This is a genomic window from Streptomyces endocoffeicus (assembly GCF_016741935.1).
Taxonomy (GTDB): domain Bacteria; phylum Actinomycetota; class Actinomycetes; order Streptomycetales; family Streptomycetaceae; genus Streptomyces; species Streptomyces endocoffeicus.
Window position 1 is genome coordinate 916,677 of sequence record NZ_JAERRG010000001.1, and the last position, 57,671, is coordinate 974,347.

Here is a 57,671-nt window from a genome sequence, read left to right on the forward strand (position 1 = left end):
AGCTCCGAGGCGCCCGTGGCGCGCAGCGACACGCCGGTCCAGGAGAACGGGAGCCTGGCGAGGCCCGCCTCCTCCTGGGGTACGAACATGACGGCCTGAACCGCCGCGTCCAGCAGGGCCGGGTGCAGTCCGAACCGCTCGGCGTCCGAGGCGTTCTCCTCCGGCAGCCGCACCTCGGCGAAGACCTCGTCACCACGGATCCACACCGACCGCAGCCCCTGGAACACCGGGCCGTAGGCGAAGCCACCCGCGGCCATCCGGTCGTAGGCGTCCTCGGTGTCGATCCGCTCCGCGCCCTCCGGAGGCCATACGGCGAGGTCGGCCTGGCCGGTCTCGTCCGCCGCGCCGCCCTGGGCGAGCAGGCCGGAGGCGTGCTGGATCCACGGCTGCTCCATGCCGGGCACTTCCAGCCGGGAGTACACATTCAGCGAGCGCGCGCCGTTCTCGTCCGGCCCGCTCACCGCCAGCTGGAGGTGGACCGCGCCGCGTTCGGGCAGCGCCAGCGGCGCCGTGAGGGTCAGCTCCTCGACCCGGTCGCAGCCCACCTGGTCGGCGGCGTACAGGGCCAGTTCGAGGAAGGCGGTGCCGGGCAGCAGGATCGTGTCCTGGATCGTGTGGTCGACGAGCCAGGGGTGGGTCTGCGGCGACAGGCGGCCGGTGAAGAGGAAGCCGTCCGCGTCAGGCAGCTCGACGGCGGCGCCCAGCAGCGGATGCGTCGGCGGGATGAGCCCCACGGCGGTGACATCGCTGGCGAACGACGTCAGGGCCTCCAGCCAGTAGCGCTCCCGCTGGAAGGCGTAGGTGGGCAGCTCGACCTGCCGGGCGTCGCGTCCGGTGAAGAGCCGCTCCCAGTCCACCGCGACGCCGTTCACATGGAGTTCGGCCAGCGCCGTGGTCAGCGCCCGCGTCTCGGGACGGTCCTTGCGCAGCACCGGCACCACGACGGGAGCCGAAGGCTCCTCGGCCGTCAGGCACTCCCGCGCCATCGCGGTGAGCACACCATCGGGGCCGACCTCGACGAACCGGGACACGCCCTGCGCTTCGAGCGCCCGCACACCGTCCGCGAACCGCACCGCCTCCCGCACATGGCGGACCCAGTACTCCGCGGAGCACACCTCGTCCGCACCGGCCGGCTGACCGGTCACGTTGGAGACCAGGGCGATGGCCGGCGGGGTGAACGCCAGCTCCTCGACGACCTTGCGGAAGTCGCCGAGCATCGCGTCCATGCGGGGCGAGTGGAAGGCGTGGCTGACCGTCAGCCGGCGGGTCTTACGGCCCTGCCGCTCCCACTCGGCGGCGATCTCCAGCGCCGGTGCCTCGTCGCCCGCGATGACCACGGAGGTGGGGCCGTTGACGGCGGCGATGCTCACCTCGGCCTCATGGCCCGCCAGCGATCCGGAGATCTCCTCCTCCGACGCCTGGACGGCCACCATCGCGCCGCCCTCGGGCAGCGCCTGCATCAGCCGGCCACGGGCGGCCACCAGGGCGCACGCGTCCTCCAGCGAGAACACCCCGGCCACATGCGCCGCCGCGATCTCACCGATGGAGTGGCCGATCACCACATCCGGGGACACACCCCACGCCGACAGCAGCCGGAACAGCGCCACCTCGACCGCGAACAGCGCGGGCTGGGTGAACGCCGTCTGGTCCAGCAGCTCGGCGTCCGCACTGCCCTCCGTCGCGAACACCACGTCCCGCAGCGGACGGTCGAGCAGACCGTCCAGGTGGGCGCAGACCTCGTCCCACGCGTCGGCGAACACCGGGAAGGCGTCGTACAGCTCACGCCCCATGCCCAGGCGCTGCGCGCCCTGGCCCGAGAACAGGAACGCCGTCTTGCCGGCCGCTCCCGCCACGCCGTGTACGACGCCGGGCGCGGCCTCGCCCTTCGCGATGGCATCGAGGCCACGCAGCAGATCCGCGCGGTCCTCGGCGACGAGCGCGGCCCGGTGGTCGAAGAGCGACCGGGTCATCACGAGGGAATAACCGACGTCCACGGTGGGCATGAACTCTTCGGTGGCGGTGGCAAGTTGGTCCCGCAGCCGCTCGGCCTGACCCCGGAGGGCGGCGTCGGTCCGGCCGGACAGGATCCACGGCACCGGGGCCGCGGTGGTGTCCGGGGCCTCCTCGGCCCGTGGCGCCTCCGGCTCGTCGGAGACCGGCGCCTGCTCGATGATGGTGTGCGCGTTGGTGCCGCTCACGCCGAAGGCGGACACCGCCGCCCTGCGCGGGTGGTCCCGCTCCGGCCAGGGCACGGCCTCGGTCAGCAGCTCCAGGTCACCCGCCGACCAGTCCACATGCGGCGAGGCCTCGTCCACGTGCAGCGTCTTGGGAAGGGTGCCTTCGCGCATGGCCATCACCATCTTGATGACCCCGGCGACACCGGCGGCGGCCTGCGTATGACCGATGTTGGACTTGATGGCGCCCAGCAGCAGCGGCTGCCCCTCGGGGCGGCCCTGGCCGTAGGTGGCCAGCAGTGCCTGTGCCTCGATCGGGTCGCCGAGCGGAGTGCCGGTGCCATGGGCCTCGACCACGTCCACATCGGCGGAGACCAGCCGGGCGCCGGCCAGCGTCTGCTCGATCAGCCGCTGCTGCGACGGACCGTTGGGCGCCGTCAGACCGTTGGAGGCGCCGTCCTGGTTGATGGCCGAACCCCGGATGACGGCCAGCACCTTGTGGCCGTTGCGCTGCGCGTCCGACAGCCGCTCCACGAGCAGCATGCCGACGCCCTCGGACCAGCCGGTGCCGTCGGCGTCCGCCGAGAACGCCTTGCACCGGCCGTCGAAGGACAGCACGCGCTGGGCGCTGAACTCGATGAACGTGCCCGGCGTGGCCATGATGGTCACACCGCCGGCCAGCGCCACCGAGGACTCGCCCTGCCGCAGCGACTGGCAGGCCAGGTGGAGGGCGACCAGCGACGACGAGCACGCGGTGTCCACCGTGACGGCCGGGCCCTCGAAGCCGAAGGTGTAGGAGATACGGCCGGACGAGACGCTGGGGGCGCTGCCGAGTCCGAGGTACCCCTCCACTCCCTCGGCGTCGCTCAGGATGCGCGAGCCGTAGTCGTGGTAGTTGGAGCCGATGAAGACGCCGGTCTGGCTGCCGCGCAGCGCCACGGGGTCGACCCCGGCGCGCTCGAACGCCTCCCAGGAGGTCTCCAGCAGCAGCCGCTGCTGCGGGTCGATCGCCATCGCCTCACGCGGCGAGATCCCGAAGAAGCCCGGGTCGAAGTGGCCCACCTCGTCGAGGAAGCCGCCCGCCTGGACATAGCTGGTGCCGGACTTCTCGGGGTCCGGGTCGTAGAGGCCGTCGATGTCCCAGCCACGGTCGTCGGGGAACGCGGAGATCACGTCCCCCTCGGCCATCAGCAGGTTCCACAGCTCCTCGGGGCTGCGCACCCCGCCGGGGAACCGGCAGCTCATGCCGATGATGGCGATGGGCTCATCGGTGGTCAGGGGCTTGTCGAGCCCCGCCGGCCGCTGGGGTGCGGCGGCGGCGCCCGAGGTGACCGGCTGGTCGCCGAACATCTCGGTGTGCAGGTACCGGGCCAGCACCGTGGCGGTCGGGTAGTCGAAGACACAGGTGACCGGCAGTCGGAGGCCGGTGACCACGCCGAGGCGGTTGCGCAGCTCGACGGCGGTCAGCGAGTCGAAGCCGAGGTCACGGAAGGCGCGGTCGGCCTCCACCGCGTCGGCGCCGTCGTAGCCGAGGACATCGGCGGCCTGGCTGCGCACCAGCTCCAGGAGCAGCTTGGGCTGCTCGGCGGCGGGCAGTTCGGCCATCTCCCGGCGCAGCGCGGAAATCGCGTCGTCGCCGTCGCCCGCGTCCTCGCCACTGGCGGCGGCCGGGCGGTTCAGGTCGGGCACCTCGCGGAACAGCGCGTTCGGACGTGAGCCGACGAAGTCCGGCTGGAAGCGGTCCCAGTCGATCTCCGCGATGACCAGGAACGTCTCATCCAGTTCCAGGGCCTGCTGCATTCCGGAGATGGCCAGCTCGGGCACCATGCCGACCATGCCGGAACGGTCCATCCGCTCGCCGACCTCGCCGGAGCCGAGGCCGCCCCCGGCCCAGGCGCCCCAGGCGATGGAGGTGGCCGGAAGGCCGTCCGCGCGCCGCTGCAACGCCAGCGCGTCGAGGTAGGCGTTGCCCGCCGCGTAGCTGCCCTGACCCGGGCCGCCCAGCGTGCCCGCCCCGGAGGAGAACAGGACGAACGCCGACAGGTCCATCCCGGCGGTCAGCTCATGCAGATTCCGCGTGGCGTCCACCTTCGGACGCAGCACCCCGGCCGCACGGCGCACCGTCAGCGCGTCGACCACACCGTCGTCCAGCACACCGGCGGTGTGCACCACGGCGGTCAGCGGGAACTCGCGCGGGATGGCCTCCAGCACGGCGGCCAGCGCCTCGCGGTCGGCGGCGTCACACGCCGCGATCGTCACCCGGGAGCCGAGCCCCTCCAGCTCCGCCTTCAGTTCGGCGGCGCCTTCGGCCTCCATGCCACTGCGGCTGGTCAGCACCAGATGCTCGGCACCCGTACGCGCCAGCCAGCGGGCCACATGGCCACCGAGCGCACCCGTGCCACCGGTCACCAGCACCGAGCCCCGGCTCTGCCAGGAGCCAAGTCCCTCGGCGTCCTCGGCCACGGAGGCACGCACCATGCGCTTGGCGAACACACCGGAGCCGCGCACCGCGACCTGGTCCTCGCCCTCGGTGTCCGCCAGCACTCCGATCAGACGGGCCACCGCGCGGCCGTCCATGGTCTCGGGCAGATCGACCGCACCGCCCCAGCGCTGGGGGTACTCCACGCCGACGATGCGGCCCAGGCCCCACACCATCGCCTGCGCCGGGCTCATCAGCCGGTCGGAGCGGCCCACGGACACCGCGCCCCGGGTGCCGCACCACAGCGGGGCCACCACACCCGCGTCGCCCAGCCCCTGGACCAGCGCCACCATGGTCGCCAGTCCGGCGGGCACCACCTCGAACGTCGAGTGGCCGGACTCGTCAAGGCCCAGCAGCGAGAACACGCCCGTGACGCCCGAGGGCTCCACACCGGCCTCGCCGAGCGCCGCCCGCAGCCGCTCCGCCACGGTCCAGCGGTCGTTGCCCGTTTCGTCGAGCACCACCCGGACGATGTCGGCGCCGCTGGTCTCCAGCCCGTTCACCGTGGCGGAGACGAGGGCGTCGTCGGCGTGCGACGCGGGGAGGACGACGAGCCAGGCGCCCGAGAGGGCCGCCTCGGTGGCGGACGCCAGGGGCTTCCAGACCACCTTGTAGCGCCAGCTGTCCACCGTGTTCTGCTCACGGCGCTGACGGCGCCAGGACGACAGCGCGGGAAGCAACGCCGTCAGCGACGACTGCTGCTCCTCGTCCTCCACCTCCAGCGTGCGGACCAGTGCCTCCAGGTCCTCGCGCTCCACGGCCTCCCAGAAGCGCGCGTCCACCGCGTCCGCGGCCAGGCCGTCGGCGGTGGCGGACACCTCGGCGGCCGACACATCCAGCCAGTACCGCTGACGCCGGAAGGCGTAGGTCGGCAGCTCCACCCGGCGGGCACCGCGGCCCTCGAGCAGGGCGGTCCAGTCCACCGTGACGCCACGGACGAACACCTCGGCGGCGGAGGTCAGGAACCGCTCCGGACCGCCCTCGTCGCGCCGCAGCGTGCCGACGACCACGGCCTGTGTCTCAGCGGCTTCCACCGTCTGCTGAACGGGAAGGGTGAGGACCGGGTGCGGGCTCGCCTCGATGAACACGGAGTGGCCGTCGTCCAGCAGCCTCCGGGTGGTGGCCTCCAGCTCGACGGTCTGCCGCAGGTTGCGGTACCAGTACTCGGCGTCCAGACCGGTCGTGTCCACCAGTTCGCCGGACACCGTGGAGTAGAACGGCACCTCCGACGCGCGCGGCTCGATACCGGCGAGGACCTTCAGCAGCTCCTCGTGGATGGCCTCGACGTGGGCCGAGTGCGAGGCGTAGTCCACCGGGACCCGGCGGACCCGGATCTCCTCGCCCTCCAGCTGGGCCACCATCTCATCCAGCGCGCCCGGGTCACCGGAGACCACGACGGAACCCGGACCGTTGACGGCGGCGACCGAGATCGCGCCGTCCCAGGCGGCGATACGCTCCTTGACCTGCTCGACCGGCAGGCCGACCGACACCATGCCACCACGACCCGCGAGGCCCACCGCGATGGCCTGCGAGCGCAGCGCCACCACCTTGGCCGCGTCCTGGAGCGAGAGCGCACCGGCCACACACGCCGCGGCGATCTCACCCTGACTGTGGCCCATCACGGCATCCGGCTCGACGCCCACCGAACGCCACAGCTTCGCCAGCGACACCATCACCGCGAACAGCACCGGCTGCACGACATCCACCCGGTCGAAGCCGGGAGCGCCCTCGGCGCCACGCAGCACATCCGTCAGCGACCAGTCGACATACGCCGACAGGGCCGTCTCACACTCGGCCATCGCCTCGGCGAACACCGGCGAGGACTCCAGCAAGTCCACCGCCATGCCCATCCACTGCGCCCCCTGGCCGGGGAACACGAACACCGAACGGCTGGCGTCGCCGGTCCTCCCGCGCACCACGCCGTTCGACGTGGAGGTGTCCTCGGCGACCGCCTCCAGCCGCTGGAGGAGTTCCGCACGGTCGGTCCCGGTCACCACGGCCCGGTGCTCGAAGGCGGACCTGGTCGTGGCCAGCGAGAGCGCCACGTCCGCCGCACTCAACTCCGGGCGCTCGGTGAGGAATGCGCGGAGCTGACCGGCCTGCGCCCGCAGCCCCTCGGCGCCACGGCCCGACACCACCCATGCCACCGGGCCGTCGGTGACCTCGGCCTCGGTGGCCTCGGCCACCTCGGACTCCGGGGCCTGCTCCAGGATGGTGTGGGCGTTGGTGCCGCTCATGCCGAACGAGGACACGGCGGCGCGGCGCGGGTGGTCCCGGTCCGGCCACGGGGCCCTCTCGTGCAGCAGGGAGACGGCACCGCCGGTCCAGTCGATGTGCGGCGACGGCTCCTCCGCGTGGAGCGTCTTCGGCAGCACGCCCTCGCGCATGGCCATCACCATCTTGATGACCCCGGCGACACCGGCGGCGGCCTGCGTATGACCGATGTTCGACTTGATGCCGCCCAGCCACAGCGGCTGGTCGGTGGGCCGGTCCTGCCCGTACGTGGCCATCAGCGCCTGGGCCTCGATCGGGTCACCGAGGGTCGTACCCGTCCCGTGTGCCTCGACCGCGTCCACCTCGGCGGCCGACAGCCGGGCGCTGGTCAGCGCCTGGCGGATGACCCGCTGCTGTGAGATGCCGTTGGGCGCCGTCAGACCGTTGGACGCGCCGTCCTGGTTGATGGCCGAACCCCGGACGATGGCCAGCACCTTGTGGCCGTTGCGCTCGGCGTCGGACAGCCGCTCCACGAGCAGCATGCCGACGCCCTCGCCCCAGCCGGTGCCGTCGGCCGCGGCGCCGAACGGCTTGCACCGGCCGTCCGCCGCCAGGCCGCGCTGCCTGCTGAACTGGACGAACGCCGACGGGGTGGACATCACCGTGATGCCACCGGCCAGCGCGAGCGTGCACTCGCGCTGGCGCAGCGCCTGAACGGCGAGGTGCAGGGCCACGAGGGACGACGAGCACGCCGTGTCCACGGAGAGCGCGGGGCCCTCGAGACCCATGGTGTAGGAGATCCGGCCGGAGACGATGCTCGCCGCGTTGCCGGTGCCCGAGTGGCCCTCGACATCCTCCAGGCTCTCGGCCGCGCCGAGCATGAGCATGGAGTAGTCCTGGCCATTGGTGCCGACGAACACACCCGTCCTGCTGCCGCGCAGGGACATCGGGTCGATGCCCGCGCGCTCGACCGCCTCCCACGACGTCTCCAGCAGCAGCCGCTGCTGCGGGTCCATCGACAGCGCCTCACGCGGCGAGATCCCGAAGAACGCCGGATCGAACTGGTCGGCGTTCTCCAGGAAACCGCCCTCGGTCGTATAGCTGGTGCCGGGACGGTCCGGGTCCTCGTCGTAGAGGGCGTCGATGTCCCAGCCCCGGTCCATGGGGAATTCCGAGATCGCGTCGGTGCCGTCCGCCACCAGGCGCCACAGGTCTTCCGGAGAGTTCACCCCTCCGGGGAACCGGCAGCTCATGGCGACGATCGCGATCGGTTCCTGGTCCGCTGACTCGGCCTCGAGCAGGCGCTGGCGAGTCTGCTGGAGATCCGCGGTCACCCGCTTGAGATAGTCGAGAAGCTTCTCTTCGTTCATTGTTATGTCACCCATGGAAGTAGTAAGGAACGACCCTCGGGAACCGACCGCGCCAGCTCAGGAGATCCCGAGCTCCTTGTCGATGAAGTCGAACATCTCGTCCGATGTCGCCGACTGAATCTTGTCCGAAACCGCCTTCTTGCCCGAGGTGGGCGATTCCTGTTCCGCCTCTCCCCACTTCAGAAGGAGTGTCTGCAGGCGCGTGGTGATCCTCGGCCGGTCCACGTCGTCGGCGGAGATCGTGGCCATCGCCGCTTCGATCCGGTCCAGCTCGCCGAGGATCGGTGCGGCCGCCGAGACCCCGTCTTGCACGACGTCGGTACGCAGCCGGCGGGCGAGCGCCACGGGCGTCGGGTGGTCGAAGATGATCGTCGCGGGCAGGCGCAGGCCCGTCGCCGCGTCGAGCCGGTTGCGCAGTTCGACGGCGGTCAGCGAGTCGAAGCCGAGTTCGCGGAAGGCCCGCTGGGACTCGACCGACTCCACCGACGGGAAGCCGAGCACCATCGCCACCTGGGTGGTGACCAGGTCGAGCAGCGCTCGTTCCTGCTCCGCCTCGGACATTCCGGCGAGCCGCTCGCGCAGTTCCGAGCCACCGGTCTCCAACTGCGCGGCGGTGCCATCGCCGATCGCGGCTTCCAGGATCCGCCGCGCCTCGGGCACCTCGTCCAGCAGCCGGCTGGCCCGTACGGCGACGTAGGAGGGTACGAATCGCTCCCAGTCGAGGTCGGCGACGGCCAGGTTGGTCTCCTCCAGGTCGAGGGCCTGCTGGAGGGCCTTGACCGCCAGCTCCGGGGTCATCGCGGCCATGCCGCCGCGCCGCAGCCGGTCCTCCAGCGCCCCGTCGACCGCCATGCCGCCCTCGGCCCACGGGCCCCAGGCCACCGAGGTGGCCGCCAGGCCCTGGGCCCGGCGCTGCTGCGCCAGGGCGTCGAGGTAGGCGTTGGCCGCCGCGTAACTGCCCTGCCCGGCGCCGCCGATGGCTCCGGCGAGCGAGGAGAACAGCACGAACGCGGACAGGTCGAGACCCTCGGTCAGCTCGTGCAGATTGCGGGCCCCGTCCACCTTGGGACGCAGCACGCCCGCGACCCGCTCCACCGACATCGCGTCCAGGACACCGTCGTCCAGGACACCCGCCGCGTGTACGACGGCGTTCAGCGGATACCGCTCCGGGATGGCGGCCAGTACGGCGGCCAGGGCCTCGCGGTCGGCGGTGTCGCATGCCGCGATGGTCACGTCCGCGCCCAGCGCGGTGAGTTCGTCGCGCAGTTCGGCCGCGCCGTCGGCCTCCGGGCCACGGCGGCTGGTCAGCACCAGGTGCTCGGCGCCGGCGCCTGCCAGCCACCGGGCCACCTGGCTGCCCACTCCCCCGGTGCCGCCGGTCACCAGCACCGAACCCCGCGCGCTCCACGGCCGGGCCGTGGTCCGCGGCACGGTGGCCCGCACCAGTCTCCGGGTGAACACGCCGGACGTGCGCACCGCCACCTGGTCCTCGAACTCGCCGGCGCCGCCGCCCAGCACATCGGACAGCCGGGCCGCGGCCCGCTCGTCGAGCGTCTCCGGGAGGTCGACCAGACCGCCCCACAGCCGCGGGTGCTCCAGACCGGCGACCCGGCCGAGGCCCCACATCTGCGCCTGGGCGGCGCTGCGCAGGGTGTCGGATCCGGTCACCGACACGGCGCCTCGCGTCGCCACCCACAGCGGGGCCTCGACACCGGCGTCCACGAGTGCCTGCAACGCGACGAGGTTCAGCGCGAGCCCCTGCGGCACGACCGCGTGCTCGGGGCTGGGGCTCTCGTCCAGGGCCAGCAGGGAGAGGACCCCGCTGACGGCCCCGTCCGGCGCGCCCTCGGCCGTCGTGCGCAGCCGCTCGGCGACCGCCGCGCGGTCGATGTCCGCCGCGCCGTCGAGGGCGATCCGCGCCACCTCCGCGCCCTGCCGCTCCAGCATGGCCACCGCCGAGGTGACCAGCTCGTCGTCGGCGTACGAGGCCGGGACCATGACCATCCAGGTGCCGGTGAGCGTCCGCTCCGAGAGCTCGGACACCGGGGTCCACGCGATCTGGTAGCGCCAGCCGTCCACCGTCGAGCGCTCACGATGGCCCTTGCGGTAGGACGACAGGGCGGGGAGCACCTCGGTGAGCGAGGCGTTTCCGTCCACGTGCAGCGCGGTGGTCAGCGCCTCCAGGTCCGCGCGCTCGACCGCGTCCCAGAACCGGGCGTCGACCGTGTCCGCGGAGGCGGACGCGGTGGAGGCGTCGCTCTCGGGGGCGTCCAGCCAGTAGCGCTGCCGCTGGAACGCGTACGTCGGCAGCTCGACCCGCCGGACGTCCTGGCCGGCGCACAGGGCCTCCCAGTCCACGGTGACGCCGTGGACGTGGAGTTCGGCCAGGGCCGTCGTCAGCGCCTGGGCCTCCGGGCGGTCCTTGCGCAGCGCCGGCACCACGACGGGAGCCGAGGCCTCGTCGGCGGTCAGGCACTCCCGCGCCATCGCCGAGAGCACACCGTCCGGGCCCACCTCGAAGAACCTGGTCGCGCCCGTGTTCTCCAGGGAGCGCATCCCGTCCGCGAAGCGCACCGCCTCGCGCACATGGCGCACCCAGTACTCCGGCGAGCACACCTCATCGGCGCCCGCCGACTTGCCCGTCACGTTGGACACCAGGGCGATGGCCGGCGGGGCGAACGACAGCCCTTCGACGACCTTGCGGAAGTCGTCCAGCATGGCGTCCATGCGGGGCGAGTGGAACGCGTGGCTGACGCGGAGGCGGCGGGTCTTACGGCCCTGCTCCGCCCACTGCCCGGCGATCTCCAGCGCCGCACCCTCGTCACCGGCGATGACCACGGAGGCGTGGCTGTTGACGGCGGCGATGCTCACCTCGGCCGCACGACCGGCCAGCGACGGAGCGACCTCCTCCTCCGACGCCTCGATCGCGACCATCGCGCCGCCCTCGGGCAGCGCCTGCATCAAACGGCCACGGGCGGCCACCAGCGTGCAGGCGTCCTCCAGCGAGAACACCCCGGCCACCTGCGCGGCCGCGATCTCACCGATGGAGTGGCCGATCACCACATCCGGTGCGACGCCCCACGCGGACAGCAGCCGGAACAGCGCCACCTCGACCGCGAACAGCGCGGGCTGGGTGAACGCCGTCTGATCCAGCAGTTCGGCGTCCGCGCTGCCCTCCGCGGCGAACATCACGTCCTTCAGCGGACGGTCGAGCAGCACATCGAGGTGCGCGCACACCTCGTCCAGGGCACGGGCGAACACCGGGAACGCCTCGTACAACTCCCGCCCCATGCCCAGGCGCTGCGCACCCTGGCCCGAGAACAGGAAGGCGGTGATTCCCGTCGGAGTGGCGACCGAGCGCACGACCCCGGGGGCCTCCTCACCGGTGGCGACGGCCTCGAGCCCGCGCAGCAGCTCCGCGCGGTCCGCCCCCGTCAGCACGGCACGGTGCTCGAACACCGACCGGGTGGCGACCAGGGAATAGCCCACGTCCTTCAGGCTCAGCTCGGGCCGTGCGGTCAGGTGGGCCCGCAGCCGCCGCGCCTGGGCGCGCAGCCCGTCAGCACTCCGGGCGGAGAGCGTCCAGGGAGCCGTGCCACGGTCGTCGGGAGCCGTCACCTCGGCCGGTCGCTCGTCTTCCGCGTCCGACGGGGCCTGCTCGATGATGGCGTGCGCATTGGTGCCGCTGACGCCGAACGCGGAGACACCGGCCCGGCGCGGCTGGCCCGTCTCCGGCCACTCGGTGGCCTCGGTCAGCAGCCGCACCTCACCCGCCGACCAGTCCACCTGCGGCGACGGCTCGTCCACATGCAGCATCTTCGGCAGCACACCGTGCCGCATCGCCATGATCATCTTGATGACGCCGGCGAGTCCGGACGCGGCCTGGGTGTGCCCGATGTTCGACTTCAGCGCGCCCAGCCACAGCGGGCGGCCCTCCGTCCGCTCCTGGCCGTACGTGGCCAGCAGCGCCTGCGCCTCGATCGGGTCACCCAGCGAGGTGCCCGTGCCGTGCGCCTCCACCGCGTCCACCTCGGCGGCGGACACCCCGGCGCTGGCCAGCGCCTGGCGGATCACCCGCTGCTGGGACGGGCCGTTGGGCGCCGTCAGGCCGTTGGACGCACCGTCCTGGTTCACGGCCGAGCCCCGCACGATGCCCAGCACCTGGTGGCCGTTGCGCCGGGCGTCCGAGAGCCGCTCCACGAGCAGCACATCGGCGCCCTCGCTCCAGCCGGTACCGTCCGCCGCGGCCGAGAACGGCTTGCAGCGGCCGTCCGGGGCGAGCCCGCCCTGCCGGCTGAACTCGACGAACGCCATCGGGGTGGCCATCACCGCCACACCGCCGACCAGCGCCATGGAGCATTCGCCCTGACGCAGCGACTGGCAGGCCAGATGCAGGGCCACCAGCGACGACGAGCAGGCCGTGTCCACCGTGACGGCGGGGCCTTCCAGACCGTAGGTGTAGGCGAGACGGCCGGAGACGACACTGCCCGCGTTGCCGGTCAGCAGCAGGCCCTCGACCTCCTCGGGCACCGTCTCCAGGTTGGTGCCGTATCCGGAGCCCGAGAAGCCGACGAACACACCGACCTGGCTGCCCCGCACCGACGTGGGGTTGATGCCCGCCCGCTCGAACGCCTCCCAGGAGGTCTCCAGCAGCAGCCGCTGCTGCGGGTCGGTGGCCAGGGCCTCACGGGGCGAGATCCCGAAGAAGCCGGGGTCGAACTCGCCCGCGTCATAGAGGAATCCGCCTTCGCGGGCGTAGAACTTGCCCGGCCGGTCCGGGTCCGGGTCGTACATGCCCGACAGGTCCCAGCTGCGGTCCGACGGGAAGGACGAGATGGCGTCGCCGCCACTCTCGACCAGCTGCCACAGGTCCTCGGGGCTCCGCACCCCGCCGGGGAAGCGGCAGCTCATGGAGACGATCGCGATGGGTTCGTCGTCCGCGCCGGACCCGGCCACGGCCCCGGTCCCGGCGGCGAGCGCCGGGGACGAGGTGCCCAGCACCTCGGTGCGCAGATGCGCCGCGAGCGTGCCGGCGCTGGGGTAGTCGAAGACCAGCGTGGCGGGCAGGCTGAGACCGGTCTCGGCGGCCAGCCGGTTGCGCAGGTCCACCGCGGTCAGCGAGTCGAAGCCCAGATCGCGGAAGGCCCGGTTCGGCTCGATCATCTCCGCGGCGGCGTAGCCGAGCACGGCGGCGGCGTGCTTGCGCACCAGATCGAGCAGCGCCCGGTCCCGCTCGCCCTCGGTGAGGGGGTTCAGCCGCTCGCGCAGCTGCGCCCCGGCGGCGTCGGCGCTCTCGCCACCGTCGCCCTTCGTCTCCAGCGCCCGGACCTCGTCGAGGTCGCTCAGCAACGGGCTGGGGCGGACCGCGGTGAACGAGGGCGCGAACCGCTCCCAGTCCACGTCCACGACCGTCACCACACCGTCGTCACCGGCCACCGCGCGCTCCAGCGCGGCGATCGCCAACTGGGGTGCCATCGCGGGCAGTCCACGCCGCGCCAGCTGCTCCCCCGCGTCGTCCCGGGTCGCCATGCCGCCCTCGGCCCACGGGCCCCAGGAGACGGCGGTGCCCGCGAGGCCCCGCGCACGGCGCCGCTCCACCAGCGCGTCCAGGAACGCGTTTCCGGAGCCGTAGACGCCCTGGCTGCCGCCGCCCCACACACCGGAGATGGACGAGAAGACCACGAACGCGTCGAGCTCGCGGTCGCCGAGCAGCTCATCCAGGTTGACGGCGCCCGCCACCTTGCCCGATACCACCCGGGCCGCGTCCGCGAGCTCGGTCTCCAGCAGGGAGGCCGCGATCGTGACACCCGCCGCGTGCACCACTCCGGTGAGCGGCCGGTGCTCCGGTACGGCGTCCAGGACGGCGGCGAGCGCGTCGCGGTCCGCCGCGTCACACGCGGCCACCGTCACCTCGGCGCCCATGCCCTCCAGCTCCGCCTTCAACTCGGCGGCGCCCTCGGCCTCGAGACCGCGGCGGCTGGTCAGCACCAGGTGCTCGGCACCGCTACGGACCAGCCAGCGGGCCACCTGGCCGCCGAGCCCGCCCGTGCCACCGGTGACCAGCACCGTGCCACGCGCACGCCACGACGTGTCCTCGCCGACGGCCGGGGCCGACCGCACCAGACGGCGTACGAAGACACCGGAGCCGCGCACCGCGACCTGGTCCTCGCCGCCCTCGACGGACAGCACACCGGCCAGCCGCGCCGCACCGCGCTCATCAAGCGACTCGGGCAGATCGACCAGACCGCCCCACAGCGGAGGCAACTCCAGCCCGGCCACCCGGCCCAGCGCCCAGACCATCGCCTGCGTCGGGCTGGTGAGCCGGTCGGAACGGCCCACGGTCACGGCGCCGCGCGTACCGCACCACAACCGGACCGGGATCTCGGCCCCCACCATGGCCCGCACCAGCACCAGGGTCAGCGCATAGCCGCCCGACAGCGCCGGATACCCCGGGCAGGGCTCCTCGTCCAGGGCCAGCAGCGACAGCACACCGCCCAGCTCAGGCGCCTGCTCGGCCAGCTCGCGCAGCCGCTCCGCCAGCGCGTCCGCGTCGAGGTCCCGCTCGTCCACCGCGACCGGGACCACGCCCGCACCGTGCCGCTCGAGCCCGGCGACGACCTCCGAGACCAGCTCGTCCTCGGCGCGGGACGCCGGAACCACCACCAGCCACGTCCCCGACAGCGAGCCGTCGGCGACGTCGGAGAACGGCTTCCACGACACCCGGTAGCGCCAGCCGTCGATCGTGGACTGGTCGCGGTTGTTGCGGTGATACGCGGACAGGGCGGGCAGCACCGCGCTCAGCGGCGCCTCGCTGTCGACCGCCAGCGCGCCCGCCAGCGACTCCAGGTCCTGGCGCTCCACCACGTCCCAGAACCGCGCGTCGACGGAGCCGGTGGCATCGGCCACGCCTCCGTCGGGCGACAGGCCGAATCCGTCCAGCCAGTAGCGCTCGCGCTGGAAGGCGTAGGTCGGCAGCTCGACAGGGCGGGCGCCACGGCCCTCCAGTGTGGTGAGCCAATCGACCTTCTTGCCACGCGCGAACACCTCGGCGGCGGAGGTCAGGAAGCGCTCCAGGCCGCCCTCGTCACGCCGCAGCGTGCCCACGACCACGGCCTGCGCCTCTGCGGCCTCGACGGTCTGCTGAACCGGAAGGGTGAGCACGGGGTGCGGGCTCACCTCGATGAAGGTGGCGTGTCCCTTGCCGAGGAGGGTGCGGGTGGTGGCCTCCAGCTCGACGGTCTGCCGGAGGTTGCGGTACCAGTACTCCGCGTCCAGACCGGCGGTGTCCACCAGCTCGCCGGTCACCGTCGAGTAGAACGGCACCTCCGACGAACGCGGTGCGATATCCGCCAGGACCTTCAGCAGCTCCTCGTGGATCGCCTCCACATGCGCCGAGTGCGAGGCGTAGTCCACCGGAACCCGGCGAACCCGGATCTCCTCACCCTCCAGCCGCGCCACCATCTCGTCCAGCGCACCCGGGTCACCGGACACCACGACCGAGCCGGGGCTGTTGACCGCGGCGACCGATATCGCGCCGTTCCAGGCGGCGATACGCTCCTTGGCCTCGTCCGCCGACAGACCGACCGACACCATGCCACCGCGGCCCGCAAGGCCCGCCGCGATCGCCTGCGACCGCAAGGTCACCACCTTGGCGGCGTCCTCCAGCGACAGCGCACCGGCCACGCAGGCCGCGGCGATCTCGCCCTGGCTGTGGCCCATGACGGCATCGGGCTCGACGCCCATCGAACGCCACAGTTTCGCCAGCGACACCATCACCGCGAACAGCACCGGCTGAACGACATCCACCCGGTCAAAACCGGGAGCACCGTCAACCCCGCGCAGCACATCCGTCAGCGACCAGTCCACATACGCCGACAGAGCCGTCTCACACTCGCCGATCGCCTCCGCGAAGACCGGCGAGGACTCCAGCAGCCCCACCGCCATACCGGCCCACTGCGCCCCCTGACCGGGGAACACAAAGACCGAACGGCCCCGCACATCCGCCACGCCACGCGTGACACCCGAGGCGACCTCATCCCCGGCCAACGCGCCCAGCCGCTCCAGGAGCTCCTCGCGGTCGGCCCCGGTCACCACCCCACGGTGCTCGAACACCGACCGCGTCCCCACCAGAGAGAACGCCACATCGGCGGCGCCCAGCTCCGGACGGGCCGCCACGAACTCCCGCAGCCTGCCCGCCTGCGCCCGCAGGCCGGCCGCGCTGCGGCCGGACACCACCCAGGCCACCGGTCCGTCGGCGACCTCGGCCTCGGCGACCTCGGCCGCCTCGGCCTCCGGAGCCTGCTCCAGGATCGCGTGCGCGTTCGTTCCGCTGATGCCGAACGAGGACACACCCGCCCGCCGGGGCTGCTCCGACCCGGGCCAGGGGGTCGACTCGTTCAGCAGCCGGATGTCGCCCTCCGACCAGTCCACCTGGCTGGACGGCTCGTCCGCGTGGAGCGTCTTGGGCAGCACGCCGTTCCGGATGGCCATCACCATCTTGATGACCCCACCGACACCGGCGGCGGCCTGGGAGTGGCCGATGTTGGACTTCAGCGAGCCCAGCCACAGCGGCTTGTTCTCCGGCCGCTCCTTGCCGTAGGTGGCCATCAGCGCCTGCGCCTCGATGGGGTCGCCCAGCGAGGTGCCCGTGCCGTGGGCCTCCACCGCGTCCACATCAGCGGGCGTCAGGCCGGCGTTCTTCAGCGCCTGGCGGATCACCCGCCGCTGCGAGGGACCGTTGGGCGCGGTCAGACCGTTGGACGCGCCGTCCTGGTTGATCGCCGAGCCGCGGATGACGGCCAGCACCGGGTGGCCGTTGCGCCGGGCGTCCGAGAGCCGCTCCAGGAGCAGCAGACCCACGCCCTCCGCCCACCCCGTGCCGTCGGCGCCCGCGCCGAACGCCTTGCACCGTCCGTCGGGGGCGAGCCCGCCCTGCCGGCTGAACTCGACGAACATGCTGGGGGTGAACATGACGGCGACGCCGCCCGCCAGGGCCAGTGAGCACTCCTCCTGACGGAGCGCCTGGCAGGCCCAGTGCAGGGCCACCAGCGACGACGAGCACGCGGTGTCCACCGTCACGGCGGGCCCCTCCAGGCCCAGGGTGTAGGCCACCCGCCCGGACACCACGGAGGTGGCGTTGCCCGCGAGCATCAGCCCCTCCACGTCCGCGGGCATCTCGCTCACTCCGGCGCCGTAGCCGGAGGGCGAGGCGCCGACGAACACACCGGCCTGGCTGCCCCGCACCGACGCCGGGTCGATTCCGGCGCGCTCGAACGCCTCCCAGGCGGTTTCCAGCAGCAGCCGCTGCTGGGGGTCGGTGGCGAGCGCCTCCCGCGGGCTCATGGAGAAGAAGCCGGGGTCGAAGTCGCCGGGGGTCTCCAGGAATCCGCCCTCGCGGACGGAGAAGGTGCCGGACCGCTCCGAGTCGGGGTCGAAGAAACCATCGACGTCCCAGCCCCGGTCAGGAGGGAACTCGGTGATGGCGTCGCCGCCCTCGGCGACGAGCCGCCACAGCTCCTCCGGCGTCTTCACGCCCCCGGGGTACCGGCAGCTCATCGCCACAATGGCGATGGGCTCCCGGTCCCGCTCCTCCACCTGTCGAAGTTGCCGACGAGCCTGACGCAGGTCAGCCGTCACCTTCTTGAGGTAGTCAAGGAGTTTTTCGTCTTCCGCCACTATCCCCAGCCCCTTGAAACACTCTGTGAGTTCCAGCTCGCCACGTCAGGACATTCCGAATTCGTCGTCGATGAGTTTGAAGATCTCGTCGGCGGTGGCCGATTCGATCTCGCTGTCGTCGTCCATCTCGTCGTCCAGCGCCGTCGCGGTGCCGGACACCTGCCCGGTTCCGCCGGCGGACCACTTGGCCACCAGGCCCTGGAGCCGCGCCATGACCTTGTCGTGCGTCTCACTGTCGGAGTCGAGCGCCGACAGGGTGGATTCCAGTCGGTCGAGTTCTCCGAAGACGGGCTCGGTCGCGGGCCCGTCGGCGGGGGTGACCTCTTCGCGCAGGAATCGTCCGAGCGCCGCCGGGGTCGGGTAGTCGAACACCAAGGTCGCCGGCAGCCGCGTTCCCGTGATCGCGTTGAGGCGGTTGCGCAGTTCGACGGCCGACAGGGAGTCGAAGCCGAGGTCCTTGAACGCGTGTCCCGGCTCGATCGCCTGTCCCGACGCATAGCCGAGGACGACGGCCACCTGGTCGCACACCAGGTCCACCAGGATGCGCTCGCGCTCCGTCTCGGACTTCCCGGCCAGGTGCTGCTTGACCTCGGCGGCCGGGTCGGCCGTGGCGCTCGCGGCGCCCGCCTCCGCGGTCCGACGTGCGGGTGCCCGCACCAGTCCGCGCAGCAGTGCGGGTACCGCGTCGCTCACCGACGCCATGTCCATCGTCATGGGCACCAGGACGGCACCGTCGAGATCGCGGGTCGCGTCGAACAGCGCGAGTCCGGCCTCGGGGGTGAGGGCGACCATGCCGGTCCTGGTCATCCGGTTGACGTCGGCGTCGGCCAGCTCGGTGGTCATGCCGCCGTCCTGTGTCCACGGCCCCCAGACGAGCGAGGCTGCGGGGAGACCCTCGGCCCTGCGGTGCTGGGCCAGGGCGTCCATGAACGCGTTGCCCGCCGCGTAGTTGGCCTGGCCCGCGCCGCCGAAGGTACCGGAGACGGAGGAGAACAGGATGAACGCGGCGAGGTCGAGGTCGCGGGTGAGCTCGTGGAGGTGCAGCGCGGCGTCCACCTTCGGACGCAGCACCTTGTCCACCCGCTCCGGCGTCAGCGACTCCACCAGACCGTCGTCCAGCACACCCGCCGCGTGCACCACGGCCGACAGCGGATGCTCCGACCCGATTCCGGCCAGCAGGCTCTCCACCGAAGTCCGGTCGGCGACATCGCACGCCACCGCCTCCGCCTCGGCGCCCAGCCCGGCCAGCTCCGCCACCAACTCCGCCGCACCCGGCGCCTCCGCGCCACGACGACTCGTCAGCACCAGACGCTCAACCCCGTGCTCCACCACCAAGTGCCGGGCCAGCAACGCGCCCAGACCACCCGTACCACCCGTGATCAGCACCGTCCCCGGGCCTTCGAGCGTCCTCGGGATGGTCAGCGCCACCTTGCCGGTGTGCCGGGCCTGGCCGATGAAGCGGAAGGCGTCGGGCGCCCTGCGGACATCCCAGGTGCGCACCGGCAGCGGTCGCAGCACTCCGCTTTCGAACAGGGAGATCAGCTCGCCCCACATCTCGTGGATGCGAACGGGTCCCGCCTCCATGAGATCGAACGCCTGGTAGGAGACGCCGCCGTATTCGGCGGCCACCTCCTCCGGCACCCTGATGTCGGTCTTGCCCATCTCCAGGAACCGGCCGCCGCGCGGCAGCAGACGCAGGCCCGCGTCCACGAACTCCCGCGCCAGCGAGTCGAGCACCACGTCCATACCGCGCCCGCCGGTCACATCGAAGAAGCGCTTCTCGAAGTCCAGCGTCCGCGACGACGCGATGTGCTCGTCGTCCAGACCCAGCGACCGCAGGGTGTCCCACTTGCCCTCGCTCGCGGTACCGAAGACCTCGGCGCCGAGGTGCCGTGCCAACTGGAGCGTGGCCATGCCCACACCACCGGCCGCCGAGTGCACCAGCACCGACTGGCCGGGCTGGAGACCGCCCAGGTCCACCATGGCGTAGTAGGCCGTCAGGAACACGATGGGGGTGGAGGCCGCCTGCTCGAACGTCCAGTCGCCCGGGATCCGGGCGACGACGCGCCGGTCGGTGATGGCCACCGGGCCGAACGACCCGCCGAAGATGCCCATCACCCGGTCGCCGGGCGCCAGGTCCGTCACTCCGGGGCCGACCTCGGTCACGGTACCGGCGCCCTCGCCACCGAGCGGCCCGGCCTCTCCGGGGTACATCCCCAGGGCGTTGAGCACATCGCGGAAGTTCACACCCGCCGCGCGCATCTCGACCCTGATCTCGTTCTCGCCCAGGGCCTCGGTGGCATCGGGGCAGGGCAGCAGCGCCAGGTTCTCCAGGGTCCCCTTGGCGTGCATGTCCAGGCGCCATTCCCGTATTCCGGCGGGCGGCAGCAGCGCGGCACCCGAGGAGACCCGGGCCATGCGCTGGCCGAGCACCGTTCCCTCGCGGACCACGGCCTGCGGCTCGTCGGTGGCGAGCACGGCGGGCAGTGCCGCCTTGGACGCCTCGTCGGGCTCCCGCGGGTCCAGGTCCACCAGGACGAAGCAGTTCGGGTTCTCCGACTGCGCGGACCGCACCATGCCCCACAGGGGGGCGTGGATCAGGTCCGGGGTCTCGTCGCGGTCCTCGGGCGCCATCGCGCCCGAGGTCACGAAGACCAGTCGGGAGGAGTCGAACCGGCGGTCGCCGAGCCAGCCCTGGATCATGCCGAGCGTGTGGTGCGTCACCGCGTGGACGGCGCCCGCCGGCTCCAGGCCCCGCTTGGCCTTGCTCTTGCCCTTGGCCTTCGCCTTGCTCTTGGGCCTGCCCTGAGCCGCCTCGTCGTCGAGGCCCGGCGCGTAGGAGACCAGCACGGCCTCCGGGGCGGCGGCGCCACCGTCGATCGCGGCGCCCAGCGCGTCGAGATCGGCGTAGGCGGTCACCTCGGCTCCGGCGATCGCGCCGGCGGCCAGTCCGTAGTGGTCGGTGCCCACCAAGGCCCACTTGGCCGTCGCGGCCTCGGCCGGAACGGCGGCCGGAACGGCGGTCCAGTCCAGCGTGAACAGCGAGTCGCGGAACTCCGACGTCCTGGCCGAGTCGATGTGTTCCACCGACACCGGGCGCAGCACGAGGGATTCGACCGACGCCACCGGGCGGCCGGTCCCGTCGGCCACCGCGAGGGAGATGGAATCCGGTCCGAGCTGGGTGAGCCGCACCCGCAGGGTGGACGCGCCACCGGCGTGGAGCGACACCCCGCTCCAGGAGAACGGGAGCCGGGAGAGCCCGACGTCCTCCAGGGCCACGAAGGTCACCGCCTGCACGGCGGCGTCCAGCAGGGCGGGGTGGAGGCCGAAGTCGACCGCGTCCGACGCGTGCTTCTCACCGAGGCTGACCTCGACGTAGACGTCGTCGCCGGAGCGCCAGGCGGCCCGCAGGCCCTGGAACACCGGGCCATAGGCGAAGCCGGTGGCGGCGAAGCGCTCGTAGAAGTCGCTGATGTCCAGGGCTTCCGCGTCCGCCGGGGGCCACGCGCTCAGGTCGAACGACGGCTCGGGGCCGGCCGGGGCGAGCGCACCGGCCGCGTGCTGCGTCCACGGCTCGTCCGAGGACGCGCCGGCCGGGCGGGAGTACAGGCTGAGCGAGCGGTAGCCCGTCTCGTCCGTGTCACCCACCCAGAGCTGCACCTGGACCGGTTCGTTCTCGGGCAGGACCATCGGGGTGGCCAGGGTGACCTCCTCGACCCGGCCGCAGCCGACCTGGTCGGCGGCGCGGATGGCCAGCTCCAGGAATCCGGTCCCGGGGAACAGCGCCGCGCCCCCGATCGCGTGGTCGGCGAGCCACGGCTGGCTCTGCACCGACAGCCTGCTGGTGAACAGGAATCCATCGCTGCCCGCCAGCTCGACTCCGGCACCCAGCAGCGGGTGGTTGGGAGAGCTGAGCCCGGCGGAGGCGACATCCCCGGTCATCGGGCCGGGCGCCTTCGGCCAGTAGCGCTGCCGCTGGAAGGCGTAGGTGGGCAGTTCCACCCGCCGCACATCGTGTCCGGCGAACGCCGTCGACCAGTTCACGGTGGTGCCGTGGACGTGGAGTTCGGCCAGCGCCGTCGTCAGCGCCTGGGCCTCGGGGCGGTTCTTCCGCAGCGCGGGGACGAGGGTGAGATCGGCCCCGCCCTCGTCGGCCGTCAGGCAGTCCTGGGCCATCGCTGTGAGCACACCGTCGGGGCCCACCTCCAGGAACGAGGTCACCCCGAGCTTCTCCAGGGCCCGTACCCCGTCCGCGAAGCGCACCGCCTCCCGCACGTGCCGCACCCAGTACTCCGGCGAGCACACCTCGGCGGCCGCCGCCGAGGCACCCGTGAGGTTGGAGACCAGGGAGATCGACGGTGCCCGGAAGGACAGGCCGGAGACGACGTCATGGAAGTCGTCCAGCATCGCGTCCATGCGCGGCGAGTGGAAGGCGTGGCTGACCGTCAGCCGGCGGGTCTTGCGACCTTGCTCCGCCCAGTCCTCGGCGATCTCCAGTGCCGCGGCCTCATCGCCCGCGATCACCACGGCCGTCGGGCCGTTGACCGCGGCGATGCTCACCTCGGCCGCACGGCCGGCCAGCGACAGAGCGACTTCCTCCTCGGACGCCTGGATGGCCACCATCGCGCCGCCCTCCGGCAGCGCCTGCATCAGCCGGCCACGCGCCGCGATCAGCGCGCACGCGTCCTCCAGGGAGAGCACCCCGGCCACATGGGCCGCGGCGACCTCTCCCACCGAGTGGCCGATCAGCACATCCGCGGTGACGCCCCAGCGCTCCAGCAGCCGGAACAGCGCCACCTCGATGGCGAACAGCGCGGGCTGGGTGAACGCCGTCTGGTTCAGCAGCTCGGCATCCGCGCTGCCCTCGGCGGCGAACATCACCTCCTGCAGCGGCCGGTCGAGCCGCACATCGAGGTACGCGCACACCTCGTCCAGCGCGCGGGCGAACACCGGGAAGGCGTCGTACAGCTCCCGGCCCATGCCCAGGCGCTGCGCGCCCTGACCCGAGAACAGGAACGCCGTCTTGCCGGCCGTGCCCACGGATCCCTGGACGACTGCGGGGGCCGTGGCACCCGAGGCGATGGCCTCGAGACCGCTCAGCAGCCCGTCCCGGTCGCCGCTCATGAGCACGGCGCGGTGATCGAAGACGGACCGGGTGACCGCCAGCGCGTGGCCCACGTCGTCGAGGTCGAGCTCGGGGTGGGCCGTCACATAGTCGTGCAGGTTCCTCGCCTGGGCGCGCAGCGCCTCGGCGCCCTTGCCGGTGACCGTCCAGGGACGTGCGTCCGAGTCGGCCTGGGGGGCGTCGTCCGTACGGACCCGCTCCAGCGCCTCCGGCTCCGGGGCCTGCTCGATGATGGTGTGGGCGTTGGTGCCGCTGATGCCGAACGAGGAGATGCCCGCCCGGCGCGGCTCGCCGTTCTCCGGCCACGCGGTCGGCGCGGTCAGCAACCGGACCTCGCCCGCCGTCCAGTCCACATGCGGCGTGGGCTCATCGACGTGGAGCGTCCGCGGCAGCACGCCCTCGCGCATGGCCATCACCATCTTGATGATCCCGGCCACGCCCGCGGCCGCCTGCGTGTGCCCGAGGTTCGACTTGATGGAGCCCAGCCACAGCGGCTGGTCCTCCTGCCGCCCCTGGCCGTAGGTGGCCAGCAGCGCCTGTGCCTCGATCGGGTCACCGAGCCTGGTGCCGGTGCCGTGCGCCTCGACCGCCTGCACCTGGTGGGCGGCGAGGTCGGCGCTGGCCAGCGCCTGACGGATGACCCGCTGCTGCGACGGGCCGTTGGGCGCCGTGATGCCGTTGGACGCACCGTCCTGGTTGACCGCGGAGCCACGCACGATCGCCATCACCGGGTGACCGTTGCGCCGCGCGTCCGACAGCCGCTCCAGCAGCAGCACGCCGACGCCCTCGGACCAGCCGGTGCCGTCCGCCGACGCGGCGAACGCCTTGCACCGCCCGTCCGACGACAGCCCCTTCTGGCGGCTGAAGTCCACGAACGACCCCGGGCTGGACATGATCGTGACACCGCCGGCCAGCGCCATGTCGCACTCGCCCTGGCGCAGCGACTGCGCGGCCATGTGCAGCGCCACCAGCGACGACGAGCACGCCGTGTCCACCGTGACGGCCGGTCCTTCGAGACCGAAGGTGTAGGAGATACGGCCCGATACGACGCTGGCCGCGTTGCCCGTTCCGAGGTAGCCCTCGGGTCCGCCCGGGGCGGTCAGCAGCAGGCCGATGTAGTCCTGGCCGTTGCTTCCCGCGAAGACACCCGTCCGGCTTCCCTTGAGGGAGGTGGGGTCGATGCCCGCCCGCTCGAACACCTCCCAGGAGGTCTCCAGCAGCAGCCGCTGCTGCGGGTCGATGGTCAGCGCCTCGCGCGGAGCGATCCCGAAGAACTGCGGATCGAACTCATCGGCGTCGTAGACGAATCCGCCGCCGCTCGAGTAGCTGGTGCCCGAGTTCTCCGGGTCCGGGTCGTAGAGCTCGTCGAGGTCCCAGCCACGGTTGGTCGGGTAGGCGCTGATCACGTCGCTGCCCTCGGAGACCAGCCGCCACAGATCCTCCGGGGTGCGTACCCCACCGGGGAAGCGGCAGCTCATCGACACGATCACGATCGGATCGTCGTCCACGACCGTGCCCGTCACCACCGGCAGGTCATCGGCCGGCGCGGGGGCGGTGCCCAGCACCTCACCGAGGACGAACTCGGCGAGCGCCGTGGGCGTCGGGTAGTCGAAGGCCACGGTGATCGGCAGGTTCACACCGGTCGCCATGCCGAGGCCGTTGCGCAGCTCCACGGCGGTCAGCGAGTCGAACCCGATGTCCCTGAAGGCCCGGTCCGGCTCCACCGAGTCGGCGCTCGGATAGCCGATCGCCTCGGCGGCGTGCGACCTGACGAGGTCGAGCACCTCCGCCTGGCGTTCGGCGGCCGACAGCCCTTCGAGGCGCTCGACCAGCCCGCTGGAGGCCGCGCCGATCTCGGCCTCCGCCGCCTCCAGCGCCTGCCGCACCTCCGGCAGTTCGTTCAGCAGGGGACGCGGCCGGGCGGCGGCGAATCCGGGGGCGTAGCGCTCCCAGTCCACGTCGGCGACGGTGATGTCGACCTCTTCGTGGTCGAGCGCCTGCTGAAGGGCGTCGACGGCGAGTTCGGGCGCCAGCGCCGGCATACCTTGCCGCTTCAGCTGGGCCGCGGTGGCCTCGTTGACCAGACCACCGCCGCCCCAGGCACCCCACGCCACCGAGGTGGCCGCCAGCCCCTGGGCCCGGCGCTGCTGCGCCAGGGCGTCGAGGAAGGCGTTCGCGGCGGCGTAGCTGCCCTGGCCGTTACCACCGACGGTTCCGGCGTAGGAGGAGAAGAGGATGAACGCGGACAGGTCCAGGTCCTGGGTCAGCTCGTGGAGGTTCACCACGGCGTCCACCTTGGGCCGGAAGACACCCTGCGCCCTGGGGACGGTGAGGGTGTCGATGAGGCCGTCGTCCAGGATGCCGGCCGCGTGCACCACCGCGGTGAGCGGGTACTCGGCGGGCAGCCCGTCGATGAGCTCACGCAGCGCGCCGCGGTCGGCGGCGTCACAGGCCGCGACGGTGACCCGCGCGCCGAGAGCGATCAGCTCGTCCCTCAGCTCGGCCGCGCCAGGGGCGTCCGGGCCGCGGCGGCTGGTCAGCACCAGGTGCTCGGCACCGGCCTGGACGAGCCAGCGGGCGAGGCGGCCACCGAGGGCACCGGTACCACCGGTGATCAGGACGCTGCCGCGAGGCTCCCAGGTACGGGCCGGCTGGGTGTCGCCCAGGGGTGCCCGGACGAGCCGTCGGCCGAAGACCCCGGTGGCGCGCACCGCGACCTGGTCCTCGTCACCGGAGCGCCCGATCAGGCCGACCAGGCGGTTCAGCGCCCGCTCGTCGATCGCGTCCGGCGACTCGGGGAGGTCGACGAGACCGCCCCAGCGCTGTGCGTACTCCAGGCCGACCACCCGGCCCAGACCCCATATCAGGGACTGCTTGACGTTGCCGACCCGGTCGGAGCGGCCCACGGACACGGCTCCGGTGGTGGCGAGCCACAGCGGCACATCGATGTCGATGTCGCTCAGCGCCTGGACCAGGGCCACGGTGCCGGCGAAGCCGCGCGGAATGCCCGGGTGTTCGGGGAGCGCCTCCTCGTCCAGCGCGAGCAGGGAGAGCACTCCGTCGATCGCGGGCTTCCCCGCCTGCTCGGATCCGTCCGTGGCGGGTGTGCCGGGGGCCGCGGCCCGGATGAGCTCGACCAGCGACGACCGCTCCGGCTCCGCCTCGTCCAGGTCGATCCGCACCATGCGGGCCCCGTGGCGCTCCACGTCCCGGGCGATGCGCTCGGCCAGTTCACGGGCGCTGTCGACCGGCGGGACGACGACCGCCCAGGTACCGGTGATCGGGGCGCCCTGCTCCTGGTCGGAGCCGGACGACGGCTGGTCGATGAGGGGCTTCCAGTTGATCCGGTAGCGCCAGTTGTCGACCGTCGAGCGGTCACGCCTGCCTCGCCGGTACGACGACAGGGCGGGCAGCACCGCGCTCAGCGGCGCCTCCCCGTCGAGCTCCAGCGTCCGCGCCAGTCCCTCGAGGTCCTCGCGCTCGACGGCCTCCCAGAACCGGGCGTCCACCGAGTCGGCCTCGGACACGGGGGCGTTGCCGAACGTGGCGTCCTCGGCCGGCTGCGGCCAGTACCGCTGCCGCTGGAAGGCGTAGGTCGGCAGGTCGATCTGGCGGGCGCCGTGTCCGGCGAACACCTTCCGCCAGTCGACGTCGGCCCCATTGACATGAAGCTCGGCGACCGAGGTCAGGAACCGCTCCAGGCCGCCCTCGTCACGGCGCAGCGTGCCGATGACCACGGCCTGGGCCTCGGCGGCCTCCACGGTCTGCTGAACGGGAAGGGTGAGGACCGGATGCGGGCTCACCTCGATGAACACACCGTGGCCACTGCCGAGCAGGGTACGGGTGGTGGCTTCCAGCTCGACGGTCTGCCGCAGGTTGCGGTACCAGTACTCCGCGTCCAGACCGGCGGTGTCCACCAGTTCGCCGGACACCGTGGAGTAGAACGGCACCTCCGAGGAACGCGGCTCGATACCGGCGAGGACCTTCAGCAGTTCCTCGTGGATGGCCTCGACGTGTGCGGAGTGCGAGGCGTAGTCCACCGGCACCCGGCGAACCCGGATCTCCTCACCCTCCAGCCGCTCGACCATCTCATCCAGCGCACCCGCGTCACCCGACACCACGACCGAACCCGGGCCGTTGACCGCGGCGACCGAGATCGCGCCATCCCAGGCGGCGATGCGCTCCTTGGCCTGGTCGACCGGCAGCCCGACCGACACCATGCCACCGCGGCCCGCAAGGCCCGCCGCGATCGCCTGCGACCGCAAGGTCACCACCTTCGCGGCATCCTCCAGCGACAGGGCGCCCGCGACGCAGGCCGCGGCGATCTCGCCCTGGCTGTGGCCCATCACGGCATCCGGCTCGATGCCAACCGAACGCCACAGCTTCGCCAGCGACACCATCACCGCGAACAGCACCGGCTGCACGACATCCACCCGGTCGAAGCCGGGAGCGCCCTCGGCACCGCGCAGTACCTCGGTCAGCGACCAGTCCACATAGGCCGACAGGGCCGTCTCACATTCGGCCATCGCCTCCGTGAACACCGGCGAGGACTCCAGCAAGTCCACCGCCATGCCCATCCACTGCGCCCCCTGGCCGGGGAAGACGAACACCGAACGGCCCGGTGCCTCGACGGCGCTCGCGCGGACCACGCCCGGTGCCTTCGTGCCCTCGGCCAACGCCGCCAGGCGCTCGAGGAGTTCCTCGCGGCCGGTCCCGGTCACCGCGGCCCGGTACTGGAACGCGGACCTGGTCGTCGCGAGGGAGTGCGCCACATCCGCGGCACGCAGCTCGGGGCGCTCGGCCACGAACTCCCGCAGCTGCTCGGCCTGGGCCAGCACCGCGTCGTTGCTCTTGGCGGCCACGACCCACGTCACCGGACCATCGGCGACCTCGGCCTCGGCGGTCTCGGCCGCCTCAACCTCCGGAGCCTGCTCCAGGATGGTGTGCACATTGGTGCCGCTCATACCGAACGCCGACACACCCGCACGCCGCGGGCGCCCGGTCTCGGGCCACGGCCTGGCCTCGGCCAGCAGCTCGACGTCGCCCTCCGTCCAGTCCACGTGCGGCGAAGGCTCGTCGAGGTGCAGCGTCTTCGGCAGCACGCCGTGACGCATCGCCATCACCATCTTGATGATGCCGCCCACGCCCGCGGCCGCCTGCGAGTGGCCGATGTTCGACTTGATGGCGCCCAGCATCAGCGGCTCGCCCTCGGGGCGGTCCTGGCCGTAGGTGGCCAGCAGCGCCTGCGCCTCGATCGGGTCGCCCAGCGACGTACCCGTACCGTGCGCCTCCACGGCGTCCACCTCGGCGGCCGACAGACGGGCGTTCGCCAGCGCCTGCCGGATGACCCGCTGCTGCGACGGGCCGTTGGGCGCCGTCAGACCGTTGCTCGCACCGTCCTGGTTCACCGCGCTGCCCCGCACCACGGCGAGCACCGGGTGCCCGTTGCGGCGTGCGTCCGACAGCCTCTCGAGGACGAGCATGCCGACGCCTTCGGCCCAGCTCGCACCGTCCGCGGCGGCCGAGAACGGCTTGCTCCGTCCGTCGGAGGCCAGGGCGCGCTGCCGGCTGAACTCGATCAGCGACATCGGGGTGGACATCACCGTCACACCACCGGCCAGCGCCAGCGAGCACTCGCCCTGGCGCAGTGCCTGCCACGCGAGGTGCAGGGCGACCAGCGACGAGGAGCACGCGGTGTCCACCGTCATGGCGGGCCCTTCGAGGCCCAGGGTGTAGGAGATACGGCCCGAGAGCACGCTCGGCGAGACACCGGTGCCGACGAGGCCCTCGACCGCCTCCTGGGATCCGACGAGAACGCCGCCGTAGTCCTGGTAGGTCGTGCCGGCGAAGACGCCGGTCTGGCTGCCCTTTGCCGAGACCGGGTCGATACCGGCCCGCTCCAGCGCCTCCCACGAGGTTTCCAGCAGCAGTCGGTGCTGCGGGTCCATCGCTATCGCCTCACGCGGCGAGATCCCGAAGAACGCCGGGTCGAACTGGCTGGCGTTGTGCAGGAAGCCACCTTCCTGCGTGTAGCACTTGCCGGGCTCGTCCGGGTCCGGGTCGTAGAGGTTCTCCACGTCCCAGCCGCGGTCCGTCGGGAAGGGCGAGATGCCGTCCCGGCCCTGGGCGACGAGATCCCACAGACCCTCGGGGGTGGTCACCCCTCCGGGATAGCGGCAGCTCATCCCCACGATCACGATCGGATCGTCGTTGGCCGCCACCGCGACCGGTACCGGCTGCCGGGCCCCGGTCAGCGTGCCGAGGACCTCGGCACGGGTGAACTTCGCCAGTTCGGCGGGGGTCGGGTAGTCGAACACGGCCGTCGCCGGGAGGCGCAGGCCCGTGGCCTTGCTCACCCGGTTACGGAACTCGACGGCGGTCAGCGAGCTGAAGCCGAGGTCCTTGAACGCCTGCGATCCCTGGACCGCGTCGGCGGAGGCGTGTCCGAGCACTCCCGCGACATGTGTGCGGATCACATCGAGCAGCACCCGGTCCTGCTCCGGCTCGGAGAGCCCGGCCAGCCGCTCGCGCAGCGCGGCGAGCGGACCGGAGTCCGATCCGGCGCCCCGCTTGGCGGTGCGTCGTGTGGTCTTGCGCCGACGGGAGGGCTTGGTGGAGGTCTCCTCTACGGAGGTGGTCACCTCGACGGGAGTGGTCTCCTCGACGGAGGTGGTCTCCTCGACGGGAGTGGTCTCCTCGACGCGGGTGGTCACCTCGGGAGAGGTGCCGGTCCCGGCCGCATCCGGCGCCGGGATCTCCGGCTGCTCCGTGGCGACCTGGCGCAGCGTCACCTTGTCGGCGGACAGCACGGCCTCACCGGCTCCGTCGACAGCCGTCAGGGAGAGGGTCTCCGGCCCGGTCCGGGCGAGCCGGACACGCAGCGCGGAGGCACCGGCCGCGTACAGCGACACCCCGGCCAGGCTGAACAGCATGCGGCCGCGCCCCATGCCGTCCAGCACTCCGAGGCCGAGCGGCTGCAGCGCCGCGTCCAGCAGGGCGGGGTGCAGCCCGAACCGCTGGGCGTCCACAACGGACTCCTCAGCCAGGCTGACCTCGGCGAACACCTCGTCCTCGCGCTGCCACACGGCTCGCAGCCCACGGAACGAGGGTCCGTAGACGAAGCCGCTGTCGGCGAGGAGCTCGTAGAGGCCGTCCACATCGACGCGCTCGGCGCCGGGCGGGGGCCAGGCGGCGGAGTCGAGGCGCGCCGCTCCTTCGGCGGTCGCGGCGTCCTCCGGCTCCGGGGCGAGCACACCGCTGGCGTGGCAGATCCACTCGTCCTCGTCCTCGTCCACCGGCTCGGCGGCTCGCGAGTACATCTCCAGCGAACGGGTGCCGGACTCGTCCTCCTCGCCGAGGACGAGCTGGATCTGGACGCCGCCCCCTCGGGGAAGGAGCAGCGGCGCCTGGATGACGAGCTCTTCCACCTGGCCGAGGCCGACCTCGTCACCGGCGCGAATGGCCAGTTCGACGAGGGCCGTGGTGGCCAGGACCGCCTCGCCGCGCAGAACATGGTCCGCCAGCCAGGGCTGGGTGTGCAGCGAGAGCGATCCGGTGAACACCAGGCCGTCGGCGCCCGCGAGGGGGACGGCTCCGCCCAGCAGCGGGTGATCGGCGGGGTCGAGGCCGAAGGCCGCGGCGTCTCCCGCCGAGGCACCGGCCTCCAGCCAGTAGCGCTGATGCTGGAACGCGTAGGTCGGAAGGTCCACGCGGCGGGCGCCGCGTCCGGCGAAGAAGGCCCGCCAGTCGACGGTTTCGCCGTGGACGTGCATCTCGGCGAGCGCCGCGAGGAGCGCCTGCGTGTCGGGGCGATCCTTGCGCAGCACCGGAACCAGCAGGGGGGCCGGTGTGCCCTCGGCCGCGATGTCGTCGACCGGCTCGGTCAGGCAGTCCTGGGCCATCGCGGACAGTACGCCGTCGGGGCCCACCTCGATGTACGCGGTGACACCCTGGGCTTCGAGGGACCGCACTCCGTTGCGGAAGCGGACGGTCTCCCGTACGTGCCGCACCCAGTACTCCGGCGAGCACACCTCCTCGGCCCCGGCCTGCTCACCCGTGACGTTGGAGACGAGCGCGATGGACGGGCTGTGGTAGGTGAGCGTCCCCGCGACCGCGCGGAAGTCGTCCAGCATCGCGTCCATGTGCGGGGAGTGGAAGGCGTGGCTGACACGCAGACGGCGCGTCTTGCGGTCCTGCTCGGCCCACTGTCCGGCGATCTCCAGCGCCGCTGCCTCATCACCGGCGATGACCACGGAGGTCGGGCCGTTGACGGCGGCGATGCTCACCTCGGCCGCACGGCCGGCGAGTGACGGAGCGATCTCCTCCTCGGACGCCTCGATGGCGACCATCGCCCCACCGGCCGGCAGCGCCTGCATCAGGCGGCCGCGGGCGGCCACCAGCGCGCAGGCGTCATCCAGGGAGAACACCCCGGCCACGTGGGCCGCGGCGATCTCACCGATGGAGTGGCCGATCAGCACATCCGGGGTGACACTCCAGTGCTCCAGCAGCCGGAACAGCGCCACCTCGACCGCGAAGAGCGCGGGCTGGGTGAACGCCGTCTGGTCCAGCAGCTCGGCGTCCGCACTGCCCTCGGCCGCGAACATCACGTCCCGCAGCGGACGGTCCAGCAGAAGGTCGAGCCGTGCGCTCACCTCGTCCAGCGCCCTGGCGAACACCGGGAACTCCTCGTACAGTTCGCGACCCATGCCCAGGCGCTGCGCGCCCTGGCCGGTGAACAGGAACGCGGTCTTTCCGGCCGTGGCCGCCTGCCCCTGAACGATGCCGGGGGCGTCGTCGCCCGCGGCGACGGTCTCCAGGCCGCGCAACAGCGCCTCGCGCTCGGTGCTCAGCAGCACCGCGCGGTGCTCGAACACCGATCGCGTGGCGACCAGCGATTCGGCGATGTCCAGGACACCGGCCCCGGCCCCTTCGGAGACGCCGGACCCGGCCCCTTCGGAAAGGTGGGCGCGCAGCCGCTCGGCCTGGGCGCGCAGGGCTTCCGGGCTCCGGGCGGAGAGCACCCACGGGGCCATGCCCTGGTCGTCGGCGGGGGCCGCCGGGGCGGGCTCCGCCTCGTCCTGGACCGGGGCCTGCTCGATGATGGTGTGCGCGTTGGTGCCGCTCACGCCGAAGGCGGAGATACCGGCCCGGCGCGGCCGCTCGGTCGCGGGCCATGCGGCGGCCTCCGTCAGCAGGCGCACCTCGCCCGCGGACCAGTCCACCTCGCGCGACGGCTCATCCACGTGCAGCGTCCGCGGCAGCACTCCGTGCCGCATCGCCATCACCATCTTGATGACACCGGCGACACCGGCGGCGGCCTGCGTGTGGCCGATGTTCGACTTGATCGAGCCCAGCCAGAGCGGCAGGTCCTCCGGGCGCTCCTGCCCGTAGGTGGCCAGCAGCGCCTGTGCCTCGATCGGGTCACCCAGCGTCGTACCGGTGCCGTGCGCCTCGATCACCTGGACGTCGGCGGCGGAGAGCTGGGCGTTGGCGAGGGCCTGCCGGATCACCCGCTGCTGCGAGGGGCCGTTGGGCGCCGTCAGACCGTTGCTCGCACCGTCCTGGTTGACCGCCGAGCCGCGCACGATCGCCAGCACCTGGTGGCCGTTGCGCCGGGCGTCGGACAGCCGCTCCACGAGGAGCATGCCCACACCCTCGGACCAGCCCGTGCCATCGGCCGCGTCCGCGAACGGCTTGCACCGTCCGTCGGGGGCGAGCCCGCGCTGCCGGCTGAACTCCACGAAGGCGGCCGGGCTGGTCATCACGGTGACGCCACCGGCGAGCGCCATGGAGCACTCGCCCTGGCGCACCGCCTGCGCGGCCTGGTGCAGGGCGACCAGCGACGACGAGCACGCCGTGTCCACCGTCAGCGCGGGTCCTTCCAGACCCAGGGTGTAGGAGATGCGGCCCGACACGACGGAGGTGGCGCTGCCGGTCAGCAGCTGCCCTTCCAGCCCCTCGGGGATCTCGTGCAGCCCCATTCCGTAGCCGGAAGTCGCGGCTCCCACGTAGACACCGATCTGGTTGCCGCGTACGGACGCCGGGTCGATACCGGCCCGCTCGAACGCCTCCCAGGAGGTCTCCAGCAGCAACCGCTGCTGCGGATCCATGGCGAGCGCCTCGCGCGGCGAGATTCCGAAGAACGCGGCGTCGAACTCGCCCGCCTCGTCGAGGAATCCACCCTCACGGGCGTAGAACGTGCCCAAACTCTCGGGGTCGGGGTCGTACATCCCGTCGACGTCCCACCCACGGTCGGAGGGGAAGTCCGTGATGGCGTCCGTACCGGCCGCGACGAGGTTCCACAGCTCCTCCGGGCTGCGCACACCGCCGGGGAAGCGGCAGCTCATCCCGACGATCGCGATCGGGTCGTCGTCGGCCGGGGCCACCACCGCCGACGGCGTGGCCACCGCGCCCCGCGTCCCCAGCACCTCGGTACGCAGATGGTCGGCCAGCACCGTGGCGCTCGGGTAGTCGAAGACCAACGTGGCCGGCAGCACCAGCCCGGTCTCCGCGTTCAGGCGGTTACGGAACTCCACCGCCGTGAGCGAGTCGAAGCCCAGCTCCTTGAACGCACGCGCGGGCTCGACCGCCTCCGCACCGGAGAAGCCGAGGACCGCGGCGGCGTGGGCGCGCACCAGGTCGAGCAGGGTCCGGTCGATCTCGGCCTCGGTGAGCCCCGTCAGGCGCTCCCGCAGTGCCGAGCCGGTGCCGGTGCCCTCGGTGCTTCCGGCGCTCGCCAGCGCACGCTCGACCTCGGGCAGTTCACCGATGAGCGGGCTCGGCCGCCCCATGGTGAACGCGGGGGCGAATCGCTCCCAGTCCACATCGGCGACCGTCACCACACCGTCGTCACCCGCGACCGCACCCTGCAGCGCGGCGATCGCCAGACCGGGCGCCATCGCGGGCAGACCGCGGCGGGCCAGGCCGTCGTCTCCGGCCGCCATACCGCCCCCGGCCCAGGGACCCCAGGCGACTGCGGTACCGGCGAGACCCCGCCCGCGGCGCTCCTCCACCAAGGCGTCCAGGTAGGCGTTGGCCGCACCGTACGCGGCCTGGCCACCACTGCCCCACACACCGGCGATCGAGGAGAAGACCACGAACGCGTCGAGCTCCCGGTCGCCCAGCAGCTCGTTCAGGTTGACGGCGCCCGCCACCTTGCCGGAGACCACGGCGGCGACATCGGCCAGATCGGTCTCGGCCAGCGTCCCCGCACCGTTGGCGCCCGCCGCGTGGACGACCGCCGTCAGCGGGTACTCCTCCGGTACGGCGTCCAGCACCGCGGCGAGCCGCTCGCGGTCGGCCACATCGCAGGCGGCCACGGTCACCCGGGCGCCCAGGGCCTCGAGCTCCGCACTGAGCTCGGCCGCCCCCGGCGCGTCAGGACCGCGACGGCTCGTCAGCACCAGGTGCTCGGCACCGCTACGCGCCAGCCAGCGCGCCACCTGACCGCCCAGCGCGCCCGTGCCACCGGTCACCAGCACCGTGCCGCGCGCCCGCCACGACGTGTCCTCGCCGACGGCCGCGGCCGACCGCACCAGACGGCGTACGAAGACACCGGAGCCGCGCACCGCGACCTGGTCCTCGCCGCCCTCGGCGGACAGCACACCGGCCAGCCGCGCCACCGCGCGCTCATCCAGCGACTCGGGCAGATCGACCAGACCGCCCCACAGCGGCGACAGTTCCAGCGCGGCCGTCCGGCCCAGCGCCCAGACCATCGCCTGCGCCGGGCTGGTGAGCCGCTCGGAGCGGCCCACCGACACGGCGCCACGCGTTCCGCTCCACAGCGAAGTCTCGACACCCGCGTCGACCATGGCCCGTACCAGGGACAGCGTCAGGGCGACACCGCCCGACAGCGCCGGATGCTCCGGGCAGGGCTCCTCGTCCAGGGCGAGCAGCGACAGCACACCACCCAGCTCCGGCGCCTCCGCGGCCGCCGCACGCAGCCGCTCGGCCAGCGCATCCGTGTCGAGGTCGCGCTCGTCCAGCACGAGCGACACCACACCCGCGCCATGTCGTTCGAGCCCGGCGACGACCCCCGAGACCAGCTCGTCCTCGGCGCGGGACGCCGGAACCACCACCAGCCACGTCCCCGACAGCGAGCCGTCGGCCGCCTCGGAGACCGGCTTCCACGACACCCGGTAACGCCAGCCATCGATGGTCGACTGGTCACGAGTGCTGCGGTGATACGCGGACAGGGCGGGCAGCACCGCGCTCAGCGGCGCCTCACTGTCGATCGACAGGGCACCCGCCAGCGACTCCAGGTCCTGGCGCTCCACCACCTCCCAGAACCGCGCGTCCACCGAATCCACGGCCGTCGACGCGCCCCAGCCCGCGAGGGTGATGGACACCTCGGGCCAGAACCGCTCGCGCTGGAAGGCGTACGTGGGCAGTTCCACCATGCCCGCGCCGCGCCCGGCGAAGACCGCCTCCCACTCCACCGACCCACCGTGGACGTGGAGTTCGGCCAGCGCCGTCATCAGCGCCTGGGTCTCGGGGCGGTCCTTGCGCAGCACCGGCACCACGGCCGAGGCCGAGGCCTCCTCCGCAGTCAGGCAGTCCCGCGCCATCGCGGACAGCACACCGTCGGGGCCGATCTCCAGGAACCTGGTGACGCCCTGGGCGTTGAGTGCCCGTATGCCGTCCGCGAACCGCACGGCCTCGCGCACATGCCGCACCCAGTACTCGGGCGAGCGCACGTCATCCGCGTTCGCCGCCTCGCCCGTCACATTCGAGACCAGGGCGATGGACGGTGCCTGGAAGGACAGGCCCGTGACGACGTCACGGAAGTCGTCCAGCATCGCGTCCATGCGGGGCGAGTGGAACGCGTGGCTGACGCGCAGGCGACGGGTCTTACGGCCCCGCTCCGCCCACTGCCCGGCGATCTCCAGCGCCGCACCCTCATCACCGGCGATGACCACGGAGGCCGGCCCGTTGACGGCCGCGATGCTCACCTCGGCCGCACGACCGGCCAGCGACGGAGCGACCTCCTCCTCCGACGCCTCGATGGCGACCATCGCCCCACCGGTCGGCAGCGCCTGCATCAGGCGGCCGCGGGCGGCCACCAGCGCGCAGGCGTCATCCAGGGAGAACACCCCGGCCACGTGGGCCGCCGCGATCTCACCGATGGAGTGACCGATCAGCACATCCGGGGTGACACCCCAGTGCTCCAGCAGCCGGAACAGCGCCACCTCGACCGCGAACAGCGCGGGCTGGGTGAACGCCGTCCGATCCAGCAGCTCGGCGTCCGCGCTCCCCTCCGCCGCGAACACCACCTCCCGCAGCGGGCGGTCCAGCTCCACGTCCAGGTGTGCGCACACCTCGTCCAGCGCCCGCGCGAACACCGGGAACGCCTCGTACAACTCCCGCCCCATGCCCAGGCGCTGCGCGCCCTGACCAGAGAACAGGAACGCCGACTTTCCACCGGTTACGGTCTGCCCCTGGACGACTCCCGAGGCGATTCCGCCCTCCGCGACGGCCCGCAGGCCACGCAGCAGGGTCTCCCGGTCCTCACCCACCAGCACGGCCCGGTGCTCGAACACCGACCTGGACGCCAGCGTGTGTCCGACGTCCAGCACTCCGACGTCTTCCCGCGCCGTCACATGCCCGTACAGCCGCTCGGCCTGCGCCCGCAGCGCCTCCCGGCTCTGCCCGGAGACCAGCCACGGCACCACGGCCGCCGACACCGACGTCTCGGGCCCGGCCGCCTGCGCGGCCACGGCCTCTTCCAGGTCAGGAGCCTGCTCGAGGATGGTGTGCGCGTTGGTTCCACTCAGCCCGAACGAGGAGACACCCGCCCGGCGCGGCTGTCCCGTCTCCGGCCACTCGGTGGCCTCGGTCAGCAGCCGTACCTCACCAGCCGACCAGTCCACCTGCCGCGACGGCTCGTCCACGTGCAGCGTCTGCGGCAGCACGCCCGCACGCATGGCCATCACCATCTTGATGACCCCGGCCACGCCCGCGGCGGCCTGCGTATGGCCGATGTTGGACTTGATGGCGCCCAGCCACAGCGGGCGGCCCTCCGGGCGGTCCTGGCCGTAGGTCGCGAGCAGCGCCTGCGCCTCGATCGGGTCACCCAGCGTCGTACCGGTGCCGTGCGCCTCCACCGCGTCCACCTCGGCGGCCGACAGTCCGGCGCTCTCCAGCGCCTGCCGGATGACCCGCTGCTGCGAGGGGCCGTTCGGCGCCGTCAGACCGTTCGAGGCACCGTCCTGGTTCACGGCGGAGCCCCGCACGATCGCCAGTACCTGGTGGCCATTGCGCCGGGCGTCCGACAGCCGCTCCACGAGCAGCATGCCGACACCCTCGCCCCAGCCCGTGCCGTCCGCACCCTCGGCGAACGGCTTGCAGCGGCCGTCGGGAGCCAGGCCGCGCTGGCGGCTGAACTCCACGAAGGCACCCGGTGTCGACATCACCGACACACCACCGGCCAGCGCCAGATCACACTCGCCCTGGCGCAGCGCCTGTGCCGCGAGGTGCAGCGCCACCAGCGACGAGGAGCACGCCGTGTCCACCGTCATGGCCGGCCCCTCGAGGCCGAACGTGTACGAGATGCGCCCGGACACCACACTGGCCGCGCTGCCCGTGCCCACATGGCCGCCGAAGTCCTCGGGGGCGTCGAGCATGATCGTGGAGTAGTCCTGGCCGTTGGTTCCGACGAACACACCGGTCCGGGTGGAACGCAGCGAGGCCGGTTTGACGCCCGCGTTCTCGAACGCCTCCCACGACGTCTCCAGCAGCAGCCGCTGCTGCGGGTCCATGGCGAGCGCCTCGCGCGGCGAGATCCCGAAGAACCCGGGGTCGAACTGGGGCGCCCCGTAGAGGAAGCCGCCCTCGCGGGCGTAGAACGTGTTGCCCGGGTGCTCGGGGTCCGGGTGGTACATCCCCTCGACGTCCCAGCCACGGTCGCCGGGGAACCCGGCGATGCCGTCGCCGCCCTCGGCCAGGAGTCGCCACAGGTCCTGCGGGGTCTCCACGCCTCCGGGGAACCGGCAGCTCATCGCCACGATCGCGATGGGGTCGTCGTCATCGGGCCGCACCCGGTGCGCCACCGTCGCGGTGGCCGCCTCGGCGTGGACTCCGCCCAGCTCCCGCCACAGCTGCCCGGCGAGCACCTCGGCGGTCGGGTAGTCGAAGATGAGGGTCGCGGGCAGCCGCAGACCGGTGGCCAGGTCGAGCCGGTTGCGCAGCTCGATGGCGGTGAGGGAGTCGAATCCGAGGTCCCGGAAGGCGCGGCCCGGCTCGACGGACTCAGCGGAGAAGTGGCCGAGTGCCGAGGCGGCATGGGTGCGGACGAGGTCCAGCAGGAGGAGGCGCTGCTCCTCGTCCGACCGTCCGGCCAGTTGTTCCCGCAGCTCGTGGCCCGGTGCCGGGCGGCCGGTGGTCCCGGCCACGGCGGTCAGGAACTCACGCGCCTCGGGGATGTCGCTGACGAGGGCGCTGGGGCCCGCGCTCATCATCGACGCCATGCCGGTCCAGTCGATGTCGGCCACGACCAGTGCGGCCTCGTCATGGCCCACGGCCCAGCGCAGCACGTCCACGGCGAGCGAGGGGGCCATAGGGGGCAGCGACCCTCCGCGGAGCCGCTCCCCGGCGCGGCCGCTCGCGGCCATGCCGCCGTCGGCCCACGGGCCCCAGGCGACCGCGGTGGCGGCCAGGCCCTGGGCCCGGCGCTGCTGTGCCAGCGCGTCCAAGTAGGCGTTGGCCGCGGCGTAGGCGCCCTGGCCCGCGCTGCCGACGACGCCGGCGAACGAGGAGAACAGCACGAACGCGTCGAGCGACAGTCCCTCGGTCAGCTCGTGCAGCTGCCGCGCGCCCTCCACCTTCGCGGTCAGCGTCCCGGCGAGCTGGTCGACGGTCAGGCCGTCCAGCACACCGTCATCCAGAATGCCCGCCGCGTGTACGACGGCGCTGAGCGGGTAATCCTCCGGAATGGCAGCCAGCACCGCGGCGAGGGCATCCCGGTCGGCGGCGTCGCACGCCGCCACGGTCACCTGGGCGCCCAGCTCCTCGAGCTCCGCCTTGAGCTCGGCAGCGCCCTCGGCCGCCGGGCCGCGACGGCTGGTCAGCACCACGTGTTCGGCGCCCTCGCGCACGGCCCAGCGCGCCACATGGGCGCCCAGGGCACCGGTGCCACCGGTGATCAGCACCGAGCCACGGGGCCGCCACGCGCGCTCCGCCGACTCGTTGCCCACCGTGACGCGGGAGAGGCGCCGGGCGTACGCTCCGGATCCGCGCACCGCCACCTGGTCCTCGCCGCCTTCGGCGGACAGCGCCCAGGCCAGTCGCGCGGCGGCGCGCTCGTCCAGCGTCTCCGGCAGATCGACGAGGCCGCCCCAGATCCGCGGGTGCTCCATGGCCGCGACCCGGCCGAGGCCCCAGATCTCCGCTTGCGGGGTGCTGGTGAGCTGGTCGGAGCGACCCACCGAAACGGCACCCCGGGTGCCGCACCACAGCCGGGTCTCGATGTCCGCCTCGGCCAGGGCCCGCACCAGCGTCAGCGTCAGCGCGAGGCCACGGGAGACCACCGGCTGTCCGGTGCAGGGCCGCTCGTCCACACCCACCAGGGACAGCACACCGCCGATCCCGGGCAGGTCGGCGGCGAGGTCACGCAGCCGCCCGGTCAGCACACCGGGGGCGAGGTCGTCCTCGTCCGCGACCACGCGGACGACATCGGCACCGTGCCGCTGGAGAGCGGCGCACGCCGACTCCGGATACGTGTCATCGATGCCGGAGGCGGGGACGACGACGAGCCAGGTCCCCGAGAGGGTGGCCGCGGGGGTCTCCGAGACCGGCTTCCACGAGATGCGGTACCGCCAGCCGTCGACCGTGGCCCGGTCACGCTGCTGACGGCGGTACGAGGACAGCGCGGGCAGCAGTTCGCCGAGCGAGCCACCGCCGTCGACCTCCAGCGCCTCGGCCAGCGCCGCCAGGTCCTCGCGCTCCACCGCGTCCCAGAACCGCGCGTCCACACTGTCCGCGGCGGAACCACTGGACACCGCGCTGGTGCCCTCCAGCCAGTAGCGCTGACGCTGGAAGGGGTACGTCGGCAGCTCGACCGTGCGGGCGCCCCGCCCGTCGAAGACCCGCTCCCAGTCCACCGTCACACCGTGGACATGGGCCTCGGTCAGCGCGGCCATCAGAGCCTGTGCGTCGGGGCGTCCCTTGCGCAGAGCGGGCACCACGGCCGGGGCCGACACCGACTCGTTCGTCAGGCAGTCCCGGGCCATCGCCGAGAGCACACCGTCGGGCCCGACCTCCAGGTAGGCGGTGACCCCCTGCGCCTGGAGGGAGCGGACGCCATCAGCGAAGCGCACGGCCTCGCGCACATGCCGCACCCAGTACTCGGGCGAGCACACCTCATCCGCGTTCGCCGCCTCGCCCGTGACGTTGGAGACCAGCGCCAGGGTGGGGGTCTGGAAGGACAGCCCCCGCACGACACGGCTGAAGTCGTCCAGCATCGCGTCCATACGCGGGGAGTGGAAGGCGTGGCTGACCTTCAGCCGGCTCGTCTTGCGCCCTTGTTCCGACCACTGGGCGGCGATCTCCAGCACAGCGGCCTCGTCACCGGCGATGACCACGGAGGTCAGGCCGTTGACGGCGGCGATGCTCACCTCGGACTCACGGCCCGCCAGCGAACCGGAGATCTCCTCCTCCGACGCCTGCACCGCGACCATCGCGCCGCCCTCGGGCAGCGCCTGCATCAGCCGGCCGCGGGCCGCGATCAGCGTGCACGCGTCCTCCAGGGAGAACACCCCGGCCACGTGGGCCGCGGCGATCTCGCCGATGGAGTGGCCGATGAGGACATCCGGGGTGACGCCGAAGTGCTCCAGGAGCCGGAACAGCGCCACCTCGATGGCGAACAGCGCCGGCTGGGTGAACGCCGTCTGATCCAGAAGGTCGGCGTCCGCGCTCCCCTCCGCCGCGAACACCACCTCCCGCAACGGACGGTCCAGCACCACATCCAGGTGTGCGCACACCTCGTCCAGCGCCTGGGCGAACACGGGGAAGCCGTCATACAGCTCCCGGCCCATCCCGAGGCGCTGCGCGCCCTGGCCGGAGAAGAGGAACGCCGTCTTGACGGCCGTCCCCGCCACGCCCTGGAGCACACCGGGAGCGGCCTCGCCCGCGGCGATGGCTTCGAGTCCGGCGAGGAGTTCCGCGTGGTTCTCACCGGACACCACCGCGCGATGCTCGAACATCGACCGTGTGGCCACCAGCGAATGGCCGACGTCCAGCGCGCTCAGCTCGGCCCGCTCCAGCAGGAACGCCTTGAGCCGGGCGGCCTGGGCCCGCAGGGCGTCCGAGTCACGACCCGACAGCAGCCACGTGGCCACACCGGTGTCACCGACGGAGACCGGGCTCGGCTCGGCCTCGTCCTCGACCGGCGGGGCCTGCTCGATGATGGTGTGCGCGTTGGTGCCGCTCACACCGAACGCCGACACACCGGCCCGGCGCGGCTGACCCGTCTCCGGCCACTCGGTGGCCTCCGTCAGCAGCCGCACCTCACCAGCCGACCAGTCCACCTGCCGCGACGGCTCGTCCACATGCAGTGTCCGCGGCAGCACACCGTGCCGCATCGCCATCACCATCTTGATGATCCCGGCGACACCGGCGGCGGCCTGCGTATGACCGATGTTCGACTTCAGCGCGCCCAGCCACAGCGGACGGCCCTCCGGCCGCTCCTGGCCGTACGTCGCGAGCAGCGCCTGCGCCTCGATCGGGTCGCCCAGGGACGTACCGGTTCCATGGCCTTCCACGACGTCCACATCGGACGGGGACAGGCGCGCGCCCGTCAGCGCGTCCCGGATGACCCGCTGCTGCGAGGGGCCGTTGGGGGCGGTCAGACCGTTGGACGCACCGTCCTGGTTGACCGCGGAGCCACGCACGATGGCCAGCACCGGGTGGCCGTTGCGGCGGGCGTCCGACAGCCGCTCCACGAGGAGCATGCCGACGCCCTCGGACCAGCCGGTGCCATCCGCCGTGTCCGCGTACGGCTTGCACCGGCCATCGGGCGCCAGCCCACGCTGCCGGCTGAACTCCACGAAGGCGGTGGGGCTGGTCATCACCGTGACGCCACCGGCCAGCGCCAGGTCACACTCGCCCTGGCGCAGCGCCTGTGCCGCGAGATGGAGCGCCACCAGCGACGAGGAGCACGCCGTGTCCACGGTCACCGCGGGCCCCTCGAGACCGAAGGTGTACGCGATACGGCCTGATACGACGGAAGTCGAGGTACCCGTCAGCAAATGGCCTTCGACTTCCTCCGGGAGCTCGTCGACATCCGTCCCGTAGCCCGAGGTCGAGGCTCCCACGAAGACACCGCCCCGGCGGCCCTTCACCGACCCCGGAGCGATGCCCGCGCGCTCGAACGCCTCCCATGAGGTCTCCAGCAGCAGCCGCTGCTGCGGATCCATGGCAAGGGCCTCACGCGGCGAGATCCCGAAGAAGCCCGCGTCGAAGTCGCCCGCGTCGTGCAGGAAACCGCCCTCGCGGGAATAGAAGGTGCCCGAGCGCTCGGGGTCCGGGTCGTACATCCCGTCCACGTCCCACCCGCGGTCGGACGGGAAGTCGGAGATGGCATCGCCACCGCCGGCCACCAGTTGCCACAGGTCCTCGGGGCTTCCCACGCCACCCGGGAAACGGCAGCTCATCGCCACGATCGCGATGGGCTCCTGCTCTCCTGCCTCCAGCTCGCGCAGGCGTTGACGCGCTTGGTGCAGATCTGCTGTTACCCGCTTGAGGTAGTCCCGAAGCCTATCTTCGTTCACCATGAAAACCTTGCCTATTACGAGTCAAAGAAGACTGAAGAATGAAAGGAGGCCAGAGAACTGCACCTCGGCGGGTCACATTTAGCTGAGCTCATTTTCGATGAAATCGAAGAGATCGTCGTCCGACGCGTCGTCAAGCCGCTGCGTAATGTTCTCAGCGTCCGCCGCTCCGCCCTCGCCGCCGTTCAGCTTGGCGAGGAGCACTTGGAGTCGGGATGCGATGGCCATTCGCTCGGCGTTGTCCGGCTCAGCCGTGGAGAGTGATGCCTCGAGTTTTTCCAGATCCGCGATCAGCGGAGTGGCAGAAGTCCCTTCGTCGGGCAGTACGCCCACTCGTACATGTTCCGCGAGAGTCCTTGCGTTGGGATAGTCGAAGACCAGCGTGGTCGGCAGCCGGAGCCCGGTGTCCGCGTTCAGCCGGTTTCGGAATTCTACCGCCGTGAGCGAGTCGAATCCCAATTCCTTGAAGGCACGGTCGGATTCCACACCCTCCATACCGGAGAAGCCGAGAACCGCGGCGGCGTGACCGCGCACCAGGTCGAGAACGGCGCGCTCCCGCTCGCCCGGGGCCAGCGCGAGAAGCCGTTCCCTCAGGCGCGATCCGCCCTCCGCATGGGACTCTTCGGCGGCGCGGGCCCGCTCCAGGGCCGATACGACCTCGGGCAGTTCGCCGAGGAGCGGGCTGGGCCGCCCGATCGTGAACGCGGGGGCGAATCGCTCCCAGTCCACATCGGCGACCGTCACCACACCGTCGTCACCCGCGACCGCTCCCTGCAGCGCGGCGATCGCCAGATCGGGCGCCATCGCGGGCAGGCCGCGACGCGCCAGCTGGTCGCCGCCGTCGCCGGCCGCCATACCGCCTTCGGCCCAGGGGCCCCAGGCCACCGCGGTACCGGCGAGGCCCCGCGCGCGGCGGTCCTCCACCAGCGCGTCCAGGTAGGCGTTGGCCGCACCGTACGCGGCCTGGCCACCACTGCCCCACACACCGGCGATCGAGGAGAAGACCACGAACGCGTCCAGCTCACGGTCGCCCAGCAGCGCGTCCAGATGGCCGGCTCCCGTCGCCTTCCCCGACACCACCGACGCCGCGTCCGCCAGGCCCATCCCCGCCAGCTCGGCAGCCTGCTCCACACCCGCCGCGTGGAAGACGGCCCGCAGCGGGAACTCCTCCGGAACGGCGTCCAGCACCGCGGCGAGCTGCTCACGGTCGGCCACATCACAGGCAGCCACGGTCACCCGGGCGCCCAGCGCCTCGAGTTCCGCACTCAGCTCGGCCGCCCCCGGCGCGTCAGGACCGCGACGGCTCGTCAGCACCAGATGCTCGGCCCCCTGGTCCACCGCCCACCGCGCGATCCGAGCGCCCAGCGCGCCCGTACCACCGGTCACCAGCACCGAACCGCCGACTCGCCACGACCGCTCCGCACCCTCACCGGCCCCGGCCCTCGCCAGGCGCCGGACGAACACCCCGGAACCGCGCACGGCGACCTGGTCCTCATCGCTCTCGGCGGACAGCACACCCACCAACCGGCCCACGGCCCGCTCGTCCAGCACCTCGGGCAGATCGACCAGACCACCCCACACCTCGGAGTGCTCCAGCCCCACGACCCGGCCCAGACCCCACACCTGCGACTGCGTCACACCGGCGAGCCGGTCGGAACGCCCCACCGACACCGCGCCCCGCGAGGCACACCACAGCGGGGCCTCGGCACCCACCTCCACCAACGCCTGCACCAGCGTCAGAGTGGAAGCGAAGCCGCCGGACAGCGCGGGGTATGCGGGGCAGGGCTCCTCGTCCAGAGCGAGCAGCGACAACACGCCACCCAGCTCGGGCGCATCGGCGACCGCCGCACGCACCCGCGCCACCAGGCCCGCGGCGTCGAGGTGGTGCTCATCCACCACCAGCGACACCACATCCGCGCCGTGCCGTTCGAGCCCGGAGACAACGCCTGCCACCAGTTCGTCCCCGGCACGCGACGCCGGAACCACCGCCAGCCACGTCCCCGACAACGACCCACCGGTCACGTCCGCGACCGGCTTCCACGACACCCGGTAGCGCCAGCCGTCGATCGTCGACTGCTCGCGGTTGCTCCGGTGATACGCGGACAGCGCGGGCAGGACCGCGCTCAGCGGCGCGTTGCCATCGACATCGAGCGCCTCGGCAAGCGCTTCGAGATCCTCGCGCTCGACCGCTTCCCAGAATCGCGCGTCCACCGAATCCGCGGCGGTCGAACCGGCATCCCGGCCGCCACCGGCCGCGGACGTCTCCGGCCAGAACCGCTCGCGCTGGAACGCGTATGTGGGCAACTGCACATGGCCCGCGCCGCGGTCCGCGAATACCGATTCCCAGTTCACCGCGCCACCGTGCGCATGCAATTCGGCCAGCGCCGTCACCAACGCCTCTGCTTCGGGCCGCTGCTTGCGCAGCACAGGGGCCAGCATTGCCGCCGAAGTGTCTTCGGCACTTTCCGCGAGGCAGTCCTGAGCCATCGCGGTGAGCACACCATCGGGACCCACTTCCAAGAACCTGGTCACACCCAACGCCTCAAGCGAACGTACCCCATCCGCGAACCGGACCGCCTCACGCACATGCCGAACCCAATAATCCGGAGAACACGTCTCCGCCTCCGATACCAGCCCACCGGTGACATTGGACACCAGCGCCATGGTCGGTGGTTCAAAAGAGACCTCACGGACCACGTGGCCGAACGCGTCCAACATACTGTCCATGAGGCAAGAGTGAAACGCATGAGAGACCCGCAAACGCCTAGTCTTTGCCCCCTTCGCCGTCCATGTGTCCGCCACCTCCTGGACACCGGCCGCATGGCCGGCGATCACCACTGCCGACGGACCGTTGACCGCGGCGATGCTCATCTCGTGTTCGCGGCCGGCGAGTGAGGCGGCGACCTCCTCCTCGGATGCCTGGATGGCCACCATCGCGCCGCCCTCGGGCAGTGCCTGCATCAGCCGGCCACGCGCCGCGATCAGCGTGCACGCGTCCTCCAGCGAGAACACCCCGGCCACATGGGCGGCGGCGATCTCACCGATGGAGTGGCCGATCACCACATCCGGGGTGACGCCCCAGTGCTCCAGCAGCCGGAACAGCGCCACCTCGATGGCGAACAGCGCGGGCTGGGTGAACGCCGTCTGGTCCAGCAGTTCGGCGTCCGCACTGCCCTCGGCCGCGAACATCACTTCACGCAGCGGGCGGTCCAGCTCCACGTCCAGGTGTGCGCACACCTCGTCCAGGGCACGGGCGAACGCCGGGAACGCCTCGTACAACTCCCGCCCCATGCCCAGGCGCTGCGCACCCTGACCCGAGAACAGGAACGCCGTCTTACCACCGGTTACGGCCTGCCCCTGGACGACTCCGGAGGCGATCCCGCGTCCGGCCACGGCCTCGAGACCACGCAGCAGGGTCTCCCGGTCCTCGCCGACCACCACGGCACGGTGCTCGAACACCGACCTGGACGCGAGCGAGTACCCCACGTCCAGCAGGCCGAGGTCGCCCCGGACCGCCATATGCGCGGCGAGCCGCTCGGCCTGTGCCCGCAACGCCTCCTGGCTCTTGGCCGAGACCAGCCACGGCACCACGGCCGTCGCTCCGGCCGTCTCGGGAGCGGACGCCACGGTGTCCGCGGCCGCGGGCTCCTCGGCCGCCGGAGCCTGCTCGATGATGGTGTGGGCGTTGGTCCCGCTCAGACCGAACGAGGAGACGCCCGCCCGGCGCGGCCGGCCCGTCTCCGGCCACGCGGTGGCCTCCGTCAGCGGACGCACCTCACCCGCCGACCAGTCGACCTCCCGGGACGGCTCATCCAGGTGAAGGATCTTCGGCAACACGCCCTCACGCATGGCCATCACCATCTTGATGACCCCGGCGACACCGGCGGCCGCCTGCGTATGACCGAGGTTGGACTTGATGGCACCCAGCCACAGCGGCTGCCCCTCGGGCCGCCCCTGACCGTAGGTGGCCAGCAGCGCCTGCGCCTCGATCGGGTCACCCAGCGACGTGCCCGTACCGTGCGCCTCCACCACGTCCACCTCGGCCGCCGACAGCCGGGCACTCGCCAGCGCCTGCCGGATCACCCGCTGCTGCGACGGGCCGTTGGGCGCCGTCAGACCGTTCGACGCGCCGTCCTGGTTGATCGCCGAGCCCCGGACGATCGCCAGCACCGGGTGGCCGTTCTTGCGCGCGTCCGACAGCCGCTCCACGAGGAGCATGCCGACGCCCTCGGACCAGCCGGTGCCGTCCGCGGCGTCCGCGAACGGCTTGCACCGGCCATCAGGGGCGAGCCCCCGCTGCCGGCTGAACTCCACGAACGAGCCCGGCGTCGACATCACCGACACACCACCGGCCAGGGCGAGGTCACACTCGCCCTGACGCAGCGCCTGCATGGCCATGTGGAGCGCCACCAGCGACGACGAGCACGCGGTGTCCACCGTCACCGCGGGGCCCTCGAGACCGAAGGTGTAGGAGATACGCCCCGAGAACACACTGGCCGCGCTCCCCGTTCCCAAGTGGCCTTCCATATCGCCCTGAGCGTCCATCCACAGCCCGGCGTAGTCCTGGCCGTTCGTGCCGACGAACACACCCGCCCGGGTGCCCTTCAGCGACTCGGGGGCGATACCGGCCCGTTCGAACGCCTCCCACGACGTCTCGAGCAGCAGCCGCTGCTGCGGGTCCATGGCGAGCGCCTCACGCGGCGAGATCCCGAAGAACCCGGCGTCGAACTCCGGGGCGCCGTGGAGGAAGCCGCCTTCCCGCGCATAGGACGTGCCGAGCCGCTCGGGGTCGGGGTCGTACAGCCCGTCGAGGTCCCAGCCGCGGTCGGCGGGGAACCCGGAGATGGCGTCGCCGCCCTCGGCGACCAGCCGCCACAGGTCCTCCGGCGTGTACACGTTCCCGGGGAAGTGGCAGCTCATCGCCACGATCGCGATGGGGTCGTGGTCCACGGCCACCGTGCTCGGCTCGGTGGCGTCGAGGGCCGGCTGGGCCGTGCCGAACGCCTCGGCGTCCAGGTAGCCGGCCAGTTCGGCGGCGGTCGGGTAGTCGAAGACCAGCGTCGCCGGGAGGCGAAGGCCGGTGTCGAGGTCCAGCCGGTTGCGCAGCTCGACCGCCGTGAGGGAGTCGAACCCGAGGTCGCGGAAGGCCCGGTCCGGCTCGATCGATTCCGCCGAGGCGTGGCCGAGCACCGAGGCCGCGTGGCCGCGGACCAGCTCCAGCACGGCCGCGCTCCGCTCGGCCACCGACAGTCCGGCGAGCTTCTCGGCGAATGTGGCCGCCTCCGCGCCGACACCGTCGTTGCCCATGGCCAGGTACGTGTGCGCCTCGGGGATGTCGCTGACGAGAGCGCCGCCGCCCGCCCCGGCCAGCGACGGGGCCAGCCGCTCCCAGTCGACGTCCGCGACGACGAGCGATGCCTCCTCCTGGCCCACGGCCCAGCTCAGCGCGTCCACCGCCAGCGCCGGGGCCATCGCGGCCACCGCGCCACCGCGTATCCGCTCCCCGGCGCGACCGCTCGCGGCCATACCGGCCTCGGCCCACGGTCCCCAGGCGACCGCCGTACCGGCCTGCCCGGCACCACGACGCAGCACCGCCAACGCGTCCAGATACGCGTTCGCCGCCGCGTAGGCACCCTGCCCCGCACCGCCCATCACACCGGCGAACGACGAGAACAGCACGAAGGCGTCCAGTTCCAGGTCCGCCGTCAGCTCATGCAGCAGCCGCGCACCCTCGACCTTCGCCCCCAGCACCCCGGCAAGCTGATCAACGGTCAGACCGTCCAGCACACCGTCGTCCAGCACACCGGCCGCGTGCACCACAGCACGCAACGGGAAACGGTCGGGAATCCCCGCGAGCACCTCGACCAGCGCGTCCCGGTCGGCGGCGTCACAGGCCGCCACCGTCACCTCGGCGCCGAGCCCTTCCAGCTCCGCCCTCAACTCGGCGGCACCCTCCGCCGCGAGACCACGACGGCTGGTCAGCACCACATGCTCGGCACCCTCGCGCACGGCCCAGCGCGCCACATGCGCACCCAGGGCGCCCATACCGCCGGTGATGAGCACGGAGCCACTCGGCCGCCATGCCCCGCCCGCCATCGACGCCGCACGCACCAGCCGCCGGCCGAACACCCCGGAGCCGCGGACCGCCGCCTCGTCCTCGCCGCTCTCGGTGGAGAGCACACCGGCCAGCCGCGCCACCGCGCGCTCGTCCAGCGTCTCGGGCAGATCGACGAGGCCACCCCAGATCTGCGGGTGCTCCAGCGCCGCGACCCGGCCAAGGCCCCACACCTGTGCCTGGGCGGCGCTCGCCAGTCGGTCGGAACGCCCCACCGACACCGCGCCCCGCGAGGCACACCACAGCCGAAGGCCCACCTCCAGTCCCGCCGCGGCCTGCACCAAACGCAGGGTCAGCGCGAGTCCGGACGCGACCACCGGCTCCCCGGCACACGGCTCCTCGTCCAGCGCGAGCAGTGACAACACACTCGCCTCGGACTCATCACCGAGCGCACCCAGCAGCGCCTCGGCGAGCCCGTCGCGGTCCGCTCCGGCGTCGACCACCACCGGCACCACACGGGCACCGTACTTCTCCAGCCCCTGAGTGATCGTGAGGGTGATCTCGCTGTCCGCGAGTCCGGCGGACACCGCGAGCAGCCACGTACCCGAGAGCGATCCAGCCGCCGCGTCCGTGACCGGCTTCCAGGAGACGCGGTAGCGCCAGCCGTCGACCGTGGCCCGGTCACGCTGCTGACGGCGGTACGACGACAGCGCGGGCAGCAGCTCGCCCAGCGAGCCCTCCCCGTCGACGTCCAGCGCCTCGGCCAGAGCCTCCAGGTCCTCGCGCTCAACCGCTTCCCAGAACCGGGCGTCCACGCTGTCCGCGGCGGCGGAGCCGCCCGACGCACCGCCCCCGTCCTCCAGCCAGTAGCGCTGACGCTGGAAGGCATAGGTGGGCAGTCCGGCCTTCCGCGCACCGCGTCCGGCGAAGAACTGTTCCCAGTCGACGGTGACGCCGTGGACGTGGAGTTCGGCCAGAGCCGTCGTCAGCGCCTGCGGCTCGGGGCGGTCCTTGCGCAGCACCGGCACGACGACCGAGGCCGAAGCCTCCTCCGCCGTCAGGCACTCCCGCGCCATCGCCGAGAGCACACCGTCGGGGCCCACCTCCAGGAAGGTGGTCACGCCCTGCGTCTCGAGTGCCCGTACTCCGTCCGCGAACCGCACGGCCTCCCGTACGTGCCGCACCCAGTACTCCGGCGAGCACACCTCGTCCGCGCCCGCCGACTTGCCCGTCAGATTGGACACCAGCGCGATCGAGGGCGGCGCGAACGACAGCCCCTCGACGACCTTGCGGAAGTCGTCCAGCATGGCGTCCATGCGGGGCGAGTGGAACGCGTGGCTGACGCGGAGGCGGCGGGTCTTACGGCCCCGCTCCGCCCACTGCCCGGCGATCTCCAGCACCGCACCCTCATCACCGGCGATGACCACGGAGGCGTGGCTGTTGACGGCCGCGATGCTCACCTCGGCCGCACGACCGGCCAGCGACGGAGCGACCTCCTCCTCCGACGCCTCGACGGCCACCATCGCACCGCCCTCGGGCAGCGCCTGCATCAGCCGGCCACGCGCCGCCACCAGGGCGCACGCGTCCTCCAGCGAGAACACCCCCGCCACATGCGCCGCCGCGATCTCACCGATGGAGTGACCGATCACCACATCCGGGGACACACCCCACGCCGACAGCAGCCGGAACAGCGCCACCTCGACCGCGAACAGCGCGGGCTGAGTGAACGCCGTCTGGTTCAACAGCTCGGCGTCCGCACTGCCCTCGGCCGCGAACATCACCTCACGCAGCGGGCGGTCCAGCTCCACGTCCAGGTGTGCGCACACCTCGTCCAGGGCACGGGCGAACACCGGGAACGCCTCGTACAACTCCCGCCCCATGCCCAGGCGCTGCGCACCCTGCCCCGAGAACAGGAACGCCGTCGAACCCGACGTACGCGCGGCGGACCGAACCACTCCCGGGGCGGTCTCACCGGCCGCGACAGCCTCGAGCCCCCGAAGCAGTTCGGCGCGATCCGCGCCCGTGACCACCGCACGGTGTTCGAGGACCGAGCGCGTCGCCACCAGCGAGTAGCCCACATCCAGCGCGCCCAGTCCGGTGCGCTCCATCAGATGCGACCTCAGCCGTTCGGCCTGGGCGCGCAGGGCTTCCGGGCTCCGGCCGGAGAGCGCCCAGGGAAGGACGCCGTGGTCCTCGGCGGGAGCCTCGTCCCGCACCGCCTCGTCGTACACCGGGGCCTGCTCGATGATGGTGTGCGCGTTGGTGCCGCTCACACCGAACGCCGACACACCGGCCCGGCGCGGCTGACCCGTCTCCGGCCACTCGGTGGCCTCCGTCAGCAGCCGCACCTCACCCGCCGACCAGTCCACCTGCCGCGACGGCTCGTCCACATGCAGCATCTTCGGCAGCACACCGTGCCGCATCGCCATCACCATCTTGATGATCCCGGCGACACCGGCGGCGGCCTGCGTATGACCGATGTTCGACTTCAGCGCGCCCAGCCACAGCGGACGGCCCTCCGGCCGCTCCTGGCCGTACGTCGCGAGCAGCGCCTGCGCCTCGATCGGGTCGCCGAGCATGGTGCCGGTGCCGTGGGCCTCCACCGTGTCCACCTCGGCGGCCGACAGACGGGCGTTCGCCAGCGCCTGCCGGATGACCCGCTGCTGCGAGGGGCCGTTCGGCGCCGTCAGACCGTTGGACGCACCATCCTGGTTCACCGCCGAGCCGCGCACGATCGCCAGCACCTGGTGGCCGTTGCGCTCGGCATCGGACAGCCGCTCCACCAGCAGCATGCCGACACCCTCGGACCAGCCCGTGCCGTCCGCGGCGTCCGCGAACGGCTTGCAGCGGCCGTTGGGAGCCAGGCCGCGCTGGCGGCTGAACTCCACGAAGGCCGCCGGCGTGGCCAGCACGGTCACACCGCCGGCGAGCGCCATGTCGCACTCGCCCTGGCGCAGCGCCTGCGCGGCCTGGTGCAGGGCGACCAGCGACGACGAGCACGCGGTGTCCATCGTCACCGCGGGCCCCTCGAGGCCCAGGGTGTAGGAGATACGACCGGACACGACCGATGTCGCGTTACCGGTCAGCAGCTGTCCTTCCAGCTCCTCGGCCATCTCGTTGGCACCGGATCCGTAGCCCGAGGTGGCGGCCCCCACGAACACGCCGATCTGGTTGCCGCGCACGGACGTGGGAGCGATACCGGCGCGCTCGAACACCTCCCACGACGTCTCCAGCAGCAGCCGCTGCTGCGGATCGATGGCGAGCGCCTCACGCGGCGAGATCCCGAAGAACGCCGCGTCGAACTCGCCCGCCTCGTGCAGGAAACCGCCCTCGCGGGAGTAGAACGTGCCCGAGCGCTCGGGGTCCGGGTCGTACATCCCGTCCACGTCCCACCCGCGGTTGGACGGGAAGTCGGAGATGGCGTCGCCACCGCCGGCCACCAGCTGCCACAGGTCCTCCGGGCTGTGCACCCCGCCCGGGAAGCGGCAGCTCATCCCGACGATCGCGATCGGATCGTCATCGACCGGAGCCGCCACCGCCACCGGCCCGGCGACCGCACCCCGCGTGCCCAGCACCTCGGCACGCAGGTGGTCCGCCAGAATCGACGCGTTCGGGTAGTCGAAGACCAGCGTCGCCGACAGCGCCAGCCCGGTCTCCGCGTTCAGCCGGTTACGGAACTCCATCGCCGTCAGCGAGTCGAAGCCCAGCTCCTTGAACGCGCGCTCGGCCTCGACCACCTCCCCACCGGTGAACCCGAGGACCGCCGCCACATTGCCACGCACCAGGTCGAGCAGGGTCCGGTCGATCTCGGCCTCGGTCAGCCCCGCCAACCGCGCCCGCAGGCCCGCCGAAGCGCCCTCCCCGCCGGACGCGCTCGCGGCCTCGAGTACCTTCGCGACCTCGGGGAGGTCACCGAGCAACGGGCTCGGCCGTCCCAGGGTGAACGAGGGGGCGAACCGCTCCCAGTCCATATCCGCGACCGTCACCACACCGTCGTCGCCCGCGATCGCGCCCTGCAAGGCGGCGATCGCCAGCCCGGGCGCCATGCTCATCAGGCCACGGCGGGCCAGTTGCCCGCCCTCGTCGCCGGCCGCCATACCGCCCTCGGCCCAGGGGCCCCAGGCCACGGCCGTACCGGCGAGACCCCGCGCCCGGCGCTCCTCCACCAGTGCGTCCAGATAGGCGTTCGCCGCACCGTACGCGGCCTGGGCACCACTGCCCCACACACCGGCGATCGACGAGAAGACCACGAACGCGTCAAGTTCACGGTCGCCCAGCAGCTCATCCAGGTACGCGGCCCCCGTGGCCTTCCCCGACACCACCGCCGCCGCGTCCGCCAGGCTCATCCCCAAAAGCTCGGCCGCCTGCTCAACACCCGCCGCGTGGAACACCGCACTGAGCGGAAACTCCTCCGGAACGTCAGCGAGGACAGCGGCCAACGCGTCACGGTCCGCCGCATCACACGCCACCACGGTCACCCGCGCGCCCAGCGCCTCCAGCTCATCGCGCAGTTCGGCAGCGCCCGGCGCGTCAAGGCCGCGACGGCTGGTCAGCACCAGATGCCCGGCGCCGCTGCGCGCCAGCCAACCGGCCACCTGGCCGCCCAGCGCGCCGGTGCCGCCGGTCACCAGCACCGTGCCACGCGCACGCCACGGCCGCTCCGCGCCCACACCCGCGTCGGCCCGCACCAGACGCCTGGCGAACACCCCCGAGCCACGGACCGCGACCTGGTCCTCGCCGTCCCCGGCGGACAGGGCACCGGCCAGCCGCGCCGCACCGCGCTCATCCAGCGACTCGGGCAGATCCACCAGACCGCCCCACACCGCGGGGTGCTCCAGCGCCATGACCCGTCCCAGACCCCAGACCTGCGACTGCACCGCGCCGGTCAGCCGATCCCAGCGCCCCACCGACACCGCGCCATGCGTACCGCACCACAACCGGGCCGGAACATCCGCCTCGACCATCGCCTGCGCCAGCACCAGGCTCAGCGCATAACCACCCGACAGCGCCGGATACCCCGAACTCGGCTCCTCGTCCAGGGCGAGCAGCGACAGCACACCACTCAGCTCCGGCGTCTGCCCGACCACCTCACGCAGCCGTCCCGCCAGCACACCGCCGTCCAGGTCCCGCTCGTCCAGCACGAGCGACACCACACCCGCACCATGCCGCTCGAGCCCGGCGACAACCCCCGAGACCAGTTCGTCCCCGGCACGGGACGCCGGAACCACCACCAGCCACGATCCCGACAGCGACCCCTCGGCCACATCCGGAAGCGGCTTCCACGACACCCGGTAGCGCCAGCCGTCGATCGTCGACTGATCGCGGCTGCTGCGCCAGTACGCCGACAGAGCGGGCAGCACCGCGCCCAGCGACGCCTCGTCCTCGAAGTCCAGCGTCCTCGCGAGCGATTCGAGGTCCTCCCGCTCCACGGCCTGCCAGAACCGCGCATCCACCTCGTGGCGGATGCCGACATCGGCACCGGCCATATCGGTGGACTTCTCGACCCAGTAGCGCCGATGCTGGAAGGCGTAGGTCGGCAGGTCGACCCGGCGGGCCCCGAGACCGTCGAAGGCCGACGGCCAGTCGACGGCGGACCCGTGAACATGCAGCCGGGCCAGCGCCGTGGTCAGGGCCACGGCCTCCGGACGGTCCTTGCGCAGCACCGGCACGATCACGGGGGCCGTGGCGGGCTCGTCCCCTTCCGTCAGGCAGTCCTGGGCCATCGCCGAGAGCACACCGTCGGGACCCACCTCCAGGAAGGTGGTCACGCCCTGTCCCCCGAGTGCCCGCACTCCGTCCAGGAAGCGCACGGCCTCCCGTACGTGCCGCACCCAGTACTCCGGCGAACACACCTCGTCGTCCGAGGCCACCGCGCCGGTCACATTGGAGACCAGATCGATGGCGGGCGGGGCGAACGAGAGCCCTTCGACGACCTTGCGGAAGTCGTCCAGCATGGCGTCCATGCGGGGCGAGTGGAACGCGTGGCTGACCCGCAGCCGGCGGGTCTTACGGCCCTGCTCCGCCCAGTGCCCGGCGATCTCCAGCGCCGCACCCTCATCACCCGCGATGACCACGGCGGTCGGACCGTTGACGGCGGCGATGCTCACCTCGGCCGCACGACCGGCCAGCGACGGAGCGACCTCCTCCTCCGACGCCTGGATGGCGACCATGGCGCCGCCCTCGGGCAGCGCCTGCATCAGCCGGCCGCGGGCCGCGATCAGCGTGCAGGCGTCCTCCAGGGAGAACACCCCGGCCACGTGAGCCGCGGCGATCTCGCCCACCGAGTGGCCGATCAGCACATCCGGGGTGACGTCGAAATGCTCCAACAGCCGGAACAGCGCGACCTCGATGGCGAACAGCGCGGGCTGGGTGAACGCCGTCTGGTTCAGCAACTCGGCATCCGCACCGCCCTCCGCCGCGAACATCACCTCGCGCAGCGGCCGGTCCAGCGCCATATCCAGATGCGCACACACCTCGTCCAGCGCCTTCGCGAACACCGGGAAGGCGTCATACAGCTCCCGGCCCATGCCCAGGCGCTGCGCGCCCTGACCCGAGAACAAGAACGCGAGGGTGTCCTCTGTCCGTGTCGTGCCCTGAACGACCTGCGCCGCGTTCTCACCGGTGGACAGAGCCTTCAGGCCACGGAGGAACTCGTCCCGGTCCCCGGCGACCAGGGCGGCCCGGTGCTCGAAAGCCGAACGGGTCGTGGCCAGGGAGAAGCCGACATCCGTCAGCGCCGGCTCCGAGTGAGCGCTCAGGTGGGCGTGGAGCCGGCCGGCCTGGGCGGCGAGCGCCTCCGCGCTCTTGCCGGACAGCAGCCACGGCAGGACAGCGGACCGCTCGGCCTCGTCCCCCTCGGGGGCCGTCGTCCCGGTCCGTCCATCACGGTCGGCTTCCGGAGCCTGCTCGATGATGGTGTGCGCGTTGGTCCCGCTCACCCCGAACGAGGAGATGCCCGCCCGGCGCGGTCGGCCCGTCTCCGGCCACGCGGTGGTCTCGGTCAGCAGCCGCACCTCACCAGCCGACCAGTCCACCTGCCGCGACGGCTCGCCCACATGCAGCGTCTTCGGCAACACGCCATGCCGCATCGCCATCACCATCTTGATGACACCCGCCACACCCGCGGCGGCCTGCGTATGACCGATGTTCGACTTGATGGCACCCAGCCACAGCGGCTGGTCCTCCGTGCGATCCTGGCCGTACGTCGCCAGCAGCGCCTGCGCCTCGATCGGGTCACCCAGCGTCGTACCCGTACCGTGCGCCTCCACCGCGTCCACATCAGCCGCCGACAGCCCCGCGTGGGCGAGCGCCTGCCGGATCACCCGCTGCTGCGACGGACCGTTCGGCGCCGTCAGACCGTTCGACGCGCCGTCCTGGTTGATGGCGCTGCCACGCACCACCGCCAGCACCGGGTGGCCGTTCTTCCGCGCGTCCGACAACCGCTCCACCAGGAGCATGCCGACACCCTCGCCCCACCCGGTGCCATCCGCGTCGTCGGAGAACGGCTTGCACCGACCGTCGGGGGCGAGCCCCCGCAGCCGGCTGAACTCCACGAACAGACTCGGCGTCGTCATCACCGACACACCACCGGCCAACGCCAGTTCACACTCGCCCTGACGCAGCGCCTGGATGGCCATGTGCAGCGCCACCAGCGACGCCGAACACGCCGTGTCCACCGACACCGCGGGGCCCTCAAGGCCGAAGGTGTAGGAAATACGCCCCGACACCACGCTGACCGCACTGCCCGTCAGATGGCCCTCGAGCGCACCTGCCTCATCGAGAAGGCTCGAGTAGTCCTGACCGTTCGTGCCGACGAAAACCCCGACCGGCTTCCCGCGCAGCGACGACGGATCAATGCCGGTTCGCTCGAACGCCTCCCATGACGCTTCCAGCACCAGCCGCTGCTGCGGGTCGGTCGCCACGGCCTCACGGGGAGATATTCCGAAGAACTGCGGGTCGAACTCGTCGGCGTCGTGCAGGAAACCGCCCTCTCGGGCGTAACTCGTCCCCGGATTGTCCGGGTCCGGGTGGTACAGCCCCTCGTTGTCCCAGCCGCGATTGGTCGGAAACCCGGAGATGACGTCGGCGCCATCGACGACGAGCTGCCACAGTTGCTCCGGAGACTGCACGCCCCCAGGAAAACGACAGCTCATCCCGACAATGGCAATGGGCTCTCGCGATGCCGCGGCCAGGCGCTCATTCTGTAGCTTGAGGCGGTCGTTTTCCCGCAAAGAAGCGCGCAGCGCTTCGACGACTCGCTCGGAGGACGTAGCCATCAGTAGCTCCAAATTTCCAAAACCATCAGAGGTCTGTGCCGCCCAGTGCCCTCTGGACGAGGTCGTCGACATCCATCGCGTCGACATCCATCGCATCGACCGCGCTGTTCAATTCTTCTTGGGGCTCCAGCTCGGAACCGCTTCCCGAGATCTGGGCAAGTTCCAGCAGGGCGTCCATCAGCCCGGCTTCACGGAACCGCGCGAGCGGAACAGCGGCCAACGCCTCGCGAATCCGGTCCTCCTCCGGGTCCTTCAGCTCAGCCCCATCGGCTTCCGGAAACATATTCGTCTCCAGATGCTCGGCCAATGCGATGAGGTTCGGGTAGTCGAATGCCAATGTGGCCGGCAGTTCCAGGCCGGTGATCGAACTCAATTGGTTCCGGAGCTGGACGGCCATCAGCGAGTCGAAACCGAGCTCCTTGAACGACTGATCGTTCTCGATGGCGTCGGGACTGGCGTGCCCCAGGACCGCGGCGACGTGCTGCCGGACCAGCTTGCGGAGGGAACGCTGACGCTTCGCCGAGGAGAGCCCCGCCAGAT

The 57,671-nt window shown here is 72.2% G+C and carries 5 protein-coding genes (2 of these 5 cut by a window edge); all 5 read right to left on the bottom strand.

The features are described 5' to 3' along the window. Positions 1–8,237: the 5' portion of a type I polyketide synthase gene (locus tag JK364_RS03860; RefSeq protein ID WP_201847487.1), read on the bottom strand. The gene continues 2,119 nt to the left of window position 1, outside the view; 8,237 of the gene's 10,356 nt are visible here — the first part of the coding sequence; it begins with the start codon at positions 8,235–8,237; the stop codon falls past the left edge of the window. A 57-nt stretch (positions 8,238–8,294) separates the two neighbouring features. Then, entirely contained in the window at positions 8,295–17,912 is a 9,618-nt protein-coding gene (locus JK364_RS03865; RefSeq protein ID WP_201847489.1) for a type I polyketide synthase, read from the bottom strand. A 45-nt stretch (positions 17,913–17,957) separates the two neighbouring features. Beyond that, on the bottom strand, positions 17,958–42,803 hold the full coding sequence (locus tag JK364_RS03870) for a type I polyketide synthase (protein ID WP_201847491.1): 24,846 nt from the start codon (positions 42,801–42,803) through the stop codon (positions 17,958–17,960). Between the two features lie 78 nt (positions 42,804–42,881). Next, a complete protein-coding gene (locus tag JK364_RS03875) occupies positions 42,882–57,131 on the bottom strand; it encodes a type I polyketide synthase (RefSeq protein WP_201847493.1) in 14,250 nt (4,749 codons plus the stop codon). Positions 57,132–57,156: 25 nt separating this feature from the next. Continuing rightward, positions 57,157–57,671, bottom strand: the end of a protein-coding gene (locus JK364_RS03880; RefSeq protein WP_201847495.1) for a type I polyketide synthase. Its footprint extends 4,438 nt past the window's final position; the window shows 515 of its 4,953 coding nt (coding positions 4,439–4,953); its start codon lies off the right edge, out of view — the gene reads right to left on this strand; the stop codon is at positions 57,157–57,159.

What these genes read in the sequence shown, in the direction of transcription:
- JK364_RS03875 (WP_201847493.1), bottom strand. Translation starts at nt 57,131, where the DNA reads ATGGCTACGTCCTCCGAGCGAGTCGTCGAAGCGCTGCGCGCTTCTTTG.
- JK364_RS03870 (WP_201847491.1), bottom strand. Translation starts at nt 42,803, where the DNA reads ATGGTGAACGAAGATAGGCTTCGGGACTACCTCAAGCGGGTAACAGCA.